Genomic DNA, 56074 nt, shown 5'->3' on the forward strand with positions numbered 1-56074 from the left:
CCAAACTGCTGCGGTTTCTCAGCGATGGCAGCTTCCGCCGCGTGGGCGGCGACCGCGAGGTAAAGGTCGATGTGCGCATCATCAGCGCCACCCACCGCGACCTGGAACGCATGGTTGCCGAGGGCACGTTCCGCGAAGACCTGTTCTACCGCCTCAACGTGCTCAACCTGCAGGTGCCGCCACTGCGTGACCGCGGCCAGGACATCCTCATGCTCGCGCACTACTTCATGCAGCAGGCCTGCACGCAGATCCAGCGCCCCGCCTGCCGCCTGACCCCGGCGACCCACTCGGCGATGCTGGCCAACCCTTGGCCGGGCAACGTGCGCCAGTTACAGAACGTGATATTCCGCGCGGCGGCCATCTGTGAAAGCAACCTGGTGGATATCGGCGACCTCGACATTGCCGGTACCTCGGTAGCGCGTGGGCAGGATGGTGAGGTGGGCAGCCTTGAGCAGGCAGTGGGTGATTTCGAGCGTGAACTGCTGCAGCGGTTGTATGCCAGTTACCCTTCGACTCGGCAACTGGCGGGGCGCTTGCAAACTTCGCATACTGCGATTGCTCAGCGGTTGCGTAAGTATGGTATTCCAAGCAGGAACTGAGTATTCGCGCCACCCCTGGCAAAATGCTTAATTCATGTCAGGTACATAGCTCAAGAGATGATTGCGATCGCTAAGTTGCTAGTTTACAAGGCTTTGATCGGCCCCGTTTTGCGCTTCCGAAAAGTGGCGGGGCTGCTGCAAACATCGCATACCCGATGACGCAAAAGTTGCGAAAAACATGGTAGTCCGGGCAAGGATTAGAACTTTCCGCGATCAGGTTTCAGACTATCCCTACAGGGCGAGCCAATACTTCAACAAGCACTGCTGCGAGAATGACGCTCTTTTTGGTTGATGGAGAGAGCACCTCTCATGCTTGAACTCGACTTCTATGGCACATTGGTCGCCGCCTCCCTGGTGCTGTTACTGGGCCATGGCCTGGTGGCGCGTGTCGCTATCCTGCGAGCCTACAATATCCCCGAACCTGTTGCGGGCGGCCTGGTCGTTGCCCTGATGTTGCTGGTGTTACGCGGTTTCGATCTGCAAGTGCAATTCGATACTTCATTGCAAGCACCGCTGATGCTGGCGTTCTTCGCCACCATCGGGCTGAGCGCAGACTTCGCCAGCCTGAAAAAAGGCGGGCGCGTGGTCGGCATCTTCCTGATCGCGGTGACCGGCTTGCTGCTGGTGCAGAATGCCATGGGCATCGGCCTGGCCACGGCGTTGGGGCTGGACCCGTTGATGGGCTTGCTGACAGGCTCCATCACGCTGTCCGGCGGCCACGGCACAGGGGCCGCCTGGAGCAGCATCTTCAGCGAAAAACATGGCCTGGCCTCCGCCTCGGAACTGGCCTTGGCCTCCGCCACCTTTGGTTTGGTGCTGGGCGGCCTGATCGGGGGCCCGGTCGCCCGGCTGTTGATCAAGCGCGTGCAGACACCCGGCGTGAATCAGGCGGTCGTGCACTTTCCCAAAGGCTTTGAAGAGCCTGAAAAAGAACGCCTGATTACGCCGTTCTCAATCATCGAGACACTGGCGCTCATATCGGTGAGCCTGCTGGGTGGCACGTTGTTGAATAGCCAACTGCAGGGCACTGCGTTCGAATTGCCGACTTTCGTTTGCGTGTTGTTTGTGGGCGTCCTGTTACGCAACGGCCTGTCTGCACTGGGGGTCTATAAAGTGTTCGAACGCGAAGTATCAGTGCTGGGCAATGTCAGCCTGTCGCTGTTCCTGGCCATTGCGCTGATGTCGCTCAAGTTATGGGACCTGGCGGCACTGGCCCTGCCCTTCCTGATTATCCTGGCCGCACAAACGTTGCTGATGGCACTGTTCGCGATCTTCGTCACCTTCAGGGTCATGGGCCGCAATTACGACGCAGCGGTACTGGCGGCGGGGCATTGCGGATTCGGTCTCGGCGCCACGCCTACGGCGATCGCCAACATGCAAGCCGTCACCCACCGCTTCGGCCCTTCGCAGCTGGCGTTTCTGGTGGTGCCGATGGTGGGCGCATTCTTCATCGACATCATCAATGTCATCGTCATCAAGCTGTATCTGGCATTACCGTTTTTTGTGACCGGCTAAGCCCGCGCTCGACCCTGTATTGATTTCAATACGATGTATTGAAATCAATACACACCTCTGCAGATCACTCTGCGCAAGGGTTTGATCCCCAAACGCTTTTCCCCGCCTGGGCAACTGTAGCGTTTTCATTCCAAAAACGTTTTACAACTACCATGAAATTTCAATAACTACTTGTTTTTGAAGGATTTTTTAAGGCTGGCCGCATTATTGCTAAGGGAAAGCAACCCCAAGAGCGCGAACCCGCCGCGCCCAACGCCCTGCTTCCCGAGGATTCCCCATGAGCGAGTTGCGTTTCACTGAAGATCACGAATGGCTGCGCGTCGAAGCCGACGGTAGCGTCACCGTAGGCATCACCGCCTACGCCCAGAACGCCCTCGGCGATGTGGTCTACGTGCAACTGCCGGAGCTACAGCACTACGACAAAGGCGCCGAAGCCTCCACCGTCGAGTCGGTCAAGGCCGCCAGCGGTGTGTACATGCCACTGGCCGGTGAAGTGGTCGCCGTCAACGATGGGCTCAACGACAGCCCGGAGCTGGTCAACGAAGATCCGCTGGGCGAAGGCTGGTTCTTCCGCTTCAAGCCTGCCGACATGAGCGAAGTCGGAGCCCTGCTCGACCAGGACGCCTACGACCGCCTGATCAAAGCCAACGACGACGCCTGAGGAGCCCGACCATGACCATCAACCTCGGCACCGCCAACGAATTCATCGCTCGCCACATCGGCCCGCGCGCCGCAGATGAGCAGGCCATGCTGGCCACCTTGGGTTTCGACTCGCTGGAGGCGATGACCGCCGCAGTCATCCCCGACACCATCAAGGGCACCAGTGTACTGGGCGCCGAAGACGGCCAGAGCGAGGCCGATGCCCTCGCCGCGCTGAAAGCTATCGCCGGTCAAAACCAGCTGTTCAAGAACTATATCGGGCAGGGCTACTACAACACCCACACCCCAGCGCCGATCCTGCGCAACCTGCTGGAAAACCCGGCCTGGTACACCGCTTACACACCTTACCAGCCAGAAATCTCCCAAGGCCGCCTGGAAGCCTTGCTCAATTTCCAGACCCTGGTCAGCGACCTGACCGGCTTGCCGATCGCCAACGCCTCATTGCTCGACGAAGCGACCGCCGCCGCCGAAGCCATGACCTTCTGCAAGCGCCTGTCGAAGAACAAGGCCAGCCATGCCTTCTTCGCGTCCGTGCACTGCCACCCGCAGACCCTCGACGTGCTGCGCACCCGTGCCGAGCCGCTGGGTATCGAGATCGTGGTGGGCGACGAGCGTGAGCTGGGCGATGTCAGCGCCTTCTTCGGCGCTTTGCTGCAGTACCCGGCCAGCAACGGTGAAGTGTTCGATTACCGTGAAATCGTTGAGCGCTTCCACGCCGCCAACGCCCTGGTCGCCGTGGCCGCCGACCTGCTGGCGCTGACCCTGCTGACCCCACCAGGCGAGTTCGAAGCGGACGTGGCCATCGGCAGCGCCCAGCGCTTTGGCGTACCCCTGGGCTTTGGCGGCCCGCACGCGGCTTACTTCGCCACCCGCGACGCCTTCAAGCGTGACATGCCGGGGCGCCTGGTCGGTGTGTCGATCGACCGTTTCGGCAAGACCGCCCTGCGTTTGGCCATGCAAACCCGCGAGCAGCATATCCGCCGCGAGAAGGCCACCAGCAACATCTGCACCGCCCAGGTGCTGCTGGCCAACATTGCCAGCATGTTCGCCGTGTACCACGGCCCGGCGGGCCTCAAGCGCATCGCCGAACGCACCCACGCGCTGACCGCGATCCTCGCTGCCGGCCTGAAAACCCTCGGCGTGCAAGTGGTCGGCGAAACCGCCTTCGACACCCTGACCCTGGCTACCGGCAGCGCTACCGCAAGCCTGCACGACAAGGCACGCGCCCAGCGCATCAACCTGCGCCAGATCGACGCCGCGCACCTGGGCCTGTCGCTCGACGAGACCAGCACCCAGGCTGACGTCGAGGCACTGTGGCAGCTGTTCGGTGGCCAGCAGGCCCAACCGGACTTCGCCGCCCTGGCCGCCAGCACCGGCTCGCGTCTGCCTGCCGCCCTGCTGCGCCAGTCGGCCATCCTCGAACACCCGGTGTTCAACCGCTACCACAGCGAAACCGAGCTGATGCGCTACCTGCGCCGCCTGGCCGACAAGGACCTGGCGCTGGACCGCAGCATGATCCCGCTGGGCTCGTGCACCATGAAGCTCAACGCCGCCAGTGAAATGATCCCGGTGACCTGGGCCGAGTTCGGTAACCTGCACCCGTTCGCCCCGGCCGAGCAAAGCCAGGGTTACCTGCAGATGACCACCGAACTGGAAGCCATGCTCTGCGCCGCCACCGGTTATGACGCCGTGTCGCTGCAACCCAACGCCGGCTCCCAGGGTGAATACGCGGGCCTGCTGGCCATCCGCGCCTACCACCGCAGCCGCGGCGAAAGCCATCGCGACATCTGCCTGATCCCGTCCTCGGCTCATGGCACCAACCCGGCAACCGCACACATGGCCGGTATGCGCGTCGTGGTCACCGCGTGTGACGCGCGTGGCAACGTCGATGTCGAGGACCTGCGTGCCAAGGCGATCGAGCACCGCGAGCGCCTTGCCGCGATCATGATCACCTACCCGTCGACCCACGGCGTGTTCGAAGAAGCGATCGGCGAGATCTGCGCGATCATTCACGACAACGGCGGCCAGGTGTACATCGACGGCGCCAACATGAACGCCATGGTGGGCCTGTGCGCACCGGGCAAGTTCGGCGGCGACGTCTCGCACCTGAACCTGCACAAGACCTTCTGCATTCCGCACGGCGGTGGTGGCCCAGGCGTCGGCCCGATCGGCGTCAAGTCGCACCTGGCGCCGTTCATGCCCGGCCACGCGCAACTGGACAACCGTGACGGCGCGGTATGCGCCGCACCGTTCGGCAGCGCCAGCATTCTGCCGATCACCTGGATGTACATCCGCATGATGGGCGGTGCCGGCCTCAAGCGTGCCTCGCAGATGGCGATCCTCAATGCCAACTACATCGCCCGCCGCCTGGAAGAGCACTATCCTGTTCTGTACACCGGCGGCAATGGCCTGGTCGCCCACGAGTGCATCCTCGACCTGCGCCCGCTCAAGGACACCAGCGGCATCAGCGTCGACGACGTGGCCAAGCGCCTGATCGACTTCGGTTTCCATGCCCCGACCATGTCCTTCCCGGTGGCCGGCACGCTGATGATCGAGCCGACCGAAAGCGAGGCCAAGGAAGAACTGGACCGCTTCTGCGATGCGATGATCCAGATCCGCGAAGAGATTCGCGCGGTGGAGAACGGTAGCCTGGACAAGGACGACAACCCGCTGAAGAACGCGCCGCACACCGCTGCCGAGCTGGCTGGCGAGTGGGCCCACGGCTACAGCCGCGAACAGGCGGTGTACCCGCTGCCAAGCCTGGTGGAAGGCAAGTACTGGCCGCCTGTGGGCCGGGTCGACAATGTGTTCGGCGACCGCAACCTGGTGTGCGCCTGCCCGTCGATCGAGAGCTACCAGGACGCCTGACCGCGTGGGGCCGCTGCGCGGCCCATCGCCGGCAAGCCGGCTCCCACAGGTTACGCGGCAGGTTTCAACACCTGTGGCAGCTGGCGTGCCAGCGATGGGCTGCGCAGCAGCCCCAATGGGATAACCGGATACCTCTGGAGCAAGCACCATGTCACTGAGCGTCTTCGACCTGTTCAAGATCGGCATCGGCCCCTCCAGCTCCCACACGGTCGGCCCGATGCGCGCTGCCGCGCGGTTCGCCGAAGGCTTGCGCCGCGACGGCCTGCTGGCCAGCACCGCCAGCGTCAAGGCCGAACTGTATGGCTCGCTGGGGGCCACGGGCAAAGGCCATGGCAGCGACAAGGCGGTATTGCTTGGCCTGGAAGGCCAGCACCCCGATACCGTCGACACCGAAGCCATTCCCGCCCGCCTGCAGGCAATCCGTGAAAGCGGCCACCTGCGCCTGCTCGGTGAACACAGCATCGCCTTCATTGAGAAACAGCACCTGGCGCTGATCCGCAAGCCTTTGGCCTACCACCCCAACGGCATGATCTTTCGCGCCTTCGACGCTGCCGGCCTGCAAATCCGCAGCCGGGAGTACTACTCGGTAGGCGGCGGTTTCGTGGTCGATGAAGAGGCCGCCGGGCTGGACCGTATCGTCGAAGACAGCACCGTCCTCGCCTACCCGTTCAAGACCGCCAAGCAACTGCTCGGGCATTGCACCGCCCATCACCTCTCGGTGAGCCAGGTGATGCTGGCCAACGAGGCGGCGTGGCGCCCCGAGGCCGAAACCCATGCAGGTCTGCTGCGGATCTGGCAGGTGATGCAGGATTGCGTCGCCGCCGGCTACCGGCACGAGGGCATCCTGCCGGGCGGGCTCAAGGTCAAACGCCGGGCACCAGCACTGTACCGCCAACTCAGCCAGCACCCGGAAGCCAACCTTCGCGATGCGTTGTCGGTACTTGACTGGGTCAACCTCTATGCCTTGGCGGTCAACGAGGAAAACGCCTACGGCGGGCGCGTGGTCACTGCCCCGACCAACGGTGCAGCGGGCATCGTACCGGCGGTACTGCACTACTACATGCGCTTCGTCCCCGGCGCCAGTGAAGACGGCGTGGTGCGTTTTCTACTGACTGCCGCGGCCATCGGCATCCTGTACAAGGAAAACGCCTCGATCTCCGGGGCCGAGGTCGGCTGCCAGGGCGAAGTCGGCGTGGCCTGCTCGATGGCAGCCGGCGCCTTGTGCGAGGTGATGGGCGGTAGCGTGCACCAGGTGGAAAACGCCGCCGAGATCGGAATGGAGCACAACCTGGGCCTGACCTGCGACCCGATCGGTGGGCTGGTACAGGTGCCCTGTATCGAGCGCAACGCCATGGGCTCGGTCAAGGCCATCAATGCGGTGCGCATGGCCCTGCGTGGCGACGGGCAGCACTACGTGTCGCTCGACAAGGTCATCCGTACCATGCGCCAGACCGGCGCCGACATGAAAAGCAAATACAAGGAGACCGCCCGCGGCGGTCTGGCCGTCAACATCATCGAATGTTGACCCGACAACAAAACCCAAGGAGTCACCGATGTCCGAAACACTGCACAAGACCCCGCTGCACGCCCTGCACCTGGAACTGGGCGCGCGCATGGTGCCATTCGCCGGCTTCGACATGCCGGTGCAGTACCCGCTGGGCGTACTCAAGGAACACCTGCACACCCGTGAGCAGGCCGGGCTGTTCGATGTCTCGCACATGGGCCAGATCATGCTGCGCGGCAAGGATGCCGCCCAGGCCCTGGAAAGCCTGGTGCCAGTGGATATCATCGACCTGCCGGTGGGCATGCAGCGCTATGCCATGTTCACCAACGAGCAAGGTGGCATCCTCGACGACCTGATGGTTGCCAACCTGGGCGACGACACGCTGTTCCTGGTGGTCAATGCCGCCTGCAAGGCGCAGGACCTGGCCCACCTGCAGCAGCATATCGGTGACCGTTGCCAGATTCAGCCACTGTTCGAGGAGCGTGCCCTGCTCGCCCTGCAAGGCCCGGCCGCAGTCACCGTGCTCGCGCGCCTGGCCCCGGAAGTGGCCGGCATGACCTTTATGCAGGTACGCCCCGTCACCCTGCTGGGCGAAGACTGCTACGTCAGCCGCTCAGGCTACACCGGCGAAGACGGGTATGAGATTTCGGTGCCGGCCAAGGCCGCCGAAGCCCTGGCCCGCCACCTGCTGGCCGATCCGCAGGTGCAGCCGATCGGCTTGGGCGCGCGCGACTCTCTGCGCCTGGAAGCTGGCCTGTGCCTGTATGGCCACGACATGGATACCGCCACCACGCCGGTCGAGGCCAGCCTGCTCTGGGCCATGTCCAAGGTTCGCCGTGCCGAAGGGGCGCGTGCCGGCGGCTTCCCCGGCGCCGAGGTGATCTTTGCCCAGCAGCAAGCAGGCGTGGCCCGCAAGCGTGTGGGCCTGCTGCCACAGGAACGTACACCGGTGCGCGAAGGCGCAGAGATTGTCGATGCCGCTGACAAGCCTGTGGGCAAAGTCAGCAGTGGCGGCTTCGGCCCGACACTTGGCGCGCCGGTGGCCATGGGTTATGTCGATATCGAACATGGCGCGCTGGACACGCCACTGTTTGCCTTGGTGCGCGGCAAGAAGGTTGTCATGAAAGTCAGCAAAACGCCTTTTGTGGCGCAACGTTACTATCGCGGTTGAACGCGGTACATGAGGTTTGCGGGCAGGTCGACTTATTCGTTTTCGAACCTGCTCCATAACTTATGAACATGGCGCCAGGCCAGGCGTCATGCCGTTTGCGACGAATTTTCCAGTTATCGAAAAAAGCCCGATTTTCCAGCTGATCAAGGGCTTGTTTTTTTCTTGGGAGTTGGCGTAGAGTCAATGCACTGTGTTTGCATGGGTCGCAACAGTTCGTGACCTGGGCCAGTAGCCGCAATCTGCTACAACCCGTTCGACGTGACTTACTTTCCTGCAACCCAGCCCAGTACTCTTTCACTTTCGATAACGTGAAAGTAACTGTCATTCAAATTTAAGCTTCATAGGAAATAAGACAATGGCTGAGCGTCAGAACGGTACCGTCAAGTGGTTCAATGACGAGAAAGGTTACGGCTTCATCACCCCAGAAAGCGGTGCTGATCTGTTCGTGCACTTCCGTGCCATCGAGGGCAACGGCTTCAAGAGCCTGAAAGAAGGCCAGAAGGTCACCTTCGAAGCAGTTCAGGGCCAAAAAGGCCTGCAGGCTGACAAGGTTCAAGTCCTCGGCTAAGCCGGTCGCGACTTCGAAGAAAGCCCCTGCCCTGTGCAGGGGCTTTTTTTTGCCCGTAGAATGACGGCTTCCCCCTTCGGAGCTGTCCTGCATGCCCAAGCCTCTGCTTTCACCCCAAGGTGATTTCCCGCCGGTCGGCCTGGGCCGGCGCCTGGCGGCGATGTTCTACGATTTCCTGCTGTGTACGGCCCTGCTGATCGTCACCGCAGGGGCTTACAAGATGATCCAGATGGCGATCATCGGCGAGGCGCGCATGCGCGAACTGACCGAGGCTGGTGCCCTGGACGGCGACCCGCTGCTGTCGACGATCCTGCTGTTTGCGCTGTTCGGTTTCTTTGCCAAGTTCTGGACCCACGGCGGGCAGACTCTGGGCATGCAGGTATGGGGTGTGCGCGTGCAAAACCCTGACGGCAGCGCAATCAGCCTGTGGCAGGCGCTGCTGCGCTTTATCGTGTCGATCGCCTCATGGCTGTGCCTGGGGCTGGGGTTTCTCTGGTCGCTGATCGACAAGCGAAAGCGCGGCTGGCATGACATTTACTCGCAAACAGAGTTGGTGCGGGTGCCAAAACAGACGAAATGACAGCCAGGCAATCAGGGGACCGCTTTGCGGCCCATCGCCGGCAAGCCGGCTCCCACAAGTACCGCGCATCGCTTGAGGGCTGCGCTGTACCGGTGGGAGCCGGCTTGCCGGCGATGGGCTGCATAGCAGCCCTGCTAACGCTACCTGACCGGCATCAACCTCAAGGTCGGCTTTCTCACCTCACCAGGCCATCATCCCGCCCGGCGCAGCAACCATACGCCGGCCAGCGCACACACACCGGCCGGGATCACCACCGCCAACAGCGGCGGGAAGCCGAACACCTGGCTCGAAGGGCCAAGCAGGTCGCCGGCAATGCGGAACACGAACCCCACCAGTACGCCAGTGAACACGCGTTGGCCGAGGGTCACCGAACGCAGCGGCCCGAAGATGAACGAAATCGCCATCAACACCAACGCCGCAGTCACCGCCGGCTGCAGCACCTTGGTCCAGAACGCCAGCCAGTAACGGGCATTGTTCAGGCCTTGCTCGGACAGGTAGTGGATGTAATCCCAAAGCCCGGTGATCGACAGCGACTCCGGGGCCAGCACCACGGTATTGAGCAATTGTGGGGTCACTGAGACATCCCAGCGTTCTTCCGGGCTCTTCACCACTTCAGTGTGATCGCCACGGAAGTAGGTGGTGCTGACATCGCTGAGTATCCAATGATCGCTCTCGTAACGTGCCCGGCGCGCGAAACTCGAGGTGACGATCTTGCGCTCTGCGTCGAAGCGGTAGCGGGTCACGCCCAGCAGCAGGCCATTGGGCTGCACCGAGTTGATATGCACGAACTCATCACCCTGACGGTGCCACATACCGCGCTTGGAGCTCTGCGCCTCACCGCCGCCCTGGGCCAGGGAACGGTCGGCCTGGGCCTTGTTCTCGCTGATCGGCGCCACGTACTCACCAATCAGCAGGCCGACCAGCATCAGCACCAGCATGGGCTTCATCACCGCCCATACGATACGCCCGATGGAAACCCCGGCGGCACGCATGATGGTCAGTTCGCTGCTGCTGGCCAGGCTGCCCAGGCCGATCAGGCAGCCGATCAATGCCGCCATCGGCAACATGTCATACAGCCGGCGGGGGGCCGTGAGCAGTGTGAACCAGCCAGCATCCATGACGGTATAGGTATCGCTCAGGTCACTCATCTCATCGATGAATGCGAACAACGAAGCCAGGCCCAGGATGATGCCCAGCACTGCCAGGATGGCCAGCAACACGCTCTGGCCGATGTAGCGGTCGAGCTTAACCATGCGCCACCTCCGCACGACGGGCGGCACGCTTGAGGCGCAGCGGCTCCCAGTACATCAGCCCCAGACCGATGAGCAGGAACAGGGCATGCACCCACCACATGCCCAGGGCGATCGGCAGCTTGCCTTTCTCCAGAGCGCCACGTACGGAAATCAGCATCGTCAGGTAGGCCATGTACAGAAGGATCGCCGGCAGCAGCTTGAGGAAGCGGCCCTGGCGTGGATTGACCCGGGACAGCGGCACTGCCAGCAGGGTCACGATGAATACCAGGATCGGCAACGAGATGCGCCATTGCAGCTCGGCACGTTCCCGTAGCCCGGCATTGCCGATCAGTTGGGAGGTCGGAATGGCTTCACGCTCGGTCACTTCCTCGCTGACTTCAGGCTTGGGCAACAGCACGCCATAAGTGTCGTACTTGATCGCCCGGTAATTGGCCTGGCCAGGGTTGCCGTCATAGCGGTAGCCATTCTGCAGCACCAGATAGCGATTGCCGTCGGCCTGTACTTCCTGGTGGCCCTTCTCGGCTACCAGCACCGACGGTGCACGGTCTTTGGTCTTGTCCTGGCTGAAGCGCTTCTCGGAGATGAACACACCGGTGAGGTTGCTGCGGTCATCGGTCAACTGCTCGGTGTAGGTCACCCGCGAACCGTCGCGCAGGGTCTGGAAGCGGCCCGGCACCAAGGTATCGAATTCGGTCAGGGCATCCTGCTGGCCAATGATCTGCTGCACCTGGGCAACGCCCAGTGGCGCCAGGCTCAGGCTCAGCCAGGCGACTACCAAGGCGACCAGCGCCGCGGGTGCCAGGGTAAGGCCGAGCAGGCGTTGCTGGCTCATGCCAGTGGCCGACAGCACGGTCATCTCGCTTTCCAGATACAGCCGGCCATAGGCCAGTAGGATGCCGAGGAACAGCCCCAATGGCAGGATCAGTTGCAAGAAACCGGGCAGGCGGAAGCCCATGATCAGGAACAGCACGCTCGGGTCGAGCACGCCCTGGGCCGCCTGGGCCAGGTACTTGATGAAACGCCCGCTCATGATGATCACCAGCAGCACTGCGCTGACGGCGCTCAAGGTCACCAGGACCTCGCGGGAGAGATAACGAAAGACGATCAAACCAGACACTCCTGGGTTGTCAGGGGCGGACTGCCAAACAAAGGCTTACGACAGCCAAGACCAATGCCGGTTCGCCAGGGGCGAACCTCCTTGTAAAGTGCGCGCATTATCCTGTGATTGACCGCGCCTGTCACTTGGCCGCGCATCCAGGCTGACAACGGGGTTGTCAGCACGCTTGCCGCAGGCTCAAACTGGCAGCTTTTCCACTGGCGCGCGACCACGCGGCCAGGCCCGCCCAGAGCGCAAGTACACAAAGCGCCAACTGCACAGATCATTCGGGGACCCTGACATGGAACTGGTTGTAAAAAGCGTAGCTGCTGCATCCGTAAAAACTGCCACCCTGGTCGTACCGGTCGGCGAAGGGCGCAAGCTCGGCGCCGTTGCCAAAGCTGTAGACCTGGCCACCGACGGCGCCATCAGTGCCATGCTCAAGCGTGGCGACCTGGCAGGCAAGCCTGGCCAGACGCTGCTGCTGCAAAGCCTGCCTGGCCTGAAGGCCGAGCGCGTACTGCTGGTGGGCAGCGGCAAGGACGACGCCCTCGGTGACCGCGCCTGGCGCAAACTGGTCACCAGCGTTGCCGGTGTACTGAAAGGCCTCAACGGCAGCGACGCGGTGCTGGCACTGGACGACATCGCCGTCAGCAACCGTGATGCCCACTACGGCAAATATCGCCTGCTGGCCGAAACCCTGCTCGATGGCGAGTACGTGTTCGACCGCTTCAAGAGCCAGAAAGCCGAGCCACGCGCGCTGAAAAAGGTCACCCTGCTGACCGACAAGGCCGGCCTGGCCGAAGTGGAGCGGGCGGCAAGCCACGCCACCGCCATCGCCACCGGCATGGCCTTCACCCGCGACCTGGGCAACCTGCCGCCAAACCTCTGCCACCCAAGCTACCTGGCCGAGCAGGCCAAGGAGCTGGGCAAGGCTCATAAAGGCCTCAAGGTCGAAATCTTCGACGAAAAGAAGATCAAGGACCTGGGCATGGGCGCGTTCTACGCGGTCGGCCAGGGCAGCGAGCAGCCGCCACGCCTGATCGTCCTGCAATACCAGGGCGCCAAGAAGAGCGACAAACCCTTCGTGCTGGTCGGTAAAGGCATCACCTTCGACACCGGCGGCATCAGCCTCAAGCCCGGCGCCGGCATGGACGAAATGAAGTACGACATGTGTGGCGCCGCCAGCGTGTTCGGCACCCTGCGCGCCGTGCTCGAACTGAAGCTACCGATCAACCTGGTGTGCATCCTGGCCTGCGCCGAGAACATGCCGAGCGGCAACGCCACCCGGCCTGGCGACATCGTCACCACCATGAGCGGGCAGACCGTTGAAATCCTCAACACCGACGCTGAAGGCCGCCTGGTGCTGTGCGATGCACTGACCTACGCCGAACGCTTCAAGCCACAAGCAGTGATCGACATCGCCACCCTGACCGGCGCGTGCATCGTGGCCCTCGGCAGCCACACTGCGGGCCTGCTGGGCAACAACGACGAGCTGATCGGCCAGTTGCTCGATGCCGGCAAGCGTGCCGACGACCGCGCCTGGCAGCTGCCGCTGTTCGATGAGTACCAGGAGCAACTGGACAGCCCGTTCGCCGACATCGCCAACATCGGTGGGCCGAAGGCCGGCACCATCACCGCAGCCTGCTTCCTGTCGCGCTTCGCCAAGGCCTACAACTGGGCGCACCTGGACATCGCCGGCACCGCCTGGGTCAGCGGGGGCAAGGACAAGGGCGCCACTGGCCGGCCGGTGCCGCTGCTGACCCAGTACCTGCTCGACCGCGCCAGCGCCTGATGCCGTGAGGCCGGTGATGCCCCATGGCGTCACCGGCCGACGGAGCGAACCATGAGTAAAGTCGATTTCTACATCCTGCCCACCGACTCGCTGTCGGCACGGCTGGATTTCGCCTGCAAGCTGTGCGAGAAGGCATGGCGCCTCGGGCACCGGGTCTACCTGCATTGCCAGGATGCCGAACAGCGCAGCGAGCTGGACCAACGCCTGTGGCAGTTCAAAGGCGAAGCGTTCGTACCCCACGACCTGGCAGAGGCCCACGCTGACGCCACCGTGGCCTTGGGTCTGGCCGACAACGCCGGCGAGCACCGGGATCTGCTGATAAACCTGGGCGCTGCTGTGCCCGGCTTTGTCGGGCAATTCGAGCGGGTTGCCGAAATCGTCGTCGAGCAAGCGGATATCCGCCAATCGGCCCGCGAACGATTCCGTTTCTACCGCGAACAGGGCTATGCTCTGCAAGACCACCGCTTACAGCGACTTTGACGACGATGGACAAGCCTTCCGCCCTACCCGATTCCGCCCACCTGCTTGACGACCTCGAGTCGATTCGCCAGCTGCTGGGCGACGCCGACCTGCAACCACCGCTGCTCACCGAGACGGTGGAGCAGATTCCGCTGCTGCTCGATACCCCGGCCGGCAACACCCTGCCAGCACCTGAGGCGGCTGCCGCACCGGCCGAAGCGGACCCCGAAGAAAACCCGCAGACCCGCCGCCAGGACACCCTGCTGCACCTGGAAGCCGAGCTGCGCGCCGCAGCGCAATTGATCATGCAGGACGTGATCAACGACTTCACCCCGCATATCGAAACCGAGATCAAGCGCCGGCTCGATGCGCGTATCGAGCGGCTGATCAAGCGCTCTGAGTAAGCCTTGCCAAACGCGGCGGATTCTTCGCGGGTTTACCCCGTGAAGAGTGCCCATAGGTCTTGCAGCTTGTCGCTTGAAGCTCGCAGCTCCGTTATACTTCCCGGCTTTCCCGAATAAATGCACAGGGTCCCGCCGCGCATGGATAAGACCTACCAGCCGCACGCCATCGAAACTTCCTGGTACAACACCTGGGAGTCCGAGAACTATTTCGCTCCACAAGGTGCAGGTGAGTCCTACACCATCATGATCCCGCCACCGAACGTGACGGGCAGCCTGCACATGGGCCACGGTTTCAACAACGCGATCATGGACGCTCTGATCCGTTTCCGTCGCATGCAAGGCCGCGACACCCTGTGGCAGCCAGGTACCGACCACGCCGGTATCGCCACCCAGATGCTGGTCGAGCGCCAGCTCGAAGCCAAGGGCCAGAACCGTCACGACCTCGGCCGTGAAGCCTTCCTGGACAAGGTCTGGGAATGGAAAGAGCAGTCCGGCGGCAATATCAGCCGGCAGATCCGTCGCCTGGGCTCGTCGGTGGACTGGAGCCGCGAACGCTTCACCATGGATGACGGCCTGTCCGAAGCGGTCAAGGAAGCCTTCGTACGCCTGCATGAAGACGGCCTGATCTACCGTGGCAAGCGCCTGGTCAACTGGGACACCAAGCTGCACACGGCCATCTCCGACCTCGAAGTGGAAAACCATGACGAGAAAGGCCACCTGTGGAACCTGCGTTACCCGCTGGCCGACGGCGCCAGGACTGCCGATGGCCAGGATTACCTGGTGGTCGCCACCACTCGCCCGGAAACCCTGCTGGGCGATGCGGCGGTAGCGGTCAACCCGAACGATGAGCGCTACCAGGCCCTGATCGGCAAGTTCGTCGAATTGCCGCTGGTCGGCCGCCGCATCCCGATCATCGCCGATGACTACTGCGACCCCGAGTTCGGCACTGGCTGCGTGAAGATCACCCCGGCCCACGACTTCAATGACTATGAAGTCGGCAAGCGCCACAACCTGCCGCTGCTCAACATCTTCGACAAGAACGCCCTGGTGCTGCCCGCCGCCCAGGCTTTCAACCTCGATGGCAGCGTCAATGAGCAGGCGGACACCCGCCTGCCCGCCCAGTACGCAGGCCTGGACCGGTTCGTCGCGCGCAAGCAGATCGTCGCCGACCTGGACGCTCAGGGCCTGCTGGTCAGCATCGACGACCATGCGCTGAAAGTCCCCAAAGGCGACCGCTCCGGCACCATCATCGAGCCGTGGCTGACCGACCAGTGGTACGTTTCCACCAAGCCGTTGGCCGAACCTGCGATTGCCGCCGTTGAAGATGGCCGCATCCAGTTCGTGCCCAAGCAGTACGAAAACATGTATTTCTCCTGGATGCGCGACATCCAGGATTGGTGCATCAGCCGTCAGCTGTGGTGGGGCCACCGGATCCCGGCGTGGTACGACGAGGCCGGCCAGGTCTATGTCGGCCGCAACGAAGCCGAAGTGCGCACCAAGCACAACCTGGGCGCCGACGTGGTACTGCGCCAGGACGACGACGTGCTCGACACCTGGTTCAGCTCGGGCCTGTGGACCTTCTCCACCCTGGGCTGGCCGGAACAGACCGAATTCCTCAAGAAATTCCACTCCACCGACGTGCTGGTCACTGGCTTTGACATCATCTTCTTCTGGGTTGCCCGGATGATCATGCTGACCATGCACCTGATCAAGAACGAGGATGGCACCCCGCAGGTCCCGTTCAAGACCGTGTATGTGCACGGCCTGGTACGTGACGGCCAGGGCCAGAAGATGTCCAAGTCCAAGGGCAACGTGCTCGACCCACTGGACATCGTTGACGGCATCACCCTGGACGCCCTGCTGGAAAAACGCACCAGCGGCATGATGCAGCCCAAGCTGGCCGAGAAGATCGCCAAGCAGACCAAAGCCGAGTTCCCCGAGGGCATCGCCAGCTACGGCACCGACGCCCTGCGCTTCACCTTCTGCTCGCTGGCCTCCACTGGCCGCGACATCAAGTTCGACATGGGCCGCGTCGAAGGCTATCGCAACTTCTGCAACAAGATCTGGAACGCCGCCCGCTATGTGCTGGACAAAGGCGAGGACTGCGGGCAGAACGGCGAAGCCTGCGAGCTGTCGCTTGCCGACCGCTGGATCATCTCGCAGCTGCAACGCACCGAAGCCGAAGTGACCCGCCAGCTCGAGCAGTTCCGTTTCGACCTGGCCAGCCAAGCCCTGTACGAGTTCATCTGGAACCAGTACTGCGACTGGTACCTGGAACTGTCCAAGCCGGTACTGTGGGACGAAAACGCTCCGGTAGAGCGCGCCCGCGGCACCCGTCGCACCTTGGTGCGCGTGCTGGAAGTGGCGCTGCGCCTGGCTCATCCGTTCATGCCGTTCATCACCGAAGAAATCTGGCAGCGCATCGCGCCGCTGGCAGGCATCAACGGCAAGACCATCATGCTGCAGCCGTGGCCAGTGGCCAACGAAAGCCGCATCGATGCCGCCGCCGAAGGCGATATCGAATGGCTCAAGGAACTGATGGTCGGCCTGCGTAACATCCGCGCCGAAATGAACATCGGCCCGGGCAAGCCCCTGCCACTGTTCCTGAAGAACGCCAACGCCGACGACCAGCGCCGCCTGCAGGAAAACGAAGCCCTGCTCAAGAAGCTGGCCAAGGTCGAGTCGTTCACCGTGCTCGGCGAGGCTGAAGAAGCGCCGCTGTCGGCCACTGCACTGGTGGGCGATCTGCAGGTGCTGGTACCGATGGCTGGCCTGATCGACAAAGACGCCGAGCTGGCTCGCCTGAACAAGGAAATCCAGCGCCTGCAAGGTGAAGTGCAACGCGTCGGCGGCAAGCTGTCGAATGCTGCCTTCGTCGACAAGGCACCGCCTGCGGTGATCGAGAAGGAGCGCGCCAAGCTGGCAGAGGCCGAGCAGGCCCTGGCCAACTTCACCGAACAGCATGCGCGGATCGCTGCGCTGTAACCTAAAGTGAAGCCATCGCGGGCTGCTGTGGCAGCCCATCGCCGGCATGCCGGCTCCAACACGTACAGTGGTGTACCTGGGGGAGCCGGCTTGCCGGCGATGCTTTTTCAGGACACCCACCATGACCCAGAAACCCACCCTGCACCCGCGCAACCGCCATCAGGGGCGCTACGACTTCCCCAGCCTGATCAAGGCCCACCCGGACCTGGCTCGCTTCACCATCACCAACCCTCACGGTAAACCCAGCATCGACTTCGCCAACCCCGAAGCCGTGCGGGTGTTCAACCGCGCCTTGCTCAAGGCCCAGTACGGCATCCAGCACTGGGACATTCCCGCCGATTACCTGTGCCCGCCGATACCGGGCCGCGCCGACTACATTCACGTCGCCGCCGACCTGCTGGCCGAGGACAACGCAGGTGAAGTGCCCAAAGGCGCTCAGGTGCGCGCCCTGGACATTGGCGTGGGTGCCAACTGCATCTACCCGCTGCTCGGCCACAGCGATTACCGCTGGCGTTTCCTTGGCTCGGACATCGACCCAGTGGCACTGGCCTCGGCCAAGGCCATCGTTCAGGCCAACACGCTGAGCAAGGCCATCGCACTGCGCCAACAGAACGATCCCAAGCTCATTCTCGGCGGCCTGCTGGAGGAAGACGAACGCTTCGACCTGACCTTGTGCAACCCGCCCTTCCACGCCTCCCGCGACGAAGCCACCCGCGGTAGCCAGCGCAAGTGGAAGAACCTCGGTAAACAGGACCCCAAGCGCAAGCTGCCCGTGCTCAACTTCGGCGGGCAGAACAACGAGCTGTGGTGTGAAGGTGGCGAGATCCGCTTCGTCAGCCAGCTGGTAGGCGAAAGCGTGCAGTACGCCTTGCAGGTATTGTGGTTCACCAGCCTGGTGTCCAAGGCCAGCAACCTGCCGGGCATCGAAGCGGCGCTGAAAAAAGCCGGGGCCAAGGCCGTACGCATCGTTGAGATGGGCCAGGGGCAGAAACAAAGCCGTATGGTTGCGTGGAGCTTCCACGACCATGGCCAACGCCAGGCCTGGAATGCCCGACGCAAATCACAGGCATGAAAAAACCGCGCCCGGGCAAGCCGGGCGCGGTTTCGTCAATGCATCAACGAATTACTTGTTGATAGCGTCGGTCAGCGACTTGGCCGGCACGAACTTGACGACTTTCTTGGCAGCGATTTCGATGGCGGCGCCAGTCGAAGGGTTGCGGCCGGTACGGGCAGGACGCTCGGAGACTTTCAGCTTGCCGATGCCTGGCAGAGTGATTTCAGCGCCGTTTTCCAGCTGGTCGGCAACGATCTGGCCCAGTTGCTCCAGAGCGTTTTTGGCGGTGGCTTTCGGCTGAGCGATCGACTCGGCGATATCGGCAATCAGTTGGTCTTTGGTCAATGCCATGGTGGTGTTCCTTCCCTATCAAATTCAGTGGTTATGCAGCGCTCTACGACGTTATCGGGCCAGCCCCTGAAGTCTGGAGGGCCGCGCCAATCGGGCATGTAGATGCACAAATCGGCGTTTGGTTCGACACGGCGCAAGTGCGCTGCCAGCAATGCGCCACCCGAGGTGCGCAAGACCGCGCAAAGCTACCACAGGAATGGATAAATATCCGCTGCTCGCTTCAATTTAGTGCAGGTTTTTCGGGGGTTTTAGCCAAATTCGCTAAAAATTGAACAAAAAAACAACAACCGGCATTTCTGCCAACATCCGGCCACTGCATCACCTGCCGTCTGCGGTAAACTTCCCCACTTTTGCAGCGCGGCGCCTGGCCGCCCACGACTGACCGAGAATTCCATGCCAATCCGTCATTGCATCGTTCACCTGATCGACAAGAAGCCCGATGGCAGCCCCGCCGTGCTCCACGCACGGGATACCGAGCTGGGTGCATCGGACGCTATCGAAAACCTGCTGGCCGACCTCAACGACAGCTACAACGCCAAGCAGGGCAAAGCCTGGGGCTTCTTCCACGGTGAATCCGGCGCCTACCCGCTGAGCGGCTGGCTCAAGCAGTACCTGGAAGAAGAAAAGGACTTTGCCGCCTTCAGCCGCGTTGCCGTTGAGCATCTGCAAAAACTGATGGAAGAATCCAACCTGTCCACTGGCGGCCACATCCTGTTCGCCCACTACCAGCAAGGCATGACCGACTACCTGGCCATCGCTCTGCTGCACCACAGCGAAGGCGTGGCGGTGAATGCCGAGCTGGATGTGACGCCTTCGCGGCACCTGGACCTGGGCCAATTGCACCTGGCGGCACGTATCAACTTGTCGGAGTGGAAGAACAACCAGAACTCCAAGCAGTACATCTCGTTCATCAAGGGCAAGAATGGCAAGAAGGTTTCGGATTACTTCCGTGACTTCATCGGCTGCCAGGAAGGCGTCGACGGCCCAGGCGAAACCCGTACCCTGCTCAAGGCGTTCAGCGACTTCGTTGAAAGCGAGGACCTGCCGGAAGAAGCCGCACGCGAAAAGACCCAGACCCTGGTCGACTACGCCACCACCCAGACCAAACTGGGCGAGCCGGTAACCTTGGAAGAGCTGTCCAGCCTGATCGACGAAGACCGCCCCAAGGCCTTCTACGACCATATCCGCAACAAGGACTACGGCCTGTCGCCAGAGATCCCGGCGGACAAACGTACCCTCAATCAGTTCCGCCGCTTCACCGGGCGTGCCGAAGGCCTGTCGATCAGCTTCGAAGCGCATCTGCTGGGGGACAAGGTGGAGTATGACGAGGCGGCGGGTACACTGATCATCAAAGGCCTGCCGACGCAGCTGGTGGACCAGCTCAAGCGCCGCAAGGACTGATCAACCGTTGGCATAGGAGGCGACCAACGCCTCCTTGGCTGCCTTGCGCAACTTCTTCACCAGGCGCTCCTGGCGCAATGCCTCGCCCTTGTCGGGCCATTGCTCGACGTAGACCAGCGCCTGTGCCGGGCTGGTCTTGAAATACCGCGCCCCCTGCCCCTTCTGATGCGCCACGAAACGCCGCTGCGGATCATCACTGACGCCGCAGTACAGCGAACCATTGGCAGCCCGCACCAGGTAGACATACCAAGGTTTGCAGATGGGTTTTTCCGATACGTCGCTCACGATGCTTGTGCCTGGCTGCGAAGCGCACAGCTTAACCGCTCAGTTCGCCTGCTGAAACGCACGCAGCCCTTTGAATGCCTGCTGGCGCACTTTGTTCTGCAGCATGGGCGACCACCCCAGCAACACACCGGGGGCACCCAACGCCTGACGCGACCAGCGCCACAGGTCGAAGCTGTCGTCGTGCTGGCAGATCAACCCGTCGCGGATGACGAAGCGCGCCTGAATATCGTTGACCACGGTACGGCCAGTCTGGCTGAACAGGTACGTCGCCACCCAATGTGCGCAGGCGCTGCGCTCGTCTGCGCGGACATGGTCGAATGTCAGAGAGAAATCCTTGGCCCGTGTGGTGAGCATCCGCCACATGTCACCGGCATCACGGCCGCGCAGGGTACCGAAAACCGGGTCACTGAAGACAATGTCCTCGCTGTAGCAAGCTACCATCGCTTCAGCGTCCAGGCGCTGGAAAGCTTGATAGAAGCGGGTGATCAGGTCACGGTTGGCGTCGCTCATGGGCAGGCCCGTCCTGGGAATGGAAAGCTGCACGATAATCTGTGGGCAGCGGCAATGCCATGCCCATTTGCAACGTGAATGCAGGCTGGATCACTGCCCGCCTCAAAGCCTTTCGCTGCTCACGTTGACATGCCGCGCCCGCCCCGCCCCAAGGCCGAACACGATGGCACCCACGCCCAGCACGGCAAAGATCCAGCCCACGGCGGCCCAGCCGCCCGTCATGTCATGCACCAACCCCACGGCAAAGGGGCCCATCGAGGCAAGGGTATAGCCCACGCCCTGGGCCATGCTCGACAGGTTGGCCGCCACGTGAGCGTCTTTGGAGCGCAGCACGATCAGCGTCAGCGCCAAGGCAAACGTACCGCCCTGCCCCAGCCCCAGCAGCACCGCCCAACCCCACAGGCCAGACAGCGGCGCATACAGGCAACCGAACAGGCCGGCGAGGGTGATGAGCATGACCAGTACGATTGCCAACCGCTGGTCTTTGCCCCGTGTGGCCAGCCAGGGCGCACTCAGCGAGCTGACCAGTTGCACGATCACCGAACCGGAGAGCACCAGGCCCGCCTCGGTCGGGCTCAGGCCACGGCCGATGAGGATAGAGGGCAACCAGCCGAACACGATGTACGCCAGCGATGACTGCAGGCCCATGTACAGGGTTACCTGCCAGGCCAGCGGATCACGCCATAGCCCTTTCACCCGGTAAGCCACCTTGTGCATGCCGTGCCCTTGGCGCGCCTGGGGCAACCAGACCAGCATGGCCAGCAATGCCGGGATCATCCAGAAACCCAGGCCCAAGGCCCAACTGCCATGCAAATGCTCGGTCAGCGGTACCGTGGCGCCTGCCGCCATGGCTGCGCCCAGACAAAGGGCCATGGTGTAGACCCCCGTCAAGGTGCCGGCGTGGCTGGGAAAATCACGCTTGACGATACCAGGCAACAGCACGCCGATGATGCCAATGCTGGCGCCGGCCATGATGCTGCCAAGAAATACCCCGGTGGTACCCAACGCACTGCGCAGCACGATGCCCAGCGCCAGCGTCAGCAAGATGCCGAGGATCACCCGCTCGCTGCCCCAGCGCCGCGCAAGCAGCGGTGCAAGGGGCGCGAACAGCCCCAGGCAGAGCACTGGCAGGGTCGTCAGCAGCCCCGCTTCAGAGGCACTGAGGCCAAGGCTTTCACTGACCAGGCCAAGTACCGGGGCCATGCTGGACAGCGCCGGGCGCAGGTTCAAGGCAACCAGTACCAGGCCCAACAACAGCAACCAGGGCCGCTGCAGTACCACAGGCTGGCCCTGCACTTGCGCATCATCGGCTTCGGCATCGATCAGCAGTTCATCCAGCTCGCGCTCGCGGGCAGGTGTGTCACGGGTCATTGGTTCAGCCATGGCCTTCTCGTGGTCAGGATTCGATGAGGGTCCGGCTCAGGCACTTGGCCCGCTCCGGATCGCGTTGTTCGATGGCGTCGAGGATCTGCCCATGCAGATCGAAGGTGGCCTGGCAGCGCGGGACAGTGGCCATGTTGTGCTGCAACGCGGCAGCCACGACACCCGAGAAATAGCGATACAGCTCGCTTAGCGCCGGGTTGTGAGCAGCGTCGATAAGGCGTTGATGAAACGCCAGGTCGCAACTGACATAAGCATCCACATCACCATGAAAATGTTCGGCGCTGCCCTGCAACGCGATGCGCAAGGCACGCAAGTCGTCGTCGGTGCGGCGCAGTGCTGCCAAGCCTATCGCCTCGGTTTCCAGGATGTGCCGCGTTTCCCTCGCCTGCTCCAGCGTGCAGCGCGACATTGCCTGGACCGCCTGCAGTGGGTCCAGGCAGGTACGCAGGTAACTGCCGTCGCCCTGGCGGATTTCCACCAGCCCACTGAAGGCGAGCACGCGCATGGCCTCACGCACGGTATTGCGGCTGATGCCCAATTCCAGGGCCAGCTCCGGCTCGGTCGGCAAACGCTGCCCTACTCGCCAGTCACCTTGGAGAATGCGCTCACGCATGCGCTCCACCGCGAGCTCGACCAAGGATCGCTTGGCCAATTCATTGCCCATGCTATTCAACCAATCATCCGACGAATTTGCGTATGTTAAGCCAGCGTGGATAGCAGATCAAATCAGCGCGCCGGCCAAACCAAAGGGGCCGCAGTGCGGCCCCTTTGGGTATCAGTTCAACGCGTCGATCAGCGCTTGGTTCATGTCTGGCGTACCGATGGTGATACGCAGGAACTGAGCAATCCGCTGTTGTTTGAAGTGGCGCACAATCACACCTTGCTCACGCAGGCGCGCCGCCAGCTGCGCCGCATCCTCCTGCGGGTGGCGGGCGAAGATGAAATTAGCCGCCGATGGCAGCACCTCGAAGCCCTTGGCAGTCAACTGTTCAACCAGTGCCTCACGGCTTTCGATCACCTTGCGGCAGGTGTCTTCGAAGTACGCCTGGTCCTCGAACGCTGCAGCAGCGCCGACGATCGCCATGCGGTCCAGCGGGTAGGAGTTGAAGCTGTTCTTGATCCGCTCCAGCGCCTCGATGAGGTCTGGGTGCCCTACCGCCAGGCCGACCCGCAGGCCGGCCAGCGAGCGCGACTTGGACAAGGTCTGGGTCACCAGCAGGTTGTCGTAGCGGTTAACCAGGCTGATCGCCGTCTGGCCACCAAAGTCGATATAGGCTTCATCCACCACCACCACCGAGTCGCGGTTGGCCTGCAACAACTGCTCGATTGCCTGCAGCGGCAACAGGCAACCAGTCGGCGCATTCGGGTTGGGGAAGATGATCCCGGCATTGGGCTTTTGGTAGTCCTCGACACGGATCTGGAACTGGTCATCCAGCGCCACAGGCTCGAACGGGATGCCATACAGGCCGCAGTACACGGGGTAAAAGCTGTAGCTGATGTCCGGGAACAACAGCGGGCCGCCGTGCTGGAACAGGCCGTGGAAAATGTGCGCCAGCACCTCGTCCGAGCCGTTGCCCACGAACACCTGCCCAGTGGTAACGCTGTAATACTCGGCCACCGCCTGCTTGAGCCGGTCACCATTGGGGTCCGGGTACAAGCGCAGGTTGTCGTTCAGCTCGCCGCGCATGGCCTCCAGGGCCTTGGGCGACGGCCCATAGGGGTTTTCGTTGGTGTTGAGCTTGACCAACCGGGCCAGCTTGGGCTGCTCACCGGGGACGTAAGGCACCAGGTCCTTGACGAAGGGGCTCCAGAATCGACTCATGCTCAGTTCCCCTTGTCTTGGGTCAGGATACGGTATTCGGCGCTGCGGGCGTGGGCGGTCAGGGACTCGCCACGGGCCAGGACCGAGGCGGTGTGGCCCAGCTCGGAAGCGCCCTGCTCGGAGCAGAAGATGATCGACGAACGCTTCTGGAAGTCATAAACACCCAGTGGCGACGAGAAACGCGCGGTACCGGACGTCGGCAGCACATGGTTGGGGCCGGCGCAGTAGTCGCCGAGCGCCTCGCTGGTGTGGCGGCCCATGAAGATAGCGCCGGCGTGACGGATCTGCCCCAGCCAGGCCTGCGGATCGGCGACCGACAGTTCCAGGTGTTCAGGGGCGATACGATTGGCCACCTCGATGGCTTGCTGCATGTCGCGCACCTGGATCAACGCGCCCCGGCCATTGATCGATTTCTCGATGATCTCGGCGCGCTCCATGGTTGGCATCAGCTTGTCGATACTGGCGGCCACACGGTCGAGGAACTCGGCATCCGGGCTGACCAGGATGGCCTGGGCGTCTTCGTCGTGTTCGGCCTGGGAGAACAGGTCCATGGCGATCCAGTCGGGGTCCGTCTGGCCGTCACACACCACGAGGATTTCCGAAGGGCCGGCGATCATGTCGATACCGACCTGGCCAAACACATGACGCTTGGCGGTGGCCACGTAGATGTTGCCTGGGCCGACGATCTTGTCCACCTGGGGCACGCTCTCGGTGCCATAGGCCAGGGCCGCGACTGCTTGAGCACCACCCACGGTGAACACGCGGTCGACACCCGCAATGCAGGCAGCAGCCAGTACCAGCTCGTTGACTTCACCGCGCGGCGTCGGCACCACCATGACCACTTCAGCCACACCTGCGACCTTGGCCGGGATGGCGTTCATCAGTACCGACGAGGGGTAGGACGCTTTACCGCCAGGTACATACAAGCCGGCGCGATCGAGCGGGGTCACCTTCTGACCCAATACGGTACCGTCGGCCTCGGTGTACTGCCAGGAGTCCTGCTTCTGCCGCTCGTGGTAGATACGCACGCGCTCGGCGGCTTTCTCAAGGGCTGTACGCTGGGCGTCGGTAATGCGGGTCAGGGCCAGTTCCAGGCGCTCGCGACCCAGGATCAGGTCATCGATGCTGTTGGCGGCAACGCCGTCGAAACGCTGGGTGAATTCCACCAGCGCCGCATCGCCGCGCTCACGCACGGCCTTGATGATGTCGAGCACGCGCTGGTTGACCGCGTCATCGGACACACTTTCCCAGCTCAGCAGATGATCCAGATGTCGGGCGAAATCCGGATCAGCGGCGTTGAGACGGGCAATTGCAGTGGACACGGTCATGGCGAGGGCCTCGATTATTAGCGAATGCTCAGGCGCCCTAGGCTACCAGTCCATCCGCGCGGGCACCCGAGAAAAGTGGCTATGACGCGGATAGACGGGCGCGACAGCAGAGGTCGCGCGTTCGAGTCAGCCGCGGTGTCGCGATTCGACAGCTTGACGCAGGGTGTCGATCAGGCTATGGATGCGGGCGTGCTGCATCTTCATGGACGCCTTGTTGACCACCAGGCGCGAGCTGATCGTGGCGATCAGGTCCTGGGGCTCCAGGCCGTTGGCGCGCAGCGTGTTGCCGGTGTCGACGACGTCGATGATCTTGTCGGCGAGGTTGATCAGCGGCGCCAGTTCCATCGAACCGTACAGCTTGATGATGTCGACCTGGCGACCTTGCTCGGCGTAATAGCGCTTGGCTACGTTGACGAACTTGGTTGCAACGCGCAGGCGGCCCTTGGGCTCGGGCGCACCGACCACGCCTGCGGTCATCAGCTTGCAGCGGGCGATCTGCAGGTCCAGCGGCTCATACAGGCCCTGGCCGCCGTACTCCATCAGCACGTCCTTGCCCGCCACACCGAGGTCGGCGGCACCATGCTCGACGTAAGTCGGCACGTCGGTGGCGCGCACGATCAGCAGCCGTACGTCGTCCTGGGTGGTGGGAATGATCAGCTTACGGCTCTTGTCCGGATTCTCGGTCGGCACGATACCGGCCTCGGCCAGCAACGGCAGGGTATCGTCGAGGATGCGGCCTTTGGAAAGCGCGATGGTCAACATTGGAACGTCGGTCCTTAAGCGGCTACAACCGGCCCGGTCATCGACCCGGCCGTGTTCAATTCAATGGGCGCATCCTTGCGCCGACGAGGCATTAGCCCGGTACGCGACGGATCTTCGCACCCAGCATCTGCAGTTTCTCTTCGATGCACTCGTAACCACGGTCGATGTGATAAATGCGATCGATCAGGGTATCGCCTTCGGCGACCAGCGCTGACAGCACCAGGCTGGCAGAAGCACGCAGGTCGGTGGCCATGACCGGGGCACCCTTGAGTGCCGGCACGCCGGTCACGATGGCGGTATTGCCCTCGACCTGGATCTGCGCGCCCATGCGGTGCATTTCGTACACGTGCATGAAGCGGTTCTCGAAGATCGTCTCGATGACCGCGCCGGTGCCTTCGGCGATAGCGTTGAGCGAGATGAACTGCGCCTGCATGTCGGTCGGGAACGCCGGGTACGGGGCGGTACGCAGGTTGACGGCTTTGGGCCGCTTGCCATGCATGTTCAGCTCGATCCAGTCCTCGCCGGTGGTCAGGTCGGCACCGGCTTCCTTGAGCTTTTCCAGCACGGCTTCAAGGATGGTCGGGTCGGTGTCCTTGACCTTGACACGGCCACCGGTGACGGCCGCAGCGACCAGGTAAGTACCAGTCTCGATACGGTCGGGCATCACACGGTAGTTGGCCGAATGCAAACGCTCGACGCCATCGATGGTGATGGTGTCGGTGCCAGCGCCTTGCACTTTGCCGCCCATGGCGTTGATGAAGTTGGCCAGGTCGACCACCTCCGGCTCGCGTGCGGCGTTCTGCAGCACACTGCGGCCCTTGGCCAGGGCAGCAGCCATCATGATGTTTTCGGTACCGGTCACGCTGACGGTATCGAAGAAGAAGTGCGCGCCGCGCAGGCCACCTTCAGGCGCCTTGGCCTTGATGTAGCCGCCTTCGACTTCGATCTTGGCACCCATGGCCTCCAGGCCGCGGATGTGCAGGTCGACCGGCCGCGAACCAATAGCGCAACCGCCTGGCAGGGCTACTTCGGCCTCGCCGAACCGGGCAACCATCGGGCCAAGCACCAGGATCGAGGCGCGCATGGTCTTGACCAGCTCGTACGGCGCGACCAGGGTCTTGATGGTACGTGGGTCGATTTCCACCGCCAGCTTTTCGTCGATCACAGGCTCGATGCCCATGCGGCCGAACAGCTCGATCATGGTGGTGATGTCGTGCAGGTGTGGCAGGTTGCCCACGGTGACCGGGCCGTCAGCCAGCAGCGTCGCCGCCAGAATCGGCAGGGCCGCGTTCTTCGCGCCCGAAATGCGGATCTCGCCGTCAAGGCGAGCGCCGCCAGTAATAATCAGTTTGTCCATTGGAGTCTCGCCGCCAAGTTGGCTCAGGTGCGCTCAGCCCAGGCTGCGCTGCTGAAAAATTTCATGGTTACTGCATGGATGCTACCGTTGGCGATCCAGGGATTAAGGTGAGCATAGATCGCCTGCTGACGCTTGACCGGGCTCAGGCCAGCCAACTCGTCGCTGATCACGTTCAACTGGAAGTTGCAGCCTTCGCCTTCAACTTCGACCCGGGATCCCGGCAATTTTTCTTCAAGGAAGCTCTTAACTTCTACGGCCTGCATGCTCAACCTCAATCGGCGCCCGATGCGCACGGGTCGGCCATCATACAAAAAAGCCCCTCGCCTGCGAAGCCCACCGAGGGCGTGCGCTGACCGAGGGGCCTCCATCAGTGGCAAGCCATCAGCTCGCCAGCACTTCATCGAGGTCATAGACCTCGGCGATTTCCCGCATGTCGTCGGGCATCCCGCGTACCTCACAGGCCTTGCCGCCGGCTTGGCCATCGCGGATGAACGCCAGGAGCAGCGACAGGCCGACACTGGAAGATTTTTCCACCGCGGTGCAATCGATGATAAGGCGTGGCTCGCGGGAAGCCTCGATCAACGCCTTGCCTTGCTTGCGCAAGGCGGGGCCGCTGCGGTAATCCAGTACACCGACCAGGCGCAACACGCCCGGCTCGGCCATGCTCACGCCACCCTCACTCATTTAACGGCCTTTTCGGGCGAAGAGTCGGCAGCTTCCTTGGCCTTGGCCACTTCGCCGGCCCAGCCGTCGATGGTCTTGTCCAGGTCGTTGCCGTTGCGCTGCATGGCGTCGGCGAACTGGTCGCGGAACAGCTTGCCGACGTTGATACCGTTGACGATGACGTTACGTACCTTCCACTCGCCACCGTGGTTTTCCAGGGTGTACTGCACCGGGTATACGGCGCCGTTGTTGCCAGTCACCTTCATGCCAACGCTGGCACGCTTGCCGTTATCGGCCTGGGCCGGGTCGACGGTAATGCCCTGGTTGTTGTACTCCAGCAGGGCGTTGCCATAGAACTGCATCAGGCTGCGCTTGAAGTTTTCCTGAAAGCGCTGCATCTGCTCAGGCGTGGCCTTGCGCGAGTACTTCACGGTCATGATGCTTTTCGAGATGCCGTCGGCATCGACCACCGGGCCCAGGATGCGATTGAGCGCATCGTAGAAGGCCTGCGGGTTGGACTTGTACTGCTCCTTGTTGGATTTGAGGTCACCCAGCAATTCGTTGGTCGTGCCCTGCACCACCTCGTGCGGAGACTGCCCGGGCGCTGCCAATGCCAGCAGAGGGAAGGCCGCCAGCAGGACCAGCAGGCCACGTCGCAGGATCGAAATCATGGAAACTCCTTAATTAGCCGGTTGTGCTTCTTTCGGTTCCTTGCTCACGGTGTTGAGCAGGAACTTGCCAATCAGATCTTCCAGCACCAGCGCCGACTGGGTGTCATGGATGGTTGCGCCATCCTTGAGCACCTCTTCCTCGCCGCCGACACTGATACCGATGTATTTCTCGCCAAGCAGACCGGCGGTCAGGATCGAAGCAGTGGAGTCTGTCGGCAGGTTGTCGACTTTGCTGTCCAACTGCAGGGTCACCCGGCCAGTGTAGGAATCACGGTCCAGATCGATGGCGGTGACCTTGCCGATCGTCACACCCGCCATGGTCACTTTAGCTCTGACCGTCAAACCGGCGATATTGTCGAAGTAGGCGTAAACTTTGTAGGTATCGCTGCTCGGGCTGGCCGATAGCCCGCTGACACGCAGGGCCAGCAGCAGCAACGCCAGGATCCCGGCCAAAAGGAACAGGCCGACACCGATTTCCAGGGTGCGGTTTTGCATCAGAAATCTCCAAACATCAAGGCGGTCAGAATAAAGTCCAGACCCAGGACAGCCAACGAGGCATAAACCACGGTCTTGGTGGTGGCACGGCTGATCCCTTCTGAGGTGGGCTCGCAGTCATACCCTTGGAATACGGCGATCCAGGTCGTGACGAAGGCGAACACCAGGCTCTTGACCAGCCCGTTGAGCACGTCATCGGTAAAGGAAACGCTGTTCTGCATGTTGGCCCAGAACGAGCCTTCGTAGACGCCCAGCCAGTCCACAGCGACCCACGAGCCGCCCCAGATGCCGACCACGCTGAAGATCAGCGCCAGCAGCGGCAACGAAATGAAACCGGCCCAAAGGCGCGGCGCAACGATGTACTTGAGCGGGTCGACACCGATCATTTCGAGGCTCGACAGCTGCTCGGTGGACTTCATGTTGCCGATTTCGGCGGTCAGCGCCGAACCTGCCCGGCCGGCGAACAGCAAGGCAGTGACCACCGGCCCCAGCTCGCGCAGCAGGGTCAGGGCGACCATCTGCCCCACCGCCTGCTCCGAGCCGTACTTGGTCAGGATGCTGTACCCCTGCAGTGCCAGCACCATGCCGATGAACACACCGGACACCGCGACGATCGCCAGCGACAGCACGCCCACCGAGTACAGCTGCTTGGTCAGCAGCTGGAAGCCGCCGCCGATGCCGCCACGACCGACCAGTGCATGGAACAGGAACAGGCAGGAACGCCCGAGCACGGCCAACACGTCGATCGCCGAGCGGCCGAACAGGCGGATACGTTCAAGCAAGGATTTTCTGCGCATCAACGCGCCCCCAACAAATCGGCGCGGTAGTCTGGCGCAGGGAAATGGAATGGCACAGGGCCGTCCGGATCGCCCTTCATGAACTGGCGAATGCGTGGATTGTCCGAGCCCATCAGCTCATCGGGCGTACCCTGGCCCAGTACCTGGCCGTCACCGACCACGTAGATGTAGTCGGCGATGCTGGCGGTTTCGGCCAGGTCGTGGGATACCACGATGCTGGTGATACCCAGCGCGTCATTGAGCAACCGGATCAGGCGCACCAGTACCCCCATGGCGATCGGGTCCTGGCCGACGAACGGCTCGTCATACATCAGTATCTGCGGATCGAGCGCAATCGCCCGGGCCAACGCCACGCGCCGCTTCATGCCACCGGACAGTTCGTCGGGCATCAGATCGATGGCACCGCGCAAACCCACGGCCTGCAGTTTCATTAACACGATGTCGCGGATCATCTCGTCCGACAACTGGGTGTGCACGCGCAGCGGGAAAGCGACGTTCTCGAACACATCGAGGTCGGTGAACAGGGCACCGCTCTGGAACAGTACGCCCATCTGCTTGCGCGCATCGAACAGGTCGCTGCGCGACAGGCTCGGCAGGTTCTGCCCGGCGACCCAGACTTCACCAACGGACGGACGCAACTGCGCGCCCATCAGGCGCAGCAGCGTGGTCTTGCCGCACCCGGACGGCCCCATGATGCCGGTGACCTTGCCACGCGGAATGCGTATGTCGACATTGCTGAAAATGCTGCGCGAACCGCGCTTGAAGGTGACGCCCTTCAACTCGACCGCGTAGGCGCTATCCACACTCATCTAGACTCCTTGCTAGTACAGCCATGTCCTAATGGACGCCGGCCCTCATCGTGAAGACACACGCGCCCCCGGCAGGCCGAATAGCGGCGAACTATAGCACCGCTGACAGGGTGGCCCCAAGGCCATGGCGCGAGTCGTTCAGGCCAGCGACAGGCTACGACGTCTTTTCATTGCACAATCGAAAGGGTGAGGCTTTCTTCCATTGCGGCTATAATCGCCGCCTTTTCATCAGGCATTGCTTTTCGACATGAGCCAATCCAGTGAGCTGATCCAGTCCGCCCAGCGCACCCTGCGCCTGGAAATCGAGGCCGTACAAGGTTTGACGGCCAGCATCGATGCCAACTTCGTCAAGGCCTGCGAGCTGATCCTGGCGAGCAAGGGCCGCGTCGTTGTGGTCGGCATGGGCAAGTCTGGGCACATCGGCAACAAGATCGCCGCAACCCTGGCCAGCACCGGCACGCCGGCGTTTTTCGTGCATCCTGCCGAAGCCAGCCATGGCGACATGGGCATGATCACCCGTGGCGACGTCATTCTGGCCCTGTCCAACTCCGGCAGCACCGCCGAAATCGTCACCTTGCTGCCGCTGATCAAGCGCCTGGGCATCCAGCTCATCAGCATGACCGGCAACCCCGACTCGCCACTGGCCCAGGCCGCCGAGGTCAACCTCGACGCGCGTGTCGCCCATGAGGCGTGCCCGCTGAACCTGGCGCCCACCTCATCGACCACCGCAGCACTGGTGCTGGGCGACGCCCTGGCCATCGCCCTGCTCGAAGCGCGCGGGTTTACCGCAGAAGATTTCGCCTTCTCGCACCCCGGTGGCGCGCTGGGCCGTCGCCTGCTGCTCAAGGTCGAGAACGTCATGCACGCGGGCGCCGACCTGCCTCAGGTACAACGTGGCACGCTGCTCAAGGACGCCCTCCTCGAAATGTCCCGCAAAGGCCTGGGCATGACCGTGGTCGCCGAAGCGAACGGCCAGCTGGCCGGCATCTTCACCGACGGTGACCTGCGCCGCAGCCTGGACCGCAACATCGACGTGCACACCACCCTGATCGACCAGGTCATGACCGTGCACGGCAAAACAGCCCGCGCCGAGATGCTCGCCGCCGAAGCCCTGAAGATCATGGAAGACCACAAGATCAGCGCCCTGGTGGTGGTGGACAAGGACGACCGCCCGGTCGGTGCCCTGAACATGCACGACCTGCTGCGCGCAGGCGTGATGTAAATGAGAACGACGCAAATGACCCAGAACCTGATGCAGCGCGGCAAGGCCATCAAGCTTGCCGTGTTCGATGTGGACGGCGTGCTCACCGATGGCCGCCTTTATTTCCTCGAAGATGGCAGCGAATTCAAGACGTTCAACACGCTCGACGGCCAAGGCATCAAGATGCTGATGGCGTCGGGGGTGACCACGGCGATCATCAGCGGGCGCAAGACCCCGGTGGTCGAGCGTCGCGCGAAAAACCTCGGCATTCCCCACCTGTTCCAGGGCCGCGAGGACAAACTGGTGGTACTCGACGGCCTGCTCGCCGAACTGGGCCTAAGCTATGAGCAGGTCGCGTACCTGGGCGATGACCTGCCAGACCTGCCAGTCATTCGCAAGGTCGGCCTGGGTATCGCCGTGGCCAACGCCGCCCCCTTCGTTCGCCAGCACGCCGACGGCGTGACCCAGGCACGCGGTGGCGAGGGTGCCGCTCGCGAGTTCTGCGAGCTTATCATGCAGGCCCAGGGCACCCTGGACGCTGCCAACGCCAACTACCTGTAGGTTGCCCATGTTCAGCAAGAAAGCCCGCAATATTGCGCTGCTCGCGGTGATCGCCGCCCTGCTGGCGGCAATAGGCTACTGGAATGTCAGCCCCGAGAGCTTCCTCGACAAGCCGGTAGCTCAAGTCGACGAAAGCGCGATCGACTATTATGCGATCAACGCCCACAGCGTGCAGTTCTTGCCAGATGGCAAGCTGCAGTACGAAATGACCGCCGACAAGGTCGAACACCTCAAGGCCACCGAGGTCACACTGGTGACCACGCCCGACCTGCACATGTACCGGGGCACCGAATACCCCTGGCACATCCAGAGCGTGCGCGCCGAGGTCAACCCGGACGGCACCGAGGTCGAGCTGATCGACAAGGTGCGCGTGGCCCGCACCGATGAGAAGCAGCGTGAAACCATCATTACCAGCTCACGCATGACCGTGTTCCCGCAGAAGCAATATGCGCAGACCGAGCAAGCCGTTAGAATCGACGGCGCCGGTGGCACAACTACGGGCAAAGGAATGAAAGCGTATTTGAAAGAAGGCAGGATGGACCTGCTCTCTAACGTAAGAGGACAGTATGAGGCTCGTTAAAACCCTCCCCCTTTTGCTCAGCCTGAGCGCAGCACTGGGAAGCGCGAGCGCCTTCGCCCTGCCGACCGACCGTGACCAGCCTATCCGCATCCAGGCCGACAACGCGCACCTGGACGACAAGCAAGGCGTAGCCACCTACACCGGTGACGTGATCATCACTCAGGGCTCGATGATGATCAAAGGCAATACCGTGACCATGACTCGCGCCGCCAACGGTGACATCGACGTGGTCACCTCGGTGGGCAACCTGGCTTATTTCGAGCAGCAACAGAGCGCTGCCAAGCCTGACAAGATGAAAGGCTGGGCCGTGACCATCCAGTATCAGGCGCAGAAGGACACAGTGATCCTCACCGACCGCGCCAAGGTCGAAAACGAAGGCAACACCACCGAAGGCGAAAAGATCGTCTACAACACCAAGTCCCAGGTTGCGACCGCCGGTCGCGGCGGCAACGTGACTCAGCCACGTCAGCGCATCGACATGGTGATCCAGCCGAAGAAGAAGGCCGAGTAAATGGCAACCCTCAAAGCCCAGCACCTGGCCAAGAGCTACAAAGGGCGTCAAGTCGTGCGTGACGTCAGCCTGTCTATCGACAGCGGTCAGATCGTCGGCCTGCTAGGCCCCAACGGCGCCGGCAAGACCACCTGCTTCTACATGATCGTCGGCCTGGTACAGGCCGACCAGGGGCGCGTCCTCATCGACAACCTGGATGTCAGCCACCAGCCCATGCATGGGCGTGCACGCGCCGGCATCGGCTACCTGCCGCAGGAAGCCTCGATCTTCCGCAAGCTGTCGGTGGCCGACAACATCATGGCCATCCTCGAGACCCGCAAGGAACTCGACCGCGAGGGCCGTCGCAAGGAGCTGGAGAGCCTGCTGCAGGAGTTCCACATCAGCCACATCCGCGACAACCTCGGCATGAGCCTGTCCGGCGGCGAACGTCGCCGGGTCGAGATCGCACGCGCCCTGGCGACAGCCCCCAAGTTCATCCTGCTGGACGAACCCTTCGCTGGCGTCGACCCGATTTCGGTCGGTGACATCAAGCAGATCATCCACCACCTCAAGGCCAAGGGTATCGGTGTACTGATCACCGACCACAACGTGCGTGAAACCCTGGATATCTGCGAAACCGCCTACATCGTCAATGACGGGCAACTGATCGCCGAGGGCGACGCGCAGACCATCCTGGCCAACGAACTGGTCAAGGAAGTTTACCTGGGTCACGAGTTCCGGCTCTGATTCAGGACGCGCCTGGAGCACTGATTTAGCGCCTTGAATGGGCTTAAGTTGTTACAGTGCTCTAGGCAAACGCTACAATTTAAGGCATAAAACTTGCTTGAAATTGGCGCTCCGGCGCCCTCGTGTAGTGGATGGCGCATGCGCGCCGGCGAACAAGGTATTAGCCCCTGCCATGAAACCATCGCTCGTCCTAAAAATGGGCCAGCAACTGACGATGACCCCGCAGTTGCAACAGGCCATCCGCCTACTCCAGCTCTCTACCCTGGACCTTCAGCAGGAAATCCAGGAAGCGCTGGAGTCCAATCCGATGCTCGAACGCCAGGAAGACGGCGAAGACTTCGACAACAGCGACCCGATGGCGGATAACGCCGAGAGCAAACCGGCCGCCGAAGTCCAGGACAACAGCTTTCAGGAAAGCACCGCCAGTGCCGAGAACCTGGAGGACGGTGAGTGGAACGAGCGCATCCCCAATGAGCTTCCGGTCGATACGGCCTGGGAAGACATCTACCAGACCAGCGCGAGCAGCCTGCCGAGCAACGATGACGACGAGTGGGACTTCACCACGCGCACATCCGCCGGCGAAAGCCTGCAAAGCCACCTGCTGTGGCAATTGAACCTGGCACCGATGTCCGATACCGACCGCCTGATCGCCGTCACCCTTATCGACAGCATCAACGGCCAGGGCTACCTGGAAGACACGATCGAAGAGATCTGCGCCGGTTTCGATCCGGAGCTGGACATCGAACTGGACGAAGTCGAAGCGGTACTGCACCGTATCCAGCAGTTCGAGCCAGCAGGTGTCGGCGCACGCAACCTGGGCGAGTGCCTGTTGCTGCAACTGCGCCAACTCCCGGCCAACACACCGTGGATGGCCGAGGCCAAACGCCTGGTCAGCGAGTTCATCGACCTGTTGGGCGGGCGCGACTACAGCCAGCTGATGCGCCGCATGAAGCTCAAGGAAGACGAACTGCGCCAGGTGATCGAGCTGGTTCAGAGCCTCAACCCGCGCCCAGGTTCGCAAATCGAGTCCAGTGAGCCGGAATACGTGGTGCCCGATGTCATCGTCCGCAAGGACAATGATCGCTGGCTGGTCGAGCTGAACCAGGAAGCGATCCCGCGCCTGCGGGTCAATCCGCAATACGCCGGCTTCGTCCGCCGGGCCGACACCAGCGCCGACAACACCTTCATGCGCAATCAGTTGCAGGAAGCACGCTGGTTCATCAAGAGCCTGCAAAGCCGCAACGAAACGCTGATGAAAGTCGCCACGCAGATCGTCGAGCATCAGCGCGGCTTCCTCGACCACGGTGACGAGGCCATGAAACCGTTGGTGTTGCATGACATCGCCGAAGCCGTGGGCATGCACGAGTCGACCATCTCGCGGGTGACCACCCAGAAGTTCATGCACACGCCACGCGGCATCTACGAACTGAAATACTTTTTCTCCAGCCACGTCAGCACCTCCGAAGGCGGAGAATGCTCGTCCACGGCAATCCGCGCGATCATCAAGAAACTGGTTGCGGCGGAAAATCAGAAAAAGCCATTGAGTGACAGCAAGATCGCTGGTTTACTGGAGGCACAAGGCATCCAGGTAGCCCGTCGCACCGTCGCCAAGTACCGCGAGTCCCTCGGCATCGCACCGTCGAGTGAGCGCAAGCGACTGATGTAGCGCCTGAGATATGCCACAGCGTTTGTGGGGCAGGTGCAAGACCTGCCTCTTTATGCACGGGCAACAAAGGAGAAGCTGTATGCAAGTCAATATCAGTGGACAGCATGTAGAAGTCACCCAGCCGCTGCGCGATTACGTGCTTGAAAAGCTCGCCCGGGTGGAAAGTCACTTCGACAAGATCACTAACGTGCAGGTCATCATGAAGGTCGAGAAGCTGCAGCAGAAGGTCGAAGCGACCCTGCAGATTCCTGGCTCGGAAGTGGTTGCCAACGCCGAACACGAAGACATGTATGCAGCGATCGATGCCTTGGCCGACAAGCTCGACCGCCAACTGAAAAAACACAAGGAAAAACAGCAAAGTCTGCTGCAAGGTGCAGCTGCCCGCTGATCCCCTCATCCATGATCCGACTTGAAACCATCCTGACCCCCGGCCGTTCCTTGGTGAACGTGCCGGGTGGCAGTAAGAAGCGCGCCTTGGAAAAAGTCGCCAACCTGATTGCCGATCAAAAACCCGAGCTGGAGATGCAAGACGTCTTCGAAAAGCTGATCGCTCGTGAAAAGCTCGGCTCCACAGGCTTCGGCAATGGGATCGCCATACCTCACTGCCGCCTCGCAGGCTGCACTTCGCCCGTCAGCGCACTGCTGCACCTGGATGCTCCGATCGACTATGACGCCATCGATGGCGCGCCTGTCGACCTGCTGTTCGTCCTGCTGGTGCCGGAGGCTGCCACCGACGCCCATCTGGAACTGCTGCGCCAGATCGCCAGCATGCTGGATCGCAAGGAAGTTCGCGAGCGCCTGCGTGCCGCCAACAGCAGCGAGGCCCTGTACCAGGTAGTCCTGGACGCACAGAACGAGCACTGAACATGCGCCTGATCATCGTCAGCGGCCGGTCCGGCTCCGGCAAGAGTACCGCCCTCGATGTGCTGGAAGACAACGGCTTTTACTGTATCGATAACCTCCCTGCCGGCTTGCTGCCGCAGTTGGCGGAAAACGCGCTGATCCATACAGAGTTGCTGCAGCCGAAAGTGGCAGTGTCCATCGATGCCCGCAACCTGCCAAGCCACCTGTCACGCTTCCCCGAACTGCTCGCCGAAGCGCGTGGCCGGCATATCCAGTGCGATGTGCTGTTTCTCGACGCCGACGAGGACACGCTGCTCAAGCGCTTCTCCGAAACGCGCCGGCGCCATCCGCTGACGAATGCGGATCGCTCACTGGCCGAAGCGATCCGCGTCGAAAGCGAATTGCTGGGGCCAATCTCCGATCTTGCCGACCTGAAGATCGACACCACCAGCCTCAACCTTTACCAGCTGCGCGACTCGATCAAGTTGCGCCTGCTCAATCAGCCTGAGCCGGGTACCGCATTCCTGGTCGAATCATTCGGCTTCAAGCGTGGCATGCCGGTCGATGCAGACCTGGTTTTCGATGTACGCTGCCTGCCGAACCCATACTGGAAGCCCGAACTGCGTGAGCATTCTGGCCTGGATCAGCCGGTTATCGATTACCTTGCCGCGCAGCCGGATGTCGAAGAGATGTTTACCGACATCTCGACCTACCTGCTCAAATGGCTGCCCCGCTTCGCTGCCAGTAACCGCGCCTATGTCACCATCGCCATTGGCTGCACAGGCGGCCACCACCGCTCGGTGTACCTCACCGAGCGCCTCGGCCAACTGTTGCAACAGTCCCTGAAAAACGTCCAGGTCCGCCACCGCGACCTCTAGCCCACAGGATCAGCACCCCGATGCCCGCCCGCGAAATCACCATCATCAACAAGCTGGGCCTGCATGCCCGGGCGGCCGCCAAGTTCGTCGGCGTGGCCGGGCGCTTCCCCTGCCAGGTGCGGGTGGGCCGCGCACCAGACAAGCTGGTGGACGGCAAGAGCATCATGGCCGTGATGATGTTGGCGGCAGGCAAAGGCACCCAGGTGCACCTGCACACTGAAGGCGAGCAGGATGACGACGCGCTGGAAGCGCTGGTAGCCCTGATCAACAACTACTTCGACGAAGGCGAATAAGCCCCTAACTCCAGGCTGGCCTCATCGCTGGCAAGCCGGCGCCCTCATCGTGGACTGCCGATTCGGGGGGCCGGCTTACCGGCGACGGGCCAGTTGATGCCAATTCAAGACATCGCCGTGTCCATCACCATCATCAAGCAAAAACCCACGCACAGGCCGAGGCTGGCCAGACGGTGATGCCCGTTGCTGCGCGACTCGGGAATGATTTCCTGGGTCACCACCAGCAGCATGGCCCCGGCCGCACAGGCCAGGCCCAGCGGCAACAGCAGCTCGGCGACATTCACCAGCCAGGCACAGACCACCGCTGCCAGTGGTTCTACCAACCCCGACGCCGCACCGATCAGAAACGCCTTGAACCGAGGCATCCCCGCCCCCGCCAGCACCAGCGCAATGACCAATCCTTCGGGAACATCCTGCAAGGCAATGCCCATGGCGAGGCTGTCAGCATCGGTCATGCCGCCCCCGGCCGACACGCCGATGGCCATGCCTTCGGGGATGTTGTGGGCGATGATCGCGATCACGAACAGCCAGATCCGCGCTGCAATCACCGGTTGGTTCCCGGTGCCGACTAAGGCCTCGGGCGAAGCACCGGACACTTTCAGATCGACGACGAACAGGCACATCGCACCGAACAACAGGCCGAAGCTGACCAGGCCACCCGCCCCCCAGGGGCTGAATCCGATGGACTGAGCGGCATCCAGGCCAGGAATGATCAGCGAGAACGCCGTCGCCGCCAGCATCACACCGGCACCGAAACCCAACAAGGTATCGGCCAGGGCCACCGGCATATTCCGAATCACCAGCACCGGTACTGCGCCCAGCGCTGTTCCCAGCGCGCACAATGCGCCGCCCTCGAGGGCACGCAACATGCGCGGATCCAGGTCCAGCCAGGCGATGCCCCGGGCCACCAGCAGGGCCGTGCCAACCAGGAGCAGCACAGTACCCAGTGCCAGCCGGAACAGGCGCACACTACTGACAGACATCACCTCTGAACGCATACCGGTCCGACTCATTGGCTGGCTTCGATATAACGGCGTTCCACTTCGGCCCAGTCAATTACGTTGTAGAAAGCCCCAATGTATTCCGGGCGACGGTTCTGGTACTTCAAGTAGTAGGCATGCTCCCACACATCCAGGCCGAGGATCGGTGTGTTGCCATGCATCAGCGGGCTGTCCTGGTTGCCGCTGCTCTCCACCACGAGTTTCTGTTCACCATTCACGCTGAGCCAGGCCCAGCCGCTGCCGAAGCGGGTCAGCGCGGCTTTGGTGAAGGCTTCCTTGAACGCCTCGAAACCACCCAGCTCAGCCTCGATGGCCTTGGCCACCAAGCCCTGTGGCTGGCCGCCGCCTGTGGGCGACATGACTTTCCAGAACAGCGAATGGTTGGCGTGACCACCGCCATGGTTGGTCACCGCCCCTCGCAGGTTTTCGGGCAACTGTTTGACCGCAGCAACCAGCTTCTCAACCGGCCAGTCAGCCCACGGGGTACCTTCGACCGCAGCATTGAGGCCGTTGACGTAAGTCTGGTGGTGCTTGGTGTGGTGTATCTCCATGGTCTGGGTATCGATATGCGGTTCCAGCGCATCGTAGGCATAGGGCAAAGCAGGCAAGGTATGAGACATATCAATGGATTCCGTAAGCGGGGGTTGGGGGCGGCAGGTCCGTCTGGGCAGCCAGTCCACTGGCCAAGGGCGCACGGCGATAGAGCAGGCGCTCGGCGCGTGGGTACTGCCCGTACTCGGCAATGAAGCTCAGCAATTGGGTGTAGGTGCGCCCGCTGTGGCGCAGCGCGGCATCACGCAGCGCCTGCGGCAGGCGCGCTTCCTGGCTGGCCTGGAGCAGACGCTGGTGAATGGCGCACAGGTAGTCGGCGCTTTCATGCGGCTGGTTCAGGCGCAGGTGCAGGTCGGCCAGGTTGTGGTGGGCAATGACCAAAGCGGCCACTGCTTCGTCGACGTCATGCCAGCGCTCGAACAGCACCTGGGCCAGCGCCAGGGCTTGCAGGTACAGTTCCCGGGCATCGACCAGCTCGCCCTGGTCGAACAGCCGGTTGGCGGCCTCGGTGGTGCGTTTCCAGTGCTGCATGACAGGCCTCCTGGGCGCTGACGCGGGTCAGATGCCCCCAGCGGTGAGTTTTTCCGGGTCCAGCAGCGCTTCGAGCTGATCGCGCGACAGGTCGGTATGCTCCAGCGCCACGTCGATGATCGGCCGGCCCTGCTTGTACGCGGTCTTGGCGATCTCGGCGGCCTTGAGGTAGCCGATGATCGGGTTCAGCGCGGTGACCAGGATCGGGTTGCGTGCCAGGGCTTCCTTGAGCTTGCCCTCATTGACCTTGAAGCTGGCGATGGCCTGGTCGGCCAGCAGGCGGCTGGCGTTGGCCATCAGCTCGATGCTCTCCAGCAGGTTGCGGGCTATCACCGGCAGCATCACGTTGAGTTCGAAGTTGCCCGACTGGCCGGCAATGGCGATGGTCGCGTCGTTGCCGATCACCTGGGCGGCGACCATGGCGGTGGCTTCCGGGATAACCGGGTTGACCTTGCCCGGCATGATCGAGGAGCCAGGCTGCAGGGCTTGGAGTTCGATCTCACCGAGGCCTGCGAGCGGCCCGGAATTCATCCAGCGCAGGTCGTTGGCGATTTTCATCAGTGCCACGGCAGTGGTTTTGAGCTGGCCGGACAGCGCCACGGCGGTGTCCTGGGAGCCGATCAGGGCAAACAAGTTCTGGCCGGGGGTAAACTCGACCTGGGTGAGGCCGCTCAGCTGGCGAGCGAAGCCTACGGCGAATTGCGGGTGGGCGTTGATCCCGGTGCCCACGGCAGTGCCACCCTGGGCCAGGGCCTGCAGGCTCGGCAGGGTCGCTTCGATATGCGCCTTGGCGCCATTGATCTGGGCCGCCCAGCCATCGAGCACCTGGCTCATGCGCACCGGCATGGCATCCATCAGGTGGGTACGGCCAGTCTTCACGTACTGATGCACTTGCACCGACTTGGCCTCGATCACCTGAACCAGGTGAGCCAGGGCGGGCAGCAACTGCTCATGCAGCGCCAGTGCAGCGCTGACGTGAATGGTGGTCGGGATGATGTCGTTGCTGCTCTGGCCGCAGTTGACATGGTCGTTGGCATTGACCGGCTCACCGAGCAGGCGGCTGGCCAGCGTGGCGATCACCTCGTTGGCATTCATGTTCGAGCTGGTGCCGGAGCCGGTCTGGTACACGTCCACCGGGAAGTGCAGGATGAAGTCTTCGGCGAGCAGTTGCTCGACCGCCTTGACGATGGCTTGGCCCTGGGCGGCAGAAATCTGCTCCAGCTCGATGTTGGCCTTGGCGGCAGCCGCCTTGGCCAACAGCAGTGCACGAATGAACTGGGCCGGCATACGCTGGCCGCTGATCGGGAAGTTGTCGACCGCGCGCTGGGTCTGGGCGCCATACAGGGCCTGGGCCGGCACCTGCAATTCACCCATGCTGTCACGCTCGATACGGGTATCACTCATCATCAAATCCTTGCATCAGTTCATCGGGGGAAATGGACGGCAGCAACCGGCAGTTGGCCAGTTGCAGGGCGTAGGGTTGCCAGCGCTGGTTCTGTTCGCGGCGGTCGAGCTTGCGCAACTCGAGCAGGGGGCGCCAGGCCTGATCCAGGCACTGGCAACGCCAATGCCATGGCAACATGCGATCGCAGGCGGTATCCAGCAGCAGACGGAATGAGGTCAGCGCCACGGTCCATGGCGAGGTGTCCGTGCAGCACGCCAGGTAGCGGCCTTCGGCCAGATAGTGCTCGATCAGGCGCGGCTCGTCGGGCTCGAGCGCGCAGCGGATGCGCCGGCTGAGCCAGCGCCAGTTTTCCAGGTAAGGCAATTCGCGCAGGACGGGTTTCATGAACATCATCACCGGAGCTTTTGGGTAATGATATTCATTATTAAATGATAAACGTAATCACTTCAAGCGCGGATTGAGCAAATAAAAAACCCGGCACAGGGCCGGGTTTCGAGGTTTTCGCTCAGCGCTTCAGGGTTTCAGCTACCCGCAACGGTCATCCGCTCGATCAACACCGAGCCCGTGTGGATATTGCTGCGGGTTTCAAGATCACTGCCAATGGCAACAATCTGCTGGAACATGTCCTTCATGTTGCCGGCAATCGTCACTTCCTGCACCGCATGCTGAATCTCGCCATTCTCGACCCAGAAGCCTGCAGCACCACGCGAGTAGTCGCCTGTGACCATGTTCAGGCCATGGCCCATCAGCTCGGTCACCAGCAAACCGCGCCCCATGCGGCGGACCAGGGCCGCCTGGTCTTCGATGCCATGGGTGACGTAGAGGTTGTGCACACCACCGGAGTTGGCCGTACTTGGCAAGCCGAGCTTGCGACCGGAATAGGTACCCAGCAGGTAAGACACCAGCTCCCCTTTGTCGACGAACGGCTTGGCATAGGTCGCCAGGCCATCACCGTCGAACGCCGCGCTGCCTAGGGCACGCGGAATATGCGGGCGCTCATCCAGCGTCAGCCAGCTGGGGAACAGCCGCTGGCCAAGGGCACCATCGAGGAACGACGACTTGCGGTACAGGTTGCCACCCGAGATGGCCGACAGGAAGCTGCCGAACAGGCCACCGGCCAGCTCGGCGGAGAACAGCACCGGCACTTCGCATGTCTTGACCGGACGCGCACCGAGCCGGCTGGCTGCGCGCTGTGCAGCGCGCTGGCCAATGCTGCGCGGGTCGGCCAACAGGTGGCCCTGGCGGTTGACGTCGTACCAGTAATCACGCTGCATCTGGCCTTCACCTTCAGCGATCATCACGCAGCTCAGGCTGTGCCGGGTCGATGCGTAACCGCCGATGAAGCCATGGCTGTTGCCATAGACACGGCAGCCCTGGTGGGTATTGAGGGTGGTGCCATCGGCGTTGAGAATGCGCGGATCAGCGTCGAATGCCGCCGCCTCGCAGGCCAGGGCCATCTCGATGGCTTTCTCGGGTTCCAGATCCCAGTCATGGTAAAGGTCCAGGTCCGGAATCTCGCGCGCCATCAGTGCCGCATCAGCCAGCCCCGAGCAATCGTCTTCGGAGGTGTGCCTGGCAATGGCCAGGGCGGCGGCAACGGTTTCGCGAATGGCCTCAGGGCCACTGGCCGAGGTACTGGCCGAGCCCTTGCGCTGGCCGACATAGAGGGTGATGCCAAAGCCCTGGTCGCGGTTGAACTCTACCGTCTCGACCTCACGCTGACGCACCGTGGTGGACAAGCCCTGCTCCAGCGACACCGCCACTTCGCAGGCGCTGGCACCCTGCCGGCGCGCCTCGGCGATGATCGCTTCGACCTGCTCCTGCAATGCTGGCAGGTCCTTGGGGCCTACGCTCTGGACTGCACTCATGGTTTTCTCCACTCAAATTCTGCATTCGGCGAGGGTCATTCTACGACCGGGCCGGACAAGCGGCCCCCGGGTGGTTATCATGGCGGCAATTTCTATGCCTTCTACGAAAAGTGCCTGCGCGGCGACTTTTCATACAACTCAAGCGGACTGCGCACCATGGTTGATTCATACGACGACGCCTTCGACGGCGAAAAAAGCAAAACCCAGATCAAGCGCGAGTTGCATGCGCTGGTCGAACTCGGCGAACGCCTGACTACGGTCAAGGCCGATACCCTGGCGCGCCTGCCGTTGACCGATGAGCTGCGCAAAGCCTTGGCCGAAGCCTGCAAGCACACCGCCCATGGCGCACGCAAACGGCATATGTCGTTCGTCGGCAAACTGATGCGCGACCAGGACCTGGACGCCATCCACGCGGTGCTCGAGCAGATCGACAGCTCCAGCCGCCAGTACAACGAACGCTTCCACAACCTGGAGCGCTGGCGGGACCGCCTGATCGACGGTAATGACGAGGACCTTGAACGCTTCGTCAACGAATACCCCGACACCGACCGTCAGCAGCTGCGTTCGCTTATCCGTCATGCCCAGCACGAGAAGGCGCGGAACAAGCCGCCTGCCGCTGCGCGCAAGGTCTTCAAGTACATCCGCGACCTCGACGAACTGCAGCGCGGCCTGCGCTGACCCGCGCCACCTGGGGCTGCCCTGCAGCCCCGGGGCATGCATCACGCGCCGGTACCACCGACGGTGATCGCGTCCAGCTTCAAGGTTGGCTGGCCTACCCCTACCGGCACCGATTGCCCATCCTTGCCGCACGTCCCCACGCCGCTGTCCAACGCAAGATCGTTACCGACCATCGACACTCGGCTCATGGCCTCGGGCCCGTTGCCGATCAGTGTCGCCCCTTTGACCGGTGCGGTGATCTTGCCGTCTTCGATCAGATAGGCTTCGCTGGTCGAGAACACGAACTTGCCGCTGGTGATGTCCACCTGGCCACCGCCCAGGTTGGCGCAATAGATCCCTTTCTTCACCGAAGCGATGATTTCCTGCGGGTCGCTTTCGCCGGCACGCATGTAGGTATTGGTCATGCGCGGCATCGGCAGGTGGGCATAGGATTCGCGGCGGCCGTTACCGGTCACGGCCATCCCCATCAGGCGTGCATTGAGTTTGTCTTGCATGTAGCCCTTGAGCACGCCGTTCTCGATCAGCGTCGTGCATTCGGTCGGCGTGCCCTCGTCGTCGACGCTCAACGAGCCGCGACGGCCCTCGAGGGTGCCATCGTCTACGATAGTGCACAGGCTCGAAGCCACCTTCTCGCCGATCCGGCCACTGAACGCCGAGCTGCCCTTACGGTTGAAATCGCCTTCCAGGCCGTGGCCGACCGCTTCATGCAACAGCACACCCGACCAGCCGGAACCCAACACCACCGGCAAGGTGCCCGCTGGGGCAGGAATGGCCTCCAGGTTCACCAAGGCCTGGCGCAGCGCCTCACGGGCATAACCCATGACCCGTTCCTCGGTGAAGAAGCGGTAGTCGGTACGCCCGCCGCCGCCCTGCCCGCCCCGTTCACGCCGACCATTGTGCTCGACGATGACACTGACGTTGAAGCGCACCAGCGGCCGCACGTCAGCGGCCAGGCTGCCGTCGGCCGCAGCGATCAGAATGCGCTCCCACACCCCGGCCATGCTCACGCTGACCTGCTGGATACGCGGGTCGAGCGCCCGCGTGGCGGCATCGACACGTTTGAGCAGCTCGACCTTTTCAGCACGGCTAAGCACGTCCAGCGGGTTATCCGGGGCATACAGGGCCGTCACGTCCTGGCTGCGGAACGCCTGAACGGTGCCGTTCTGCCCGGCGCGGGAAATCGACCGCGCCGCCCGGGCTGCCGAAGTCAGAGCCTCGAGGTTGATCGCGTTGCTGTAGGCGAAACCGGTTTTCTCACCCGACTGGGCACGCACGCCCACGCCTTGGTCAAGGTTGAAGCTGCCCTCTTTGACAATGCCGTCCTCCAGCGCCCAGGTTTCCGAGATCTGGCCCTGGAAGTACAGGTCGGCGGCGTCGATGCCCGGCCCGGCCAACTCGCCCAGTACAGCCTGCAGGCTGTCCAGGGTCAATCCGCCTGGGGCCAGGAGCTGCTCGCTGACGGTGGATAACATCTGGCTCATAGTCACTCCGAGGTGTGCGCAGGCCGCAAGGCGTCCTGCGAAAAAAAGCGCCGGTGCAAAGCGACCGGCATACGCGCCCGAATGGACGCTTGTTCATCACTGTCGCGCTCGGCAAGCAATACCGCTTCGCCTTGCGCCTGTTCGGCGACGATCCGCCCCCAGGGGTCGACGATCGCCGCGTGCCCATGGGTCTCCCGTGGGCCTGGATGGGTACCGCCCTGTGCTGCGGCCAGCACATAGCACTGTGTTTCGATGGCCCGGGCACGAATCAGCACTTCCCAGTGCGCCGCGCCTGTGACCGCCGTGAACGCCGCAGGTGCCGTAATCAGTTGCGCGCCGGCACTGCGCAGCGCGCTGTACAGTTCCGGAAAACGAAGGTCGTAGCAGACGCTCAAGCCCAGGCGCCCTACCGGCGTGTCGGCCACCACCACGTGCGCGCCATGGGCGTAGTCGTCGGACTCACGGTAACGGCCACGGGTATCGGCCACGTCCACGTCGAACAGGTGCAGCTTGTCGTAGCGCGCCACCACCTCGCCGTGCTCGTCGACCAGAAGCGAGCAGGCATGCGCCTTGGCATCAGGCTGATCGGCAGGTGGCAACGGCAAGGTGCCGGCAACAATCCATAATCTGAGGTCGCGGGCGGTGCGTTTCAACCAGGGCAGTATCGGCCCCTCACCCAAAGCCTCGACCCGGCCGATCGCAGCGGCATCCCTGCGCCCCATGGCGGCAAAATTTTCTGGCAGCACCGCCAGCCTCGCGCCGCCGAATGCCGCCTGTTCCAGCAAGGCACCCGCACGCTGCAAGTTGGCCAACACATCGTCCTGGCTGACCATCTGGATGACCGCTACTTTCATCGGCACTCCTGGCACTACTTGTTGAACGGTTTCACAAAGGTGATTCTAGGCTCTTTCCACGGCCCTTCGATGCGATAGTGCACGCTGGCGAAGCGCGATACGCGATCACCGATCAGCCGGTCGACCAGGAACAGCGCCCCACCGACCGCCGGTGCGCCTACGATCAGCGCGGCCAGGGGCAGGTTGTTGGTCACTGGCAGGGAGACCTGAAGGTTGGCGTCCACCCGGTCGCGAACGAGGTCCAGCGTACCGTCGAGCTCGAAGTTGCTCGAAGGCCCGGTCACGCTGATCGGCTCGCGGGTCACGTAGACGCCGTCACTGGCTACCAGCAAGCCTTTTACCCGATCATAGGCGAGGCCCTTGTCGAACAGGTCGGAGAAGTCCAGGCGCAGACGCCGGCCGATGGAGTTGAAGTTGAGCAGGCCAAACACCCGCAAGGCTTGAGCGCCGCCCTCCACTTCCACGAACTGCCCTGTGCGCAATGCCGCATCCATGCTGCCCGAGAAGCGCTTGAGGCCAACCCAGGCTGGCGAGCCGGGCCAGCGCCCATCCACATCCAGACGAAAGTCGCGACTGGTCACGGTAGGCGCGAAGCCCCAGGCCTTGAGCACGTCGGCCAGGTTCTTGCCATCCAGGCGGCCCTTGTACCAGCTGCTGGTGGCACCGCTGTCACCTTCCCAGCCGCCGCGGCCGTCGATGTGCAGGCCTTTGAAGACCAGGTCGATATCCTGAGCGGATACGCCTCGGGCGGTCGGGCGCAGCTTCAACGCCAGGTTGCCATACAGGTCATCGCCGCGGTACAGCTTGTCGATGGTCAGGTCCAGTGCCGGTACCTTGCGTGGATCGAACGAGGCCAGCGGGTCAGGGCCTTCCTCGGCCTGTGCTTGGACCGGGTCCGCTGCTGGCAGGCGCAAGGTCTGCAGGCGCACGGTCATCGGTGCGCCCTTGGCATCGGGTAACCGTGCATTGCCGATGACTTCCTTGCTATCCAGGCGCAGATCCCACGCAGGGCCGCCCCTGGCCAGACGCACGACAGCCTGGTTCAGCTCCATGCCCAGGGCCTTCAACTGGCCGATGCTCAGGTCTACGCTCTGAAGCGTCTGGCGGGCACTGGCGCCTGGGTCGTCGCCACTGATCTGCGTCATCTTGGCCTGCCAGGGCGCCAGGTCCAGGCTCTCGAGGCGCCCCCGTACGCGCAGGCCCTGCTCAGCTGGCACCTGCGCCTGCCCTGCCCCCAGCAGCAGCTCGCCGCGGCCTTGCCCAAGGTTGTCGCTGGGCGCTGCATAGGCAAAGCGGGCAAGGTCGGCGTAGGCGGCATCCAGACGCCGCTCAGGGCCTTGCAGGCTCATGCTGAATCGGCTATCACGCGTCTCTGCTGCGGCCTTGCCGAACGGTGCCGGCAAATCGATCACCAGGCCTTTGAGCGACGAATTCACGCTCAGGCTGTTGTCGCGGCTGCCAAGGTTGAGTTGCAACTGGTAGGGCAGCTCACCAGACGCCGGCAAGGGCTGCTTGAACTGCAGCCAGTCGGTCAAGGCCGCAAGCGCCACTTGGCCATTCGCGCTGATACGCGTCTGCATCTGCCCAGGCTGGCCCTCGGCGGTGATCTGCGCGGTCACCGGTTTGCCAAAAGCCTGCAGGGCGATGTTCTTCCCACTCAGGCCCTTGTCGAGGTCGAAACTGAAGTCGCCCTTGAGTCGGCTCAGCTCCAGGGTCGGCGGCGCAACCTTCAGGCGTGCATCGGCGGTGGCAAAGTCGACCTGTACTTTCGGGCGTTGCCCGTGGGCCAAGGGGATGTCGAGTTTGAGCTTGCCCTTGAGCGGCCCCTCGCCCTCCCATCCTGCGAACATTTCGCCGGTGCCGATAGGCGCCTCTTTGAGAATCCTCAGACCATCGCCGAGGCTACCGTCGAACTTGCCATCAAGGTACAGGTGGCTTTGCTCGTCGCCCTCGACATGGGGAATGTTGACACTGACGTCGCTTACCTGTGTGTCGAGCAACAGGCCTTTATTGGCCTTGATACGCACGCCACTGTCCTCGATCAGCACATCGCCAGCGACGTTCTGCACCTGTGGCCAGCCAGGCTGGAAGTCCAGCGCAGCGTCGTGCACCTTGAAGAACAGGCTGATACTGCGCGATTCGGGGCTGGCACCGTGGTTCAGCGAACCTTGGTACTGGAAGTAGCCCTCATCGACGTTGCCCTTGACGATGGCACTGCGCAGCCATTCATCGAGCGCCGGGCTGAGCACCTCAGGCAGGTATTTGGCAGTGTAGCGCCCATCGCCTTCGGTCAGGCCGACGCGCAGGTCCATATAGCTCTCGCTGCCTTCTTCGAACAGCAGGCGAATCAGGAAATCCCCGGCGATCTTGCCCTCCTCGCCCAGCACTCTCAGGTAGGGCGCAGCCAGGGTGAATCCTGCTTTGTCGAGGGTGTAGGTCAGGCGGGCGTTGGCTTTCTGATAATGCCAAGGTTTGGCGAAGATCGGATAAAGATGCAACATGAAGGCCTCGGTATCCAGGCGTAGTTCGCCATGGCCAAGGTCTCCACTGATGCTCCCGCTGACGTTACCGGCAGCCGGTGCGCCGTGGTAGGCGTCAAAGCCCACTTTTTCCAGATTGGCAGCGAATTGAAGCCGTTGATCACCCTCGGCCTTGGGCCGCACGTCCAGGCGCAGATTGCGCACGGCACCGGTCACTTTAAGCCCATCGACCACCGTCATGAGCTTTTCCGGCAGCGGCGCCAGTGCATCTATCAAAGGCGTCAGCGGCGTAAGATCAAGACGGTCCGCCTGCACCTGCCAGGTTTCTCCGGCAGGCTCCTCGCCTGCCCGCTGACGCAGCTGCAGCTTCGACTCCCAGCGGGTTTTGCCGAGGTCGGCTGCCAGTGAATCGACCACCACATCGAACCCTTGCGCGTTGCGCTGGAACCAGGCCGACACCGCCAGGTTATCCAGTGTCACCGCCTGGCGCTCGGCATAGCCACCGCGCAACTGAGGGGCATTGAGCCGGACCACTGCCTGCTGCAACCGGCCCTCACCCCAGTCAACCCAGAACTCACCACCGGCGCGCAAGGCCTGGGCCTGCCACTGGCCGAGCAGGCGTGGCGGCAGCCAACGCGCCCAGTCGCTCTGCGGCAGGCTCAGGTAAGCCTCTGCCTTACCGTCGCGCCAGGCCTTGGCATTCACCCGGCTGCGAAGGTTCAGTGCCAACGGCTGGCCGTCAGGCAGGGTCGCACGCAGGTCCAGCGCCTGGCGTGAAGCGCCGGCCTGCAGGCCAAGGCTGACATAGGTAAGCGTCAACGGGTCACGCTGCCAGGGCTGCAGGGTGACTTGACTGTCGAATGCATCGATACGGCCCAACTGCTGCAAACGCTGCAACACTTCGGCCGGGTCCAGCGGCGCATCATCCTTTTTCGGTAAGCCTTCAAGCGCCCAAACGCCCTGCTCGTTCTCACGCAGGATCAGTTGCAGGCCCGCCAGCTGAACACGTGCCAGGCGTACTTCGCGTGCAGTGAGGCTGGCCCACAGGTCGGGCACCAGCTTGACGTCATCCAGACGCAACGCCGAAGCCCCCTCGCCCAACTGCAGGTCGCGCACTTGCAGCACCGGCGCCAGGCCACTCCAGCGCCCTTCCAGGCTGCCCACATGCACCGGCAGGCCCAACGCCTGCTCGGCCTTGCTTTCGAGGTCGGCGCGGTATTCGGCCACCAGTGGCACCAGGTACCGGCCGAGGCTGACGTAGAGCGCCACCAACACCGCCAGCAGGGCGCAGATGCCCAGCCCCCAACGGGTCAAGGCGACAAGAACGCGGGTCAGACGTCCCATGGCCATGGCCCTCCAGGTCGTTTATCCATGATGGCTCGAAGCAGCGGTTTTGCCAGCCCGGGCACCCTGGACTGGGTATCAGAACGCCTCAGAGCAGCACCACATCGTATTGTTCCTGCGAGTACATCGACTCGACCTGGAAGCGAATGGTTCGACCGATGAAGGTTTCCAGCTCGGCCACGTTGCCGGATTCTTCGTCGAGCAGGCGGTCGACCACCTTCTGGTTGGCCAATACCCGATAGCCCTCTGCCTGATAGGCGCGGGCTTCACGAAGGATCTCGCGGAAAATTTCGTAACAGATAGTTTCCGGGGTTTTCAGCTTGCCACGCCCCTGGCAGGCGGAGCAGGGTTCGCACAGCACCTGCTCCAGGCTCTCGCGCGTGCGCTTGCGGGTCATCTGTACCAGGCCCAGCTCGGTGATGCCGATGATGTTGGTCTTGGCATGATCACGTTCGAGCTGCTTTTCCAGCGTACGCAGCACCTGGCGTTGATGGTCCTCATCCTCCATGTCGATGAAGTCGATGATGATGATCCCGCCAATGTTGCGCAGGCGCAGTTGCCGGGCGATTGCCGTGGCCGCTTCCAGGTTGGTCTTGAAGATGGTTTCTTCAAGGTTGCGGTGGCCGACGAAGGCGCCGGTGTTCACATCGATGGTAGTCATTGCCTCGGCCGGGTCGACCACAAGATAGCCGCCGGACTTGAGCGGCACCTTGCGATCGAGTGCGCGCTGGATTTCGTCCTCTACACCATACAGGTCGAAAATCGGCCGCTCGCCCGGGTAGTGCTCCAGGCGGTCGGCGATCTCCGGCATCAGTTCGGCAACGAACTGTGTGGTCTTCTGGAAGGTTTCCCGGGAGTCGATGCGGATCTTCTCGATCTTCGGGTTGACCAGATCGCGCAGTGTGCGCAAGGCCAGGCCAAGATCCTCGTAGATGACCGTCGGGGCACCGCAGGTCTGGATCTGGCTGCCAATCTGCTCCCACAGGCGGCGCAGGTAGCGGATGTCCTGCAGGATCTCTTCGGCCCGCGCGCCCTCGGCGGCCGTGCGCAGGATGAAACCGCCGGCGTTCTTGATGTCTTCGCTGTCCATGCAGTCACTGACCACCTGCTTGAGGCGATCACGTTCGGCTTCGTCCTCGATCTTCAGCGAAATGCCGACATGGCTGCTACGCGGCATGTACACCAGGTAACGCGACGGTATCGACAGCTGAGTGGTCAGCCGTGCGCCTTTGCTGCCGATGGGGTCTTTGGTCACCTGCACCACCAGGGCCTGGCCCTCGTGTACCAGTGCGGTGATGGTCTCCACGGCAGAACCTTCGCGCTGGGAAATCTCCGAGGCATGAATGAACGCGGCGCGCTCCAGGCCGATATCGACGAACGCGGCCTGCATGCCGGGCAGCACCCGTACGACTTTGCCCTTGTAGATATTACCGACGATGCCGCGACGCTGGGTGCGCTCGACGTGCACTTCCTGCAGCACCCCGTTTTCCACCACCGCCACACGCGACTCCATCGGGGTGATGTTGATCAGGATCTCTTCACTCATGGCAGGCTCTCGTCAAAGGTCTTCGGTAATCATGGATCGCGGGCGCCGGGCTGGCTACTGCTGCTTTGTTACCTCTGGAGAAAGCGCCGGCACCTGCCAGCAGGCGATACCGAATTGGGCGAGCAGCTCGGCCGTCTCGCTCAGGGGCAGGCCGACCACCGCCGAATAGCTGCCCTGAAGGCCGGTCACGAATACCGCCCCCAAGCCCTGGATGGCATAACCGCCTGCTTTATCCACCGGCTCGCCACTGGCCCAATAGCGCTGTGCTTCTTCCGGGTCGATGGCACGAAAACGCACAGTGCTGGTGACACAGACGCTCAGGCAGCACTGGCCATCGCTCAGTGCCACTGCCGTCAACACCTGATGTTCGCGCCCTGCCAGGTCCGCCAGCATGGCCAAGGCATCTTCACGGTTTTCCGGCTTGCCGAGAATTCGCCCATCGAGCACCACCGCAGTGTCTGCGCCAAGGACTACGGCCGGGCCGGCGAGACTGGCAAGGCCAGCCTCAGCCTTGCTCCTGGCCAGGCGTTCGACATAAGCCACAGCGCTTTCATCTGGCAGCGCGCTTTCATCGATGGGGGCACTGATAACGGTGAACGGCACACCGATCTGGGCCAGCAGTTCACGACGACGGGGCGAGCCTGAGGCCAGGTAAAGTGGTTTCATGCAGACATCTCCCTGTCGGTGACGGCGGTGCCGTCAGTTGATATGCAAACGCCGGCGCAGATCACGCAGGGCGAAGCTGATCCACGGCCAGAGCAAGGCACTGATGACTGCCGACCAGACCAGCGCAAGCGTGGGCAGCCGGTTACCGGTGAGCGCGCTGAGCCACAACTGGACCAATTGGGCGATACCGAAGATCACCAGGATTACCAGGCTCTGCTGCCACATCGGGAACATGCGCAGACGCTGCTGCAGCGACAGCACCAGGAAGGTGATCAGGGTCAGGACCAGGGCGTTCTGCCCGAGCAACGTGCCATACAGCACATCCTCGGCCAGGCCCAGTACGAACGCAGTGGTCATGCCAACCTTGTTCGGGACCATGAGCGTCCAGAACGATACCAGCATCGCCAGCCACATTGGCCGGAACATCTCGAGAAACGGCGGCATGGGCGAGACGCTGAGTAGCAGGCCAATGGCGAAGGTCAGCCAGATGACCCACCCGTGGTTACGGCGCGTTTTGGCCATCATTGCCTCCGAGGCTGGGCAGGTGCCGCAGGCGCTGCGGCAGGGCTGGCGGGGGCTGCACCCGGTGCTGCGGCGGCCGGGGCCGGTACTGCACCGGCTGGGGCGGCGGGCGCGGCCGGGGCAGGCGCTGCCGTTGCAGGCGTGCCGGGGGTGGCCTGTTCGCCATTGGCACCAGGCTCTGCGGGGGCGGCTGCGCCCTTGCGGTCTGCCTCTTCCTGGGCCAGCGCCGCATCGGTGGCGCGCTGCTCCGGCGAACGCCGGTCGCTGAACACCAGCAGCATGTAGCGGCTGCGGTTGAGCGCGGCGGTAGGAATGGCACGAACGATTGCGAACGGCTGGCCGGAGTCATGGATCACTTCGTTGACCGTGGCCACCGGGTAGCCGGCCGGGAAGCGCTGGCCCATGCCGGAGCTCACCAGCAAGTCGCCTTCCTTGATGTCCGCCGTGTCGGCGACATGGCGCAGCTCCAGGCGCTCAGGGTTGCCTGTACCGCTGGCAATCGCGCGCAGGCCGTTACGATTGACCTGTACCGGGATGCTATGGGTGGTATCGGTCAGCAGCAGCACCCGTGAGGTGTAGGGCATCAGCTCGACCACCTGGCCCATCAGGCCGCGGGCGTCGAGTACCGGCTGGCCAAGGAACACCCCATCGCGCTCGCCTTTGTTGATCAGGATACGGTGAGTGAACGGGTTGGGGTCGACGCCGATCAGCTCGGCCACCTCGACCTTCTCGTTGACCAGTGCGGAGGAGTTGAGCAACTCGCGCAGGCGCACGTTCTGCTCGGTGAGGGCCGCCAGCTTCTGCAAGCGCCCCTGCAACAGCAGGGCTTCGGTCTTGAGCTTCTCGTTTTCCGCGATCAGTTCGTTACGGCTGCCGAACTGGCCAGCCACACCTTGCCACATCCGCTGAGGCAAGTCGGTGATCCAGTACGATTCCATCAGAACCAGGCCCATCTGACTACGCACGGGCTTGAGCAGGTCAAAGCGTGCATCGACCACCATCAGCGCGACCGAAAGCACCACTAACACGAGCAGGCGAACGCCCAGCGAAGGGCCCTTGGAGAAAAGCGGTTTAATGGGCCGTTCCTCGTGGACGACTCAGGAGATCATTGGACATGGGACAACGCACCAGCCTGGTTGCGGGTTGACAGAAGCGGCGCCGCCACGGACGCCAGCCCAACGCATACAGGTAGCACTGCGCGCGCCACCTGTAAACCGGGCGCTCGATCACTCGCTGGAGAGCAGGTCCATCGCGTGCTTGTCCATCATCTCCAGGGCGCGACCGCCGCCACGGGCCACGCAGGTCAGCGGGTCCTCGGCAACGATCACCGGCAAGCCGGTTTCCTGGGCCAGCAGCTTGTCGAGGTCACGCAGCAGCGCGCCACCACCGGTCAGCACCAGGCCACGCTCGGCGATGTCAGAGGCCAGCTCCGGCGGAGACTGCTCCAGGGCGCTCTTGACGGCCTGAACGATGGTCGCCAGCGACTCCTGCAGGGCTTCGAGCACTTCATTGGAGTTCAGGGTGAAGGCACGTGGCACGCCTTCGGCCAGGTTGCGGCCGCGCACGTCGACTTCACGCACTTCGCCGCCCGGGTAGGCGGTACCGATTTCCTGCTTGATGCGTTCGGCAGTGGATTCGCCGATCAGGCTGCCGTAGTTGCGGCGCACATAGGTGACGATGGCCTCGTCGAAGCGGTCGCCGCCGACGCGGACAGACTCGGCGTAGACCACGCCATTGAGCGAAATCAGGGCGATTTCAGTGGTACCACCACCGATATCGACGACCATCGAACCACGGGCTTCTTCGACCGGCAGGCCGGCACCGATGGCCGCGGCCATGGGTTCTTCGATCAGAAACACTTCACGGGCACCGGCACCCAGCGCCGACTCGCGAATGGCGCGGCGCTCTACCTGGGTCGACTTGCACGGCACGCAGATCAGCACACGAGGGCTTGGCTGCAGGAAGCTGTTCTCGTGAACCTTGTTGATGAAGTACTGCAACATTTTTTCACAAACGCTGAAGTCGGCAATGACGCCGTCCTTCATCGGACGAATGGCAGCAATGTTGCCGGGCGTACGGCCCAGCATGCGCTTGGCTTCGGTACCGACGGCGACGACGCTTTTCTGGTTGCCGTGGGTACGGATGGCAACTACCGAGGGCTCATTCAGGACGATACCGCGCTCACGCACGTAGATAAGGGTGTTGGCAGTACCCAGGTCGATGGAGAGATCGCTGGAAAACATGCCACGCAGTTTCTTGAACATGGGAAAGGGACCCTGGGGAAAGCGTGGGTAAAAAAGTGCGGCAAACTCTAACAATGGCAGGGATTTTGGGCAAGGAGCCAATATGTTAAATTGGTCGTTTTTCCGAGCACGCCAGCAGATGATCGCGGCCGTATGACCGCCAGAATGCCGACATGTTCCTCATCACGGACCTTATTCCGTTCTTTGTTTCCCCTGGAGATACCCATGGCGCTTGAACGCTGCGACGTGGAAAAGATCGCCCATCTGGCCCGTCTGGGCCTGAATGAAGGCGAACTGCCACGCACTACCGATGCACTGAACAGCATTCTCGGGCTGGTCGACCAGATGCAAGCGGTCGACACCACCGGCATCGAACCCCTGGCCCACCCCCTGGAGGCCAGCCAGCGCCTGCGTCCCGACCAGGTCACCGAAAGCAACCAGCGCGATGCCTACCAAGCCATCGCACCGAAGACCGAAAGCGGTCTGTACCTGGTTCCCA

At 62.6% G+C, this 56074-nt stretch carries 57 protein-coding genes (2 of these 57 running past the window's edge); 26 read left to right on the forward strand and 31 right to left on the reverse strand.

Annotated features, from left to right (window positions below):
- The 8 genes from ACIPZH_RS04885 to ACIPZH_RS04920 all read left to right on the forward strand — a co-directional run.
- Positions 1 to 599, forward strand: the final stretch of a protein-coding gene (locus ACIPZH_RS04885) for a sigma-54-dependent transcriptional regulator (RefSeq protein ID WP_400635378.1). Its footprint begins 910 nt before the window's first position; only the last 599 of its 1509 coding nucleotides appear in the window; the start codon falls outside the window, past its left edge; the stop codon is at positions 597 to 599.
- A 309-nt stretch (positions 600 to 908) separates the two neighbouring features.
- Positions 909 to 2114 carry a sodium/glutamate symporter gene (gene gltS / locus ACIPZH_RS04890; protein ID WP_400635380.1) on the forward strand — a complete coding sequence of 402 codons (1206 nt, stop codon included), beginning with the start codon at positions 909 to 911 and terminating at the stop codon, positions 2112 to 2114.
- 277 nt (positions 2115 to 2391) lie between these two features.
- Positions 2392 to 2775: a glycine cleavage system protein GcvH gene (gene gcvH / locus ACIPZH_RS04895; RefSeq protein WP_400635382.1), complete on the forward strand. Its 384-nt coding sequence runs from the start codon at positions 2392 to 2394 to the stop codon at positions 2773 to 2775.
- 11 nt (positions 2776 to 2786) lie between these two features.
- Positions 2787 to 5642, forward strand: coding sequence for an aminomethyl-transferring glycine dehydrogenase (gcvP, locus tag ACIPZH_RS04900; protein WP_400635384.1), 2856 nt, complete (start codon positions 2787 to 2789; stop codon positions 5640 to 5642).
- A 148-nt stretch (positions 5643 to 5790) separates the two neighbouring features.
- Entirely contained in the window at positions 5791 to 7167 is a 1377-nt protein-coding gene (locus ACIPZH_RS04905) for an L-serine ammonia-lyase (protein WP_400635386.1), read from the forward strand.
- A 28-nt stretch (positions 7168 to 7195) separates the two neighbouring features.
- Complete coding sequence (gcvT, locus tag ACIPZH_RS04910; protein ID WP_400635388.1) at positions 7196 to 8317, forward strand: glycine cleavage system aminomethyltransferase GcvT; 1122 nt, start codon at positions 7196 to 7198, stop codon at positions 8315 to 8317.
- Positions 8318 to 8672: 355 nt separating this feature from the next.
- Positions 8673 to 8885, forward strand: a complete 213-nt coding sequence (locus ACIPZH_RS04915; protein WP_012316046.1) for a cold-shock protein — start codon at positions 8673 to 8675, stop codon at positions 8883 to 8885.
- Positions 8886 to 8976: 91 nt separating this feature from the next.
- A complete protein-coding gene (locus ACIPZH_RS04920) occupies positions 8977 to 9465 on the forward strand; it encodes an RDD family protein (protein ID WP_267818464.1) in 489 nt (162 codons plus the stop codon).
- A gap of 191 nt (positions 9466 to 9656) precedes the next feature.
- On the opposite strand, the gene lptG is transcribed toward ACIPZH_RS04920, so the two are convergent.
- Both lptG and lptF read right to left on the reverse strand, forming a co-directional pair.
- Complete coding sequence (gene lptG, locus ACIPZH_RS04925) at positions 9657 to 10718, reverse strand: LPS export ABC transporter permease LptG (protein ID WP_400635390.1); 1062 nt, start codon at positions 10716 to 10718, stop codon at positions 9657 to 9659.
- A complete protein-coding gene (lptF, locus tag ACIPZH_RS04930) occupies positions 10711 to 11826 on the reverse strand; it encodes an LPS export ABC transporter permease LptF (RefSeq protein WP_267818468.1) in 1116 nt (371 codons plus the stop codon). The genes lptG and lptF overlap by 8 nt, the downstream gene beginning before the upstream one ends.
- A 289-nt stretch (positions 11827 to 12115) precedes the next feature.
- Here lptF and ACIPZH_RS04935 point away from each other — a divergent pair, with 289 nt between their 5' ends.
- The 5 genes from ACIPZH_RS04935 (at position 12116) to rlmF (ending at position 18529) form a co-directional block, all read left to right on the forward strand.
- Positions 12116 to 13609 carry a leucyl aminopeptidase gene (locus ACIPZH_RS04935; RefSeq protein WP_349974798.1) on the forward strand — a complete coding sequence of 498 codons (1494 nt, stop codon included), beginning with the start codon at positions 12116 to 12118 and terminating at the stop codon, positions 13607 to 13609.
- A 51-nt stretch (positions 13610 to 13660) separates the two neighbouring features.
- On the forward strand, positions 13661 to 14089 hold the full coding sequence (locus tag ACIPZH_RS04940) for a DNA polymerase III subunit chi (RefSeq protein WP_241804255.1): 429 nt from the start codon (positions 13661 to 13663) through the stop codon (positions 14087 to 14089).
- A gap of 5 nt (positions 14090 to 14094) precedes the next feature.
- Entirely contained in the window at positions 14095 to 14472 is a 378-nt protein-coding gene (locus ACIPZH_RS04945; RefSeq protein ID WP_400626152.1) for a DNA polymerase III subunit chi, read from the forward strand.
- Positions 14473 to 14610: 138 nt separating this feature from the next.
- Positions 14611 to 17457 (forward strand): valine--tRNA ligase, encoded by a 2847-nt coding sequence (locus ACIPZH_RS04950; RefSeq protein WP_267818475.1) that lies wholly within the window; start codon positions 14611 to 14613, stop codon positions 17455 to 17457.
- A 121-nt stretch (positions 17458 to 17578) separates the two neighbouring features.
- Positions 17579 to 18529 (forward strand): 23S rRNA (adenine(1618)-N(6))-methyltransferase RlmF, encoded by a 951-nt coding sequence (rlmF, locus tag ACIPZH_RS04955; RefSeq protein ID WP_267818477.1) that lies wholly within the window; start codon positions 17579 to 17581, stop codon positions 18527 to 18529.
- Positions 18530 to 18580: 51 nt separating this feature from the next.
- On the opposite strand, the gene ACIPZH_RS04960 is transcribed toward rlmF, so the two are convergent.
- Entirely contained in the window at positions 18581 to 18862 is a 282-nt protein-coding gene (locus ACIPZH_RS04960; protein WP_012316055.1) for an HU family DNA-binding protein, read from the reverse strand.
- A gap of 393 nt (positions 18863 to 19255) precedes the next feature.
- Here ACIPZH_RS04960 and yejK point away from each other — a divergent pair, with 393 nt between their 5' ends.
- Positions 19256 to 20263: a nucleoid-associated protein YejK gene (gene yejK, locus ACIPZH_RS04965; protein WP_267818479.1), complete on the forward strand. Its 1008-nt coding sequence runs from the start codon at positions 19256 to 19258 to the stop codon at positions 20261 to 20263.
- Here the strand turns inward: yejK and ACIPZH_RS04970 are convergent, their stop codons facing one another.
- The 14 genes from ACIPZH_RS04970 to ACIPZH_RS05035 form a co-directional block, all read right to left on the reverse strand.
- Positions 20264 to 20551, reverse strand: coding sequence for a GIY-YIG nuclease family protein (locus ACIPZH_RS04970; RefSeq protein WP_400626367.1), 288 nt, complete (start codon positions 20549 to 20551; stop codon positions 20264 to 20266).
- A gap of 36 nt (positions 20552 to 20587) precedes the next feature.
- Positions 20588 to 21058 carry a nuclear transport factor 2 family protein gene (locus tag ACIPZH_RS04975; RefSeq protein WP_400635393.1) on the reverse strand — a complete coding sequence of 157 codons (471 nt, stop codon included), beginning with the start codon at positions 21056 to 21058 and terminating at the stop codon, positions 20588 to 20590.
- A 102-nt stretch (positions 21059 to 21160) separates the two neighbouring features.
- The gene (locus ACIPZH_RS04980) at positions 21161 to 22441 is read right to left on the reverse strand and encodes an MFS transporter (protein ID WP_241804248.1); all 1281 of its coding nucleotides are present in this window, start codon (positions 22439 to 22441) and stop codon (positions 21161 to 21163) included.
- A 13-nt stretch (positions 22442 to 22454) separates the two neighbouring features.
- Positions 22455 to 23105 (reverse strand): FadR/GntR family transcriptional regulator, encoded by a 651-nt coding sequence (locus ACIPZH_RS04985; protein ID WP_241804247.1) that lies wholly within the window; start codon positions 23103 to 23105, stop codon positions 22455 to 22457.
- A 111-nt stretch (positions 23106 to 23216) separates the two neighbouring features.
- A complete protein-coding gene (hisC, locus tag ACIPZH_RS04990; protein ID WP_400635395.1) occupies positions 23217 to 24263 on the reverse strand; it encodes a histidinol-phosphate transaminase in 1047 nt (348 codons plus the stop codon).
- A 2-nt stretch (positions 24264 to 24265) separates the two neighbouring features.
- Complete coding sequence (hisD, locus tag ACIPZH_RS04995; RefSeq protein WP_400635397.1) at positions 24266 to 25591, reverse strand: histidinol dehydrogenase; 1326 nt, start codon at positions 25589 to 25591, stop codon at positions 24266 to 24268.
- Between the two features lie 126 nt (positions 25592 to 25717).
- Complete coding sequence (gene hisG, locus ACIPZH_RS05000; RefSeq protein WP_400635400.1) at positions 25718 to 26353, reverse strand: ATP phosphoribosyltransferase; 636 nt, start codon at positions 26351 to 26353, stop codon at positions 25718 to 25720.
- A 91-nt stretch (positions 26354 to 26444) separates the two neighbouring features.
- Positions 26445 to 27710, reverse strand: coding sequence for a UDP-N-acetylglucosamine 1-carboxyvinyltransferase (gene murA, locus ACIPZH_RS05005; RefSeq protein WP_241804244.1), 1266 nt, complete (start codon positions 27708 to 27710; stop codon positions 26445 to 26447).
- Between the two features lie 23 nt (positions 27711 to 27733).
- Positions 27734 to 27973, reverse strand: a complete 240-nt coding sequence (locus tag ACIPZH_RS05010; protein ID WP_003255121.1) for a BolA family protein — start codon at positions 27971 to 27973, stop codon at positions 27734 to 27736.
- Between the two features lie 118 nt (positions 27974 to 28091).
- Positions 28092 to 28394 carry a lipid asymmetry maintenance protein MlaB gene (locus ACIPZH_RS05015; protein WP_267818493.1) on the reverse strand — a complete coding sequence of 101 codons (303 nt, stop codon included), beginning with the start codon at positions 28392 to 28394 and terminating at the stop codon, positions 28092 to 28094.
- On the reverse strand, positions 28391 to 29044 hold the full coding sequence (locus ACIPZH_RS05020; RefSeq protein ID WP_400635402.1) for a phospholipid-binding protein MlaC: 654 nt from the start codon (positions 29042 to 29044) through the stop codon (positions 28391 to 28393). Before ACIPZH_RS05020 ends, ACIPZH_RS05015 begins: the two co-directional genes overlap by 4 nt.
- Positions 29045 to 29053: 9 nt before the next feature.
- Entirely contained in the window at positions 29054 to 29539 is a 486-nt protein-coding gene (gene mlaD, locus ACIPZH_RS05025; RefSeq protein WP_241804241.1) for an outer membrane lipid asymmetry maintenance protein MlaD, read from the reverse strand.
- A complete protein-coding gene (gene mlaE / locus ACIPZH_RS05030) occupies positions 29539 to 30336 on the reverse strand; it encodes a lipid asymmetry maintenance ABC transporter permease subunit MlaE (RefSeq protein ID WP_012316068.1) in 798 nt (265 codons plus the stop codon). Before mlaE ends, mlaD begins: the two co-directional genes overlap by 1 nt.
- Positions 30336 to 31145 (reverse strand): ATP-binding cassette domain-containing protein, encoded by an 810-nt coding sequence (locus ACIPZH_RS05035; RefSeq protein ID WP_241804240.1) that lies wholly within the window; start codon positions 31143 to 31145, stop codon positions 30336 to 30338. The genes mlaE and ACIPZH_RS05035 overlap by 1 nt, the downstream gene beginning before the upstream one ends.
- Before the next feature lie 247 nt (positions 31146 to 31392).
- Here ACIPZH_RS05035 and ACIPZH_RS05040 point away from each other — a divergent pair, with 247 nt between their 5' ends.
- The 10 genes from ACIPZH_RS05040 (at position 31393) to ACIPZH_RS05085 (ending at position 38404) form a co-directional block, all read left to right on the forward strand.
- The gene (locus tag ACIPZH_RS05040) at positions 31393 to 32367 is read left to right on the forward strand and encodes an SIS domain-containing protein (protein ID WP_241804239.1); all 975 of its coding nucleotides are present in this window, start codon (positions 31393 to 31395) and stop codon (positions 32365 to 32367) included.
- Positions 32368 to 32382: 15 nt separating this feature from the next.
- Positions 32383 to 32907, forward strand: coding sequence for an HAD family hydrolase (locus ACIPZH_RS05045; protein ID WP_039604821.1), 525 nt, complete (start codon positions 32383 to 32385; stop codon positions 32905 to 32907).
- Between the two features lie 7 nt (positions 32908 to 32914).
- Positions 32915 to 33487 carry an LPS export ABC transporter periplasmic protein LptC gene (gene lptC, locus ACIPZH_RS05050; RefSeq protein WP_039604820.1) on the forward strand — a complete coding sequence of 191 codons (573 nt, stop codon included), beginning with the start codon at positions 32915 to 32917 and terminating at the stop codon, positions 33485 to 33487.
- A complete protein-coding gene (lptA, locus tag ACIPZH_RS05055; protein WP_012316073.1) occupies positions 33474 to 33998 on the forward strand; it encodes a lipopolysaccharide transport periplasmic protein LptA in 525 nt (174 codons plus the stop codon). Before lptC ends, lptA begins: the two co-directional genes overlap by 14 nt.
- The gene (lptB, locus tag ACIPZH_RS05060; protein WP_046784445.1) at positions 33999 to 34724 is read left to right on the forward strand and encodes an LPS export ABC transporter ATP-binding protein; all 726 of its coding nucleotides are present in this window, start codon (positions 33999 to 34001) and stop codon (positions 34722 to 34724) included. It begins immediately after the preceding gene.
- Between the two features lie 172 nt (positions 34725 to 34896).
- A complete protein-coding gene (locus ACIPZH_RS05065; protein ID WP_400635404.1) occupies positions 34897 to 36390 on the forward strand; it encodes an RNA polymerase factor sigma-54 in 1494 nt (497 codons plus the stop codon).
- 79 nt (positions 36391 to 36469) lie between these two features.
- A complete protein-coding gene (gene hpf / locus ACIPZH_RS05070; protein WP_241804237.1) occupies positions 36470 to 36778 on the forward strand; it encodes a ribosome hibernation-promoting factor, HPF/YfiA family in 309 nt (102 codons plus the stop codon).
- Positions 36779 to 36789: 11 nt separating this feature from the next.
- Positions 36790 to 37254 (forward strand): PTS IIA-like nitrogen regulatory protein PtsN, encoded by a 465-nt coding sequence (gene ptsN / locus ACIPZH_RS05075; RefSeq protein ID WP_400635406.1) that lies wholly within the window; start codon positions 36790 to 36792, stop codon positions 37252 to 37254.
- A 2-nt stretch (positions 37255 to 37256) separates the two neighbouring features.
- Complete coding sequence (gene rapZ, locus ACIPZH_RS05080) at positions 37257 to 38111, forward strand: RNase adapter RapZ (RefSeq protein ID WP_241804236.1); 855 nt, start codon at positions 37257 to 37259, stop codon at positions 38109 to 38111.
- A 20-nt stretch (positions 38112 to 38131) separates the two neighbouring features.
- On the forward strand, positions 38132 to 38404 hold the full coding sequence (locus ACIPZH_RS05085; RefSeq protein ID WP_267818507.1) for an HPr family phosphocarrier protein: 273 nt from the start codon (positions 38132 to 38134) through the stop codon (positions 38402 to 38404).
- Between the two features lie 104 nt (positions 38405 to 38508).
- Here ACIPZH_RS05085 and ACIPZH_RS05090 read toward each other — a convergent pair whose 3' ends face one another.
- The 6 genes from ACIPZH_RS05090 to pmbA all read right to left on the reverse strand — a co-directional run bounded on the left by ACIPZH_RS05090 (position 38509) and on the right by pmbA (position 43761).
- A complete protein-coding gene (locus ACIPZH_RS05090; protein ID WP_400626127.1) occupies positions 38509 to 39402 on the reverse strand; it encodes a ZIP family metal transporter in 894 nt (297 codons plus the stop codon).
- An 11-nt stretch (positions 39403 to 39413) separates the two neighbouring features.
- Positions 39414 to 40025: a superoxide dismutase gene (locus tag ACIPZH_RS05095; RefSeq protein ID WP_400635408.1), complete on the reverse strand. Its 612-nt coding sequence runs from the start codon at positions 40023 to 40025 to the stop codon at positions 39414 to 39416.
- Between the two features lies 1 nt (position 40026).
- Positions 40027 to 40488 (reverse strand): hypothetical protein, encoded by a 462-nt coding sequence (locus ACIPZH_RS05100; protein ID WP_241804233.1) that lies wholly within the window; start codon positions 40486 to 40488, stop codon positions 40027 to 40029.
- A gap of 27 nt (positions 40489 to 40515) precedes the next feature.
- Positions 40516 to 41892: a class II fumarate hydratase gene (locus tag ACIPZH_RS05105; RefSeq protein WP_400635410.1), complete on the reverse strand. Its 1377-nt coding sequence runs from the start codon at positions 41890 to 41892 to the stop codon at positions 40516 to 40518.
- Entirely contained in the window at positions 41885 to 42286 is a 402-nt protein-coding gene (locus tag ACIPZH_RS05110) for a FagA protein (protein WP_241804231.1), read from the reverse strand. The genes ACIPZH_RS05105 and ACIPZH_RS05110 overlap by 8 nt, the downstream gene beginning before the upstream one ends.
- 128 nt (positions 42287 to 42414) lie before the next feature.
- A complete protein-coding gene (pmbA, locus tag ACIPZH_RS05115; RefSeq protein WP_400635411.1) occupies positions 42415 to 43761 on the reverse strand; it encodes a metalloprotease PmbA in 1347 nt (448 codons plus the stop codon).
- Positions 43762 to 43917: 156 nt separating this feature from the next.
- Between pmbA and yjgA the strand changes: the two genes are divergently transcribed.
- Positions 43918 to 44439: a ribosome biogenesis factor YjgA gene (yjgA, locus tag ACIPZH_RS05120; protein ID WP_012316086.1), complete on the forward strand. Its 522-nt coding sequence runs from the start codon at positions 43918 to 43920 to the stop codon at positions 44437 to 44439.
- A 41-nt stretch (positions 44440 to 44480) separates the two neighbouring features.
- Here yjgA and tldD read toward each other — a convergent pair whose 3' ends face one another.
- The 8 genes from tldD to mreB form a co-directional block, all read right to left on the reverse strand.
- Entirely contained in the window at positions 44481 to 45920 is a 1440-nt protein-coding gene (gene tldD / locus ACIPZH_RS05125) for a metalloprotease TldD (RefSeq protein WP_241804229.1), read from the reverse strand.
- 2 nt (positions 45921 to 45922) lie between these two features.
- Positions 45923 to 46774 (reverse strand): carbon-nitrogen hydrolase family protein, encoded by an 852-nt coding sequence (locus ACIPZH_RS05130; RefSeq protein ID WP_400635412.1) that lies wholly within the window; start codon positions 46772 to 46774, stop codon positions 45923 to 45925.
- 14 nt (positions 46775 to 46788) lie between these two features.
- Entirely contained in the window at positions 46789 to 50604 is a 3816-nt protein-coding gene (locus ACIPZH_RS05135) for a YhdP family protein (protein WP_400635413.1), read from the reverse strand.
- An 82-nt stretch (positions 50605 to 50686) separates the two neighbouring features.
- Entirely contained in the window at positions 50687 to 52144 is a 1458-nt protein-coding gene (gene rng, locus ACIPZH_RS05140) for a ribonuclease G (RefSeq protein ID WP_241804226.1), read from the reverse strand.
- Between the two features lie 54 nt (positions 52145 to 52198).
- Positions 52199 to 52810, reverse strand: a complete 612-nt coding sequence (locus ACIPZH_RS05145) for a Maf family protein (RefSeq protein WP_400626116.1) — start codon at positions 52808 to 52810, stop codon at positions 52199 to 52201.
- 33 nt (positions 52811 to 52843) lie between these two features.
- Positions 52844 to 53332: a rod shape-determining protein MreD gene (gene mreD, locus ACIPZH_RS05150; protein ID WP_267818528.1), complete on the reverse strand. Its 489-nt coding sequence runs from the start codon at positions 53330 to 53332 to the stop codon at positions 52844 to 52846.
- Positions 53332 to 54360 carry a rod shape-determining protein MreC gene (gene mreC, locus ACIPZH_RS05155; protein WP_400635414.1) on the reverse strand — a complete coding sequence of 343 codons (1029 nt, stop codon included), beginning with the start codon at positions 54358 to 54360 and terminating at the stop codon, positions 53332 to 53334. The genes mreD and mreC overlap by 1 nt, the downstream gene beginning before the upstream one ends.
- Before the next feature lie 198 nt (positions 54361 to 54558).
- The gene (mreB, locus tag ACIPZH_RS05160; protein WP_003255163.1) at positions 54559 to 55596 is read right to left on the reverse strand and encodes a rod shape-determining protein MreB; all 1038 of its coding nucleotides are present in this window, start codon (positions 55594 to 55596) and stop codon (positions 54559 to 54561) included.
- Between the two features lie 204 nt (positions 55597 to 55800).
- On the opposite strand from mreB, the gene gatC reads away from it, so the two are divergent.
- Positions 55801 to 56074, forward strand: the 5' portion of a protein-coding gene (gatC, locus tag ACIPZH_RS05165) for an Asp-tRNA(Asn)/Glu-tRNA(Gln) amidotransferase subunit GatC (protein ID WP_241804222.1). 14 nt of this gene lie beyond the right edge of the window; 274 of the gene's 288 nt are visible here — the first part of the coding sequence; its start codon is at positions 55801 to 55803; the stop codon falls past the right edge of the window.

Source organism: Pseudomonas sp. NPDC089758, from assembly GCF_044748705.1.
Lineage (GTDB): Bacteria > Pseudomonadota > Gammaproteobacteria > Pseudomonadales > Pseudomonadaceae > Aquipseudomonas > Aquipseudomonas putida_X.

Excerpts from the sequence above, each read along its gene's own strand:
- ACIPZH_RS05100 (WP_241804233.1), bottom strand. The coding sequence starts at position 40,488 with ATGCAGCACTGGAAACGCACCACCGAGGCCGCCAACCGGCTGTTCGAC.
- tldD (WP_241804229.1), bottom strand. The coding sequence starts at position 45,920 with ATGAGCCAGATGTTATCCACCGTCAGCGAGCAGCTCCTGGCCCCAGGC.
- ACIPZH_RS05145 (WP_400626116.1), bottom strand. The coding sequence starts at position 52,810 with ATGAAACCACTTTACCTGGCCTCAGGCTCGCCCCGTCGTCGTGAACTG.
- mlaE (WP_012316068.1), bottom strand. The coding sequence starts at position 30,336 with ATGCGCAGAAAATCCTTGCTTGAACGTATCCGCCTGTTCGGCCGCTCG.
- ACIPZH_RS04920 (WP_267818464.1), top strand. The coding sequence starts at position 8,977 with ATGCCCAAGCCTCTGCTTTCACCCCAAGGTGATTTCCCGCCGGTCGGC.
- ACIPZH_RS04935 (WP_349974798.1), top strand. The coding sequence starts at position 12,116 with ATGGAACTGGTTGTAAAAAGCGTAGCTGCTGCATCCGTAAAAACTGCC.
- ACIPZH_RS05105 (WP_400635410.1), bottom strand. The coding sequence starts at position 41,892 with ATGAGTGATACCCGTATCGAGCGTGACAGCATGGGTGAATTGCAGGTG.
- ACIPZH_RS04980 (WP_241804248.1), bottom strand. The coding sequence starts at position 22,441 with ATGGCTGAACCAATGACCCGTGACACACCTGCCCGCGAGCGCGAGCTG.
- ACIPZH_RS04985 (WP_241804247.1), bottom strand. The coding sequence starts at position 23,105 with ATGGGCAATGAATTGGCCAAGCGATCCTTGGTCGAGCTCGCGGTGGAG.
- ACIPZH_RS05130 (WP_400635412.1), bottom strand. The coding sequence starts at position 46,774 with ATGAAAGTAGCGGTCATCCAGATGGTCAGCCAGGACGATGTGTTGGCC.
- rlmF (WP_267818477.1), top strand. The coding sequence starts at position 17,579 with ATGACCCAGAAACCCACCCTGCACCCGCGCAACCGCCATCAGGGGCGC.
- ACIPZH_RS05065 (WP_400635404.1), top strand. The coding sequence starts at position 34,897 with ATGAAACCATCGCTCGTCCTAAAAATGGGCCAGCAACTGACGATGACC.
- ACIPZH_RS04905 (WP_400635386.1), top strand. The coding sequence starts at position 5,791 with ATGTCACTGAGCGTCTTCGACCTGTTCAAGATCGGCATCGGCCCCTCC.
- ACIPZH_RS05090 (WP_400626127.1), bottom strand. The coding sequence starts at position 39,402 with ATGCGTTCAGAGGTGATGTCTGTCAGTAGTGTGCGCCTGTTCCGGCTG.
- gcvP (WP_400635384.1), top strand. The coding sequence starts at position 2,787 with ATGACCATCAACCTCGGCACCGCCAACGAATTCATCGCTCGCCACATC.
- hpf (WP_241804237.1), top strand. The coding sequence starts at position 36,470 with ATGCAAGTCAATATCAGTGGACAGCATGTAGAAGTCACCCAGCCGCTG.
- gcvT (WP_400635388.1), top strand. The coding sequence starts at position 7,196 with ATGTCCGAAACACTGCACAAGACCCCGCTGCACGCCCTGCACCTGGAA.
- hisC (WP_400635395.1), bottom strand. The coding sequence starts at position 24,263 with ATGAGTCGATTCTGGAGCCCCTTCGTCAAGGACCTGGTGCCTTACGTC.
- ACIPZH_RS05085 (WP_267818507.1), top strand. The coding sequence starts at position 38,132 with ATGCCCGCCCGCGAAATCACCATCATCAACAAGCTGGGCCTGCATGCC.
- ACIPZH_RS04915 (WP_012316046.1), top strand. The coding sequence starts at position 8,673 with ATGGCTGAGCGTCAGAACGGTACCGTCAAGTGGTTCAATGACGAGAAA.
- hisD (WP_400635397.1), bottom strand. The coding sequence starts at position 25,591 with ATGACCGTGTCCACTGCAATTGCCCGTCTCAACGCCGCTGATCCGGAT.
- mreB (WP_003255163.1), bottom strand. The coding sequence starts at position 55,596 with ATGTTCAAGAAACTGCGTGGCATGTTTTCCAGCGATCTCTCCATCGAC.
- gltS (WP_400635380.1), top strand. The coding sequence starts at position 909 with ATGCTTGAACTCGACTTCTATGGCACATTGGTCGCCGCCTCCCTGGTG.
- ACIPZH_RS05010 (WP_003255121.1), bottom strand. The coding sequence starts at position 27,973 with ATGCAGGCCGTAGAAGTTAAGAGCTTCCTTGAAGAAAAATTGCCGGGA.
- yjgA (WP_012316086.1), top strand. The coding sequence starts at position 43,918 with ATGGTTGATTCATACGACGACGCCTTCGACGGCGAAAAAAGCAAAACC.
- mreD (WP_267818528.1), bottom strand. The coding sequence starts at position 53,332 with ATGGCCAAAACGCGCCGTAACCACGGGTGGGTCATCTGGCTGACCTTC.
- ACIPZH_RS05020 (WP_400635402.1), bottom strand. The coding sequence starts at position 29,044 with ATGATTTCGATCCTGCGACGTGGCCTGCTGGTCCTGCTGGCGGCCTTC.
- lptG (WP_400635390.1), bottom strand. The coding sequence starts at position 10,718 with ATGGTTAAGCTCGACCGCTACATCGGCCAGAGCGTGTTGCTGGCCATC.
- hisG (WP_400635400.1), bottom strand. The coding sequence starts at position 26,353 with ATGTTGACCATCGCGCTTTCCAAAGGCCGCATCCTCGACGATACCCTG.
- ACIPZH_RS05015 (WP_267818493.1), bottom strand. The coding sequence starts at position 28,394 with ATGAGTGAGGGTGGCGTGAGCATGGCCGAGCCGGGCGTGTTGCGCCTG.
- ACIPZH_RS04950 (WP_267818475.1), top strand. The coding sequence starts at position 14,611 with ATGGATAAGACCTACCAGCCGCACGCCATCGAAACTTCCTGGTACAAC.
- rapZ (WP_241804236.1), top strand. The coding sequence starts at position 37,257 with ATGCGCCTGATCATCGTCAGCGGCCGGTCCGGCTCCGGCAAGAGTACC.
- ACIPZH_RS04975 (WP_400635393.1), bottom strand. The coding sequence starts at position 21,058 with ATGAGCGACGCCAACCGTGACCTGATCACCCGCTTCTATCAAGCTTTC.
- ACIPZH_RS05135 (WP_400635413.1), bottom strand. The coding sequence starts at position 50,604 with ATGGCCATGGGACGTCTGACCCGCGTTCTTGTCGCCTTGACCCGTTGG.
- mlaD (WP_241804241.1), bottom strand. The coding sequence starts at position 29,539 with ATGCAAAACCGCACCCTGGAAATCGGTGTCGGCCTGTTCCTTTTGGCC.
- rng (WP_241804226.1), bottom strand. The coding sequence starts at position 52,144 with ATGAGTGAAGAGATCCTGATCAACATCACCCCGATGGAGTCGCGTGTG.
- ACIPZH_RS05040 (WP_241804239.1), top strand. The coding sequence starts at position 31,393 with ATGAGCCAATCCAGTGAGCTGATCCAGTCCGCCCAGCGCACCCTGCGC.
- ACIPZH_RS05035 (WP_241804240.1), bottom strand. The coding sequence starts at position 31,145 with ATGAGTGTGGATAGCGCCTACGCGGTCGAGTTGAAGGGCGTCACCTTC.
- lptA (WP_012316073.1), top strand. The coding sequence starts at position 33,474 with ATGAGGCTCGTTAAAACCCTCCCCCTTTTGCTCAGCCTGAGCGCAGCA.
- gcvH (WP_400635382.1), top strand. The coding sequence starts at position 2,392 with ATGAGCGAGTTGCGTTTCACTGAAGATCACGAATGGCTGCGCGTCGAA.
- ACIPZH_RS05045 (WP_039604821.1), top strand. The coding sequence starts at position 32,383 with ATGACCCAGAACCTGATGCAGCGCGGCAAGGCCATCAAGCTTGCCGTG.
- lptB (WP_046784445.1), top strand. The coding sequence starts at position 33,999 with ATGGCAACCCTCAAAGCCCAGCACCTGGCCAAGAGCTACAAAGGGCGT.
- ACIPZH_RS05095 (WP_400635408.1), bottom strand. The coding sequence starts at position 40,025 with ATGTCTCATACCTTGCCTGCTTTGCCCTATGCCTACGATGCGCTGGAA.
- lptC (WP_039604820.1), top strand. The coding sequence starts at position 32,915 with ATGTTCAGCAAGAAAGCCCGCAATATTGCGCTGCTCGCGGTGATCGCC.
- ACIPZH_RS04945 (WP_400626152.1), top strand. The coding sequence starts at position 14,095 with ATGGACAAGCCTTCCGCCCTACCCGATTCCGCCCACCTGCTTGACGAC.
- ACIPZH_RS04960 (WP_012316055.1), bottom strand. The coding sequence starts at position 18,862 with ATGGCATTGACCAAAGACCAACTGATTGCCGATATCGCCGAGTCGATC.
- ACIPZH_RS04940 (WP_241804255.1), top strand. The coding sequence starts at position 13,661 with ATGAGTAAAGTCGATTTCTACATCCTGCCCACCGACTCGCTGTCGGCA.
- ptsN (WP_400635406.1), top strand. The coding sequence starts at position 36,790 with ATGATCCGACTTGAAACCATCCTGACCCCCGGCCGTTCCTTGGTGAAC.
- yejK (WP_267818479.1), top strand. The coding sequence starts at position 19,256 with ATGCCAATCCGTCATTGCATCGTTCACCTGATCGACAAGAAGCCCGAT.
- pmbA (WP_400635411.1), bottom strand. The coding sequence starts at position 43,761 with ATGAGTGCAGTCCAGAGCGTAGGCCCCAAGGACCTGCCAGCATTGCAG.
- ACIPZH_RS05110 (WP_241804231.1), bottom strand. The coding sequence starts at position 42,286 with ATGATGTTCATGAAACCCGTCCTGCGCGAATTGCCTTACCTGGAAAAC.
- murA (WP_241804244.1), bottom strand. The coding sequence starts at position 27,710 with ATGGACAAACTGATTATTACTGGCGGCGCTCGCCTTGACGGCGAGATC.